The 57,671-nt window shown below is 41.9% G+C and carries 51 protein-coding genes, 2 tRNA genes and 3 pseudogenes (1 of these 56 running past the window's edge); 30 read left to right on the top strand and 26 right to left on the bottom strand.

Going from position 1 to position 57,671, the window contains the following annotated elements:
- Both F7734_RS03385 and F7734_RS03380 read right to left on the bottom strand, forming a co-directional pair.
- On the bottom strand, positions 1-89 hold the start of the coding sequence (locus F7734_RS03385; protein WP_155743389.1) for an inorganic phosphate transporter. 1,177 nt of this gene lie to the left of the window's left edge; 89 of the gene's 1,266 nt are visible here — the first part of the coding sequence; its start codon is at positions 87-89; its stop codon lies beyond the left edge, outside the window.
- Positions 90-195: 106 nt separating this feature from the next.
- Entirely contained in the window at positions 196-1,245 is a 1,050-nt protein-coding gene (locus F7734_RS03380; RefSeq protein ID WP_166481703.1) for a zinc-dependent dehydrogenase, read from the bottom strand.
- 296 nt (positions 1,246-1,541) lie between these two features.
- Between F7734_RS03380 and F7734_RS03375 the strand changes: the two genes are divergently transcribed.
- The 3 genes from F7734_RS03375 (at position 1,542) to F7734_RS03365 (ending at position 4,540) form a co-directional block, all read left to right on the top strand.
- Positions 1,542-2,177 carry a Uma2 family endonuclease gene (locus F7734_RS03375; RefSeq protein ID WP_166481702.1) on the top strand — a complete coding sequence of 212 codons (636 nt, stop codon included), beginning with the start codon at positions 1,542-1,544 and terminating at the stop codon, positions 2,175-2,177.
- Positions 2,178-2,349: 172 nt separating this feature from the next.
- Positions 2,350-4,203: an FAD-dependent oxidoreductase gene (locus F7734_RS03370; RefSeq protein ID WP_155743388.1), complete on the top strand. Its 1,854-nt coding sequence runs from the start codon at positions 2,350-2,352 to the stop codon at positions 4,201-4,203.
- Positions 4,204-4,306: 103 nt separating this feature from the next.
- Positions 4,307-4,540 (top strand): hypothetical protein, encoded by a 234-nt coding sequence (locus tag F7734_RS03365; RefSeq protein ID WP_155743387.1) that lies wholly within the window; start codon positions 4,307-4,309, stop codon positions 4,538-4,540.
- A gap of 507 nt (positions 4,541-5,047) precedes the next feature.
- On the opposite strand, the gene F7734_RS03360 is transcribed toward F7734_RS03365, so the two are convergent.
- Complete coding sequence (locus F7734_RS03360; protein WP_155743386.1) at positions 5,048-6,103, bottom strand: class I SAM-dependent methyltransferase; 1,056 nt, start codon at positions 6,101-6,103, stop codon at positions 5,048-5,050.
- Between the two features lie 275 nt (positions 6,104-6,378).
- Here F7734_RS03360 and F7734_RS03355 point away from each other — a divergent pair, with 275 nt between their 5' ends.
- Positions 6,379-6,579: a hypothetical protein gene (locus tag F7734_RS03355; protein WP_155743385.1), complete on the top strand. Its 201-nt coding sequence runs from the start codon at positions 6,379-6,381 to the stop codon at positions 6,577-6,579.
- A 349-nt stretch (positions 6,580-6,928) separates the two neighbouring features.
- Here F7734_RS03355 and glnA read toward each other — a convergent pair whose 3' ends face one another.
- Positions 6,929-8,344, bottom strand: coding sequence for a type I glutamate--ammonia ligase (gene glnA, locus F7734_RS03350; RefSeq protein WP_155743384.1), 1,416 nt, complete (start codon positions 8,342-8,344; stop codon positions 6,929-6,931).
- 481 nt (positions 8,345-8,825) lie between these two features.
- On the opposite strand from glnA, the gene apcB reads away from it, so the two are divergent.
- The 6 genes from apcB to F7734_RS03320 all read left to right on the top strand — a co-directional run bounded on the left by apcB (position 8,826) and on the right by F7734_RS03320 (position 13,509).
- Positions 8,826-9,335 carry an allophycocyanin subunit beta gene (gene apcB, locus F7734_RS03345; protein ID WP_155743383.1) on the top strand — a complete coding sequence of 170 codons (510 nt, stop codon included), beginning with the start codon at positions 8,826-8,828 and terminating at the stop codon, positions 9,333-9,335.
- Positions 9,336-9,429: 94 nt separating this feature from the next.
- A complete protein-coding gene (locus F7734_RS03340; protein ID WP_155743382.1) occupies positions 9,430-10,248 on the top strand; it encodes a TlyA family RNA methyltransferase in 819 nt (272 codons plus the stop codon).
- 187 nt (positions 10,249-10,435) lie between these two features.
- Positions 10,436-10,648 carry a hypothetical protein gene (locus F7734_RS03335; protein ID WP_155743381.1) on the top strand — a complete coding sequence of 71 codons (213 nt, stop codon included), beginning with the start codon at positions 10,436-10,438 and terminating at the stop codon, positions 10,646-10,648.
- Between the two features lie 189 nt (positions 10,649-10,837).
- A complete protein-coding gene (locus tag F7734_RS03330; RefSeq protein WP_207713996.1) occupies positions 10,838-11,245 on the top strand; it encodes a hypothetical protein in 408 nt (135 codons plus the stop codon).
- A 448-nt stretch (positions 11,246-11,693) separates the two neighbouring features.
- Positions 11,694-11,900 (top strand): response regulator, encoded by a 207-nt coding sequence (locus tag F7734_RS03325; protein WP_207713995.1) that lies wholly within the window; start codon positions 11,694-11,696, stop codon positions 11,898-11,900.
- Positions 11,901-12,162: 262 nt separating this feature from the next.
- Complete coding sequence (locus tag F7734_RS03320; RefSeq protein WP_155743380.1) at positions 12,163-13,509, top strand: cytochrome P450; 1,347 nt, start codon at positions 12,163-12,165, stop codon at positions 13,507-13,509.
- Positions 13,510-13,552: 43 nt separating this feature from the next.
- Here the strand turns inward: F7734_RS03320 and F7734_RS03315 are convergent, their stop codons facing one another.
- Positions 13,553-14,908, bottom strand: a complete 1,356-nt coding sequence (locus F7734_RS03315) for a GTP-binding protein (RefSeq protein ID WP_166481701.1) — start codon at positions 14,906-14,908, stop codon at positions 13,553-13,555.
- 102 nt (positions 14,909-15,010) lie between these two features.
- On the opposite strand from F7734_RS03315, the gene F7734_RS03310 reads away from it, so the two are divergent.
- Positions 15,011-15,238 carry a DUF433 domain-containing protein gene (locus tag F7734_RS03310; RefSeq protein WP_155743379.1) on the top strand — a complete coding sequence of 76 codons (228 nt, stop codon included), beginning with the start codon at positions 15,011-15,013 and terminating at the stop codon, positions 15,236-15,238.
- A complete protein-coding gene (locus F7734_RS03305; RefSeq protein WP_166481700.1) occupies positions 15,235-15,603 on the top strand; it encodes a DUF5615 family PIN-like protein in 369 nt (122 codons plus the stop codon). Before F7734_RS03310 ends, F7734_RS03305 begins: the two co-directional genes overlap by 4 nt.
- A 248-nt stretch (positions 15,604-15,851) precedes the next feature.
- On the opposite strand, the gene F7734_RS03300 is transcribed toward F7734_RS03305, so the two are convergent.
- A complete protein-coding gene (locus F7734_RS03300) occupies positions 15,852-16,214 on the bottom strand; it encodes a hypothetical protein (protein ID WP_155743378.1) in 363 nt (120 codons plus the stop codon).
- Positions 16,215-16,481: 267 nt separating this feature from the next.
- Here F7734_RS03300 and F7734_RS03295 point away from each other — a divergent pair, with 267 nt between their 5' ends.
- Positions 16,482-16,883, top strand: coding sequence for a hypothetical protein (locus F7734_RS03295; RefSeq protein WP_155743377.1), 402 nt, complete (start codon positions 16,482-16,484; stop codon positions 16,881-16,883).
- Positions 16,884-17,149: 266 nt separating this feature from the next.
- Here the strand turns inward: F7734_RS03295 and F7734_RS03290 are convergent, their stop codons facing one another.
- The 3 genes from F7734_RS03290 to F7734_RS03280 form a co-directional block, all read right to left on the bottom strand.
- On the bottom strand, positions 17,150-17,341 hold the full coding sequence (locus F7734_RS03290) for a hypothetical protein (RefSeq protein WP_155743376.1): 192 nt from the start codon (positions 17,339-17,341) through the stop codon (positions 17,150-17,152).
- Positions 17,342-17,459: 118 nt separating this feature from the next.
- Positions 17,460-18,539: a glycosyltransferase family 4 protein gene (locus F7734_RS03285; protein ID WP_155743375.1), complete on the bottom strand. Its 1,080-nt coding sequence runs from the start codon at positions 18,537-18,539 to the stop codon at positions 17,460-17,462.
- 397 nt (positions 18,540-18,936) lie between these two features.
- Positions 18,937-19,923 (bottom strand): metal ABC transporter substrate-binding protein, encoded by a 987-nt coding sequence (locus F7734_RS03280; protein ID WP_155743374.1) that lies wholly within the window; start codon positions 19,921-19,923, stop codon positions 18,937-18,939.
- Positions 19,924-20,013: 90 nt separating this feature from the next.
- On the opposite strand from F7734_RS03280, the gene F7734_RS03275 reads away from it, so the two are divergent.
- Together F7734_RS03275 and F7734_RS03270 are read left to right on the top strand one after the other, a co-directional pair.
- Positions 20,014-20,874 carry a metal ABC transporter ATP-binding protein gene (locus F7734_RS03275; RefSeq protein WP_155743373.1) on the top strand — a complete coding sequence of 287 codons (861 nt, stop codon included), beginning with the start codon at positions 20,014-20,016 and terminating at the stop codon, positions 20,872-20,874.
- Between the two features lie 76 nt (positions 20,875-20,950).
- The gene (locus F7734_RS03270; protein WP_155743372.1) at positions 20,951-21,814 is read left to right on the top strand and encodes a metal ABC transporter permease; all 864 of its coding nucleotides are present in this window, start codon (positions 20,951-20,953) and stop codon (positions 21,812-21,814) included.
- On the opposite strand, the gene F7734_RS03265 is transcribed toward F7734_RS03270, so the two are convergent.
- The 3 genes and pseudogenes from F7734_RS03265 to F7734_RS03255 form a co-directional block, all read right to left on the bottom strand.
- On the bottom strand, positions 21,786-22,553 hold the full coding sequence (locus F7734_RS03265) for a PEP-CTERM sorting domain-containing protein (protein WP_243146650.1): 768 nt from the start codon (positions 22,551-22,553) through the stop codon (positions 21,786-21,788). The genes F7734_RS03270 and F7734_RS03265 overlap by 29 nt on opposite strands.
- 120 nt (positions 22,554-22,673) lie before the next feature.
- Positions 22,674-27,329, bottom strand: coding sequence for a hypothetical protein (locus F7734_RS03260; protein ID WP_155743371.1), 4,656 nt, complete (start codon positions 27,327-27,329; stop codon positions 22,674-22,676).
- A pseudogene (locus F7734_RS03255) lies at positions 27,326-28,508 on the bottom strand (ATP-binding protein). Before F7734_RS03255 ends, F7734_RS03260 begins: the two are co-directional and overlap by 4 nt.
- Before the next feature lie 265 nt (positions 28,509-28,773).
- Here F7734_RS03255 and F7734_RS03250 point away from each other — a divergent pair.
- The 3 genes from F7734_RS03250 to F7734_RS03240 all read left to right on the top strand — a co-directional run bounded on the left by F7734_RS03250 (position 28,774) and on the right by F7734_RS03240 (position 31,505).
- A complete protein-coding gene (locus F7734_RS03250) occupies positions 28,774-29,568 on the top strand; it encodes an HAD hydrolase-like protein (RefSeq protein WP_155743370.1) in 795 nt (264 codons plus the stop codon).
- Between the two features lie 95 nt (positions 29,569-29,663).
- The gene (locus tag F7734_RS03245) at positions 29,664-30,863 is read left to right on the top strand and encodes a DNA double-strand break repair nuclease NurA (protein ID WP_155743369.1); all 1,200 of its coding nucleotides are present in this window, start codon (positions 29,664-29,666) and stop codon (positions 30,861-30,863) included.
- Positions 30,864-30,893: 30 nt separating this feature from the next.
- Positions 30,894-31,505 carry a Uma2 family endonuclease gene (locus F7734_RS03240; protein WP_155743368.1) on the top strand — a complete coding sequence of 204 codons (612 nt, stop codon included), beginning with the start codon at positions 30,894-30,896 and terminating at the stop codon, positions 31,503-31,505.
- Positions 31,506-31,673: 168 nt separating this feature from the next.
- Here F7734_RS03240 and F7734_RS03235 read toward each other — a convergent pair whose 3' ends face one another.
- Positions 31,674-31,907, bottom strand: a complete 234-nt coding sequence (locus F7734_RS03235; protein WP_166481713.1) for a hypothetical protein — start codon at positions 31,905-31,907, stop codon at positions 31,674-31,676.
- Positions 31,908-32,241: 334 nt separating this feature from the next.
- Here F7734_RS03235 and F7734_RS03230 point away from each other — a divergent pair, with 334 nt between their 5' ends.
- The 3 genes from F7734_RS03230 to F7734_RS03220 all read left to right on the top strand — a co-directional run bounded on the left by F7734_RS03230 (position 32,242) and on the right by F7734_RS03220 (position 37,448).
- A complete protein-coding gene (locus F7734_RS03230; protein ID WP_155743366.1) occupies positions 32,242-34,968 on the top strand; it encodes a PAS domain S-box protein in 2,727 nt (908 codons plus the stop codon).
- 249 nt (positions 34,969-35,217) lie between these two features.
- Positions 35,218-36,006, top strand: a complete 789-nt coding sequence (locus tag F7734_RS03225) for an FHA domain-containing protein (RefSeq protein WP_155743365.1) — start codon at positions 35,218-35,220, stop codon at positions 36,004-36,006.
- Between the two features lie 494 nt (positions 36,007-36,500).
- Complete coding sequence (locus tag F7734_RS03220) at positions 36,501-37,448, top strand: diguanylate cyclase (protein ID WP_155743364.1); 948 nt, start codon at positions 36,501-36,503, stop codon at positions 37,446-37,448.
- A 53-nt stretch (positions 37,449-37,501) separates the two neighbouring features.
- Here the strand turns inward: F7734_RS03220 and F7734_RS03215 are convergent, their stop codons facing one another.
- Both F7734_RS03215 and F7734_RS03210 read right to left on the bottom strand, forming a co-directional pair.
- Entirely contained in the window at positions 37,502-37,786 is a 285-nt protein-coding gene (locus tag F7734_RS03215; RefSeq protein ID WP_155743363.1) for a helix-turn-helix transcriptional regulator, read from the bottom strand.
- A gap of 50 nt (positions 37,787-37,836) precedes the next feature.
- Positions 37,837-37,992 (bottom strand): type II toxin-antitoxin system RelE/ParE family toxin, encoded by a 156-nt coding sequence (locus tag F7734_RS03210; protein ID WP_155743362.1) that lies wholly within the window; start codon positions 37,990-37,992, stop codon positions 37,837-37,839.
- Between the two features lie 303 nt (positions 37,993-38,295).
- On the opposite strand from F7734_RS03210, the gene F7734_RS03205 reads away from it, so the two are divergent.
- On the top strand, positions 38,296-38,841 hold the full coding sequence (locus tag F7734_RS03205; RefSeq protein WP_155743361.1) for an EF-hand domain-containing protein: 546 nt from the start codon (positions 38,296-38,298) through the stop codon (positions 38,839-38,841).
- Positions 38,842-38,900: 59 nt separating this feature from the next.
- Here the strand turns inward: F7734_RS03205 and F7734_RS03200 are convergent.
- A pseudogene (locus F7734_RS03200) lies at positions 38,901-39,527 on the bottom strand (MBL fold metallo-hydrolase); the annotation flags it as partial.
- 486 nt (positions 39,528-40,013) lie between these two features.
- Here F7734_RS03200 and F7734_RS03195 point away from each other — a divergent pair.
- A complete protein-coding gene (locus tag F7734_RS03195; protein WP_155743360.1) occupies positions 40,014-40,682 on the top strand; it encodes a class I SAM-dependent methyltransferase in 669 nt (222 codons plus the stop codon).
- Between the two features lie 2 nt (positions 40,683-40,684).
- Here F7734_RS03195 and F7734_RS03190 read toward each other — a convergent pair whose 3' ends face one another.
- Positions 40,685-41,575 (bottom strand): rhodanese-related sulfurtransferase, encoded by an 891-nt coding sequence (locus F7734_RS03190; RefSeq protein WP_155743359.1) that lies wholly within the window; start codon positions 41,573-41,575, stop codon positions 40,685-40,687.
- 85 nt (positions 41,576-41,660) lie between these two features.
- On the opposite strand from F7734_RS03190, the gene F7734_RS03185 reads away from it, so the two are divergent.
- Positions 41,661-41,733 (top strand) — tRNA-Ala (locus F7734_RS03185).
- A 45-nt stretch (positions 41,734-41,778) separates the two neighbouring features.
- Here the strand turns inward: F7734_RS03185 and F7734_RS03180 are convergent.
- The 3 genes from F7734_RS03180 to F7734_RS03170 form a co-directional block, all read right to left on the bottom strand.
- The gene (locus tag F7734_RS03180) at positions 41,779-42,168 is read right to left on the bottom strand and encodes a 6-carboxytetrahydropterin synthase (RefSeq protein ID WP_155743358.1); all 390 of its coding nucleotides are present in this window, start codon (positions 42,166-42,168) and stop codon (positions 41,779-41,781) included.
- Positions 42,161-42,550 (bottom strand): aspartyl protease family protein, encoded by a 390-nt coding sequence (locus F7734_RS03175; protein ID WP_347566118.1) that lies wholly within the window; start codon positions 42,548-42,550, stop codon positions 42,161-42,163. The genes F7734_RS03180 and F7734_RS03175 overlap by 8 nt, the downstream gene beginning before the upstream one ends.
- Positions 42,551-42,674: 124 nt before the next feature.
- Positions 42,675-42,747: transfer RNA gene (locus F7734_RS03170), tRNA-Val, on the bottom strand.
- 89 nt (positions 42,748-42,836) lie between these two features.
- Between F7734_RS03170 and F7734_RS03165 the strand changes: the two genes are divergently transcribed.
- Positions 42,837-43,457 (top strand): metal-binding protein, encoded by a 621-nt coding sequence (locus F7734_RS03165; RefSeq protein WP_155743357.1) that lies wholly within the window; start codon positions 42,837-42,839, stop codon positions 43,455-43,457.
- 27 nt (positions 43,458-43,484) lie between these two features.
- Positions 43,485-44,330, top strand: a complete 846-nt coding sequence (mazG, locus tag F7734_RS03160; RefSeq protein WP_155743356.1) for a nucleoside triphosphate pyrophosphohydrolase — start codon at positions 43,485-43,487, stop codon at positions 44,328-44,330.
- Positions 44,331-44,374: 44 nt separating this feature from the next.
- Here the strand turns inward: mazG and F7734_RS03155 are convergent, their stop codons facing one another.
- Entirely contained in the window at positions 44,375-45,847 is a 1,473-nt protein-coding gene (locus tag F7734_RS03155) for an aldehyde dehydrogenase family protein (protein WP_155743355.1), read from the bottom strand.
- 118 nt (positions 45,848-45,965) lie between these two features.
- Between F7734_RS03155 and F7734_RS03150 the strand changes: the two genes are divergently transcribed.
- Positions 45,966-47,255 carry a glutamate-5-semialdehyde dehydrogenase gene (locus F7734_RS03150; protein ID WP_155743354.1) on the top strand — a complete coding sequence of 430 codons (1,290 nt, stop codon included), beginning with the start codon at positions 45,966-45,968 and terminating at the stop codon, positions 47,253-47,255.
- Between the two features lie 185 nt (positions 47,256-47,440).
- Positions 47,441-49,966, top strand: a complete 2,526-nt coding sequence (locus tag F7734_RS03145) for a PAS domain S-box protein (RefSeq protein ID WP_155743353.1) — start codon at positions 47,441-47,443, stop codon at positions 49,964-49,966.
- A gap of 223 nt (positions 49,967-50,189) precedes the next feature.
- Here the strand turns inward: F7734_RS03145 and F7734_RS03140 are convergent, their stop codons facing one another.
- The 5 genes from F7734_RS03140 to F7734_RS03120 all read right to left on the bottom strand — a co-directional run bounded on the left by F7734_RS03140 (position 50,190) and on the right by F7734_RS03120 (position 56,103).
- The gene (locus F7734_RS03140) at positions 50,190-50,741 is read right to left on the bottom strand and encodes a hypothetical protein (protein ID WP_155743352.1); all 552 of its coding nucleotides are present in this window, start codon (positions 50,739-50,741) and stop codon (positions 50,190-50,192) included.
- A gap of 77 nt (positions 50,742-50,818) precedes the next feature.
- A complete protein-coding gene (locus F7734_RS03135) occupies positions 50,819-52,528 on the bottom strand; it encodes a tetratricopeptide repeat protein (protein WP_155743351.1) in 1,710 nt (569 codons plus the stop codon).
- Positions 52,529-52,566: 38 nt separating this feature from the next.
- On the bottom strand, positions 52,567-53,484 hold the full coding sequence (locus tag F7734_RS03130) for a serine protease (protein WP_155743350.1): 918 nt from the start codon (positions 53,482-53,484) through the stop codon (positions 52,567-52,569).
- An 87-nt stretch (positions 53,485-53,571) separates the two neighbouring features.
- Positions 53,572-54,366, bottom strand: a complete 795-nt coding sequence (locus F7734_RS03125; protein ID WP_155743349.1) for a COP23 domain-containing protein — start codon at positions 54,364-54,366, stop codon at positions 53,572-53,574.
- A 321-nt stretch (positions 54,367-54,687) separates the two neighbouring features.
- The gene (locus F7734_RS03120; protein WP_155743348.1) at positions 54,688-56,103 is read right to left on the bottom strand and encodes an isochorismate synthase; all 1,416 of its coding nucleotides are present in this window, start codon (positions 56,101-56,103) and stop codon (positions 54,688-54,690) included.
- A 278-nt stretch (positions 56,104-56,381) separates the two neighbouring features.
- Here F7734_RS03120 and menA point away from each other — a divergent pair, with 278 nt between their 5' ends.
- Together menA and F7734_RS03110 are read left to right on the top strand one after the other, a co-directional pair.
- The gene (gene menA, locus F7734_RS03115) at positions 56,382-57,281 is read left to right on the top strand and encodes a 2-carboxy-1,4-naphthoquinone phytyltransferase (RefSeq protein ID WP_155743347.1); all 900 of its coding nucleotides are present in this window, start codon (positions 56,382-56,384) and stop codon (positions 57,279-57,281) included.
- Positions 57,282-57,360: 79 nt separating this feature from the next.
- Positions 57,361-57,671: pseudogene (locus F7734_RS03110) on the top strand (o-succinylbenzoate synthase); the annotation flags it as partial.

The following is a 57,671-nucleotide window of genomic DNA, read 5'->3' as shown; positions in this document are numbered from 1 at the left end:
ACTGATGTTCCCATAGAGTTAGCAACATCATTTGCTCCTAAATTAAATGCTAGGTAAAATGCGAGAATTGTTACTAAAATAATAAGCATTTTGGTTAGTGGTTAGTGGTTAGTGGTTAGTGGTTAGTGGTTAGTGGTTGGTGGTTAGTAGGTAGTAGTAAAAAACAACCAACAACCAACAACCAACAACTAACAACTAACCATTAACTATCAATATTTTGTAAGTTTCCGGAGTGGGTGAAATCGCTCGAGCTACGGCGGCTGACAAATCTTGTAATGGAATGCGATCGCTAATCAAAGCTTGTACGTCAATGCGCTTATTAAATACGATATCAGCTGCTAAACTTTGTAGCCGATATGATGAACTGTAGCTACCCATCAAATCTATTTCCCTTCTATAAAGAAGATTGGGATTGATGGAAATTTCTACTTCATCCGGGAATTCAGCGAAAAAGAGTATTTTGCCACCTTTGCGGGTACAGTCGAGGGATTGGAAAAAAGCTTTTTCGCTGGGAACAGCAAGCAGGGTGACATCAACCCCCAAACCATTGGTTAGGGCATGAATTTTTGCTGGTAAATTGGGATCGCGAGCATCAAATGCTGCTTCTGCTCCCACATTCAATGCTTTTTCCACTCTCGAAGGCAACAAGTCGGTAGCGATCGCTCTTGCTCCAAAATACTTCACCAACATGATAAACATCAACCCAATAGGTCCAGCACCAGTGATTAAAACTGTTTGTCCTGGAGCAATTTGGGCTTTTTTCACTGCTTTGAGACAGCAGTTAGTCGGTTCTACAAAACTTGCTTCTTCAAAACTGATATTATCGGGAATGGGAATTAAGCCACCGTTTCGGACAATATGACCGGGAACTTTAACATACTCAGCAAAACCACCTCCACTAGGTGCAAACCCTGCCGTAGTACAGATATTTTTGTAAGTATCGCACATGGAAAAGTTATCATTTAAGCAATAAGCGCAGCGCATACAGGGAATGTGGTGCATGACTGCTACCCTTTGCCCGATATGCCAGCCTGTGACCTCAGAACCGACTGCTGCTATAGTTCCCGCTGTTTCATGTCCAAAGATACGTGGTGGTTCGTACAGGGGATAACGAATTTTTTTGATATCAGATTGACACAATCCCACAACTTGCACTTGAACCAGGACTTCATCAGGTTCCAGTGTAGGGACGGGAATCTCTTCGTAAGATAGCTGATTGACACCTCTAAAGACCTGTGCTTTCACCTTGATTTTTCACCGCTCAACGATATTAGATCTAACACTGTTCGGTGAAATTTTTTCACTGAGAATACATATATATTTATACTTAATTTTAATTGAAATCAAGTGATTACTGAAGACTTGAAAGAATTGTCTCGACAAATTTTGGTAAGTTCGCTCCATCTTTCTTGCTCAATAAAGCCAGTAGTTCAACAAAATTCATAGGACGCCTTAGACTAACAACAAAAGACGACAAGGAAACTGCGTTATCATTACAAAAAGTAGCCATTTCACCCTTACAGCTAAAGGGAGTTTAAGCCGTGTTTGCTCTCGTCTCACCTGAAAAAATCCAGCTACCGCCTGGATCTGTTATACGGTTACCTGCTACGTGGCAAGAGTATCAAATATTATCTCAACAACGGGGTGACAGTTCTATCCCACGTATGAAATACCAAAACCAGGAAGTTCTTCTCATGTCTCCCCTTCCCAAACACGGACGTGATGCTCACTTAATCGCCCATATCATTACAACTTTGTTGGATTACACCGCTCGCGAATATGATGCGTTTACCCCAGTAACGATGGAACTTCCAGAAGAAAGCGGTATTGAGCCTGATTACTGCTTCTACATCGATCGTTGGGAAGCTGCTTCAGGCAAAGAGCGAATTAACTGGAGTATCGATCCTCCTTTTGATTTGATACTGGAGATTGACGTAACTAGCTATTCCGATGTCAATGATTACCTTCCCTACAAAGTTCCCGAAGTTTGGTTTTTTAAGAAAAAACAGCTTTCTATCTATCAGTTACAAGGTACAGAATATATTCTCCAAACTCAAAGCGTCTATTTTCCAAACATCAATATTCATGATGTCATTGCTAGATGCTTACAAATTGCTTATGAGCGAAATACAAGTGCAGCAATCCGCGATCTTAGAAAACAATTAGACAATTGTTAACTGTTAACTAATTTACAGCCATTTTCAGGTAAATAGACCACAGATGTAGGGGCGCAAGACCGCCGTGCCCCTACCAACGGTGTGGTTCATTTAGGTGAAAACTGCTGTAATCCAATTCTGTTTCGCTGTTTTCCATAAGAAAATAGATCGGTAATCTACCAGAGATTCAGAAATGGTTAATCAGACATATATAGCCGATGTCTTAGTAGTCGGAGGCGGAACAGGAGGAACAGCAGCCGCTATCCAAGCAGCGCGACGGGGGGCAAAAACTATTTTGGTTAGTGAATTTTCTTGGTTGGGGGGAATGCTGACAACAGCCGGAGTATCCGCACCAGATGGAAATGAGTTGGAAGCTTTCCAAACAGGGTTGTGGGGTGCATTTATAAAACAATTGCAACTGCGTCAACCAATGGGGTTAGACAACAGTTGGGTTAGCTTCTTTAGTTACGACCCTCGCGTTGGAGCAGAGATTTTCGCAGATTGGGTACAAGAGTTGCCAAACTTACTTTGGATCGCAGAAAGAACACCGTTAGAGGTCATTCAACAAAATAACTGCGTTGGTGGTGTTCGGTTTGCGGATTTTACAGTTAAAGCCAAAGTGACCCTTGATGCCACAGAGTTGGGGGATTTGTTAGCTTTAGCTGAAGTACCTTGCCGTTGGGGTTGGGAGTTGAGGTCTGAATGGGGAGAAATTAGCGCTCCAGCATCTTTTAATCATCTCACAGAAAAATATCCAGTGCAAGCCCCTACTTGGGTAGTGGTTATGCAAGATTTTGGTGAATCCATTGCTCCTGAAATCCCAAGTGCGCCAAATGACGAGCCTTCACAATTTACTGGTGCTTGGGATGACTATGGTGCAGAACAATTTTTGAACTATGGGCGCTTACCTGGGGGTCTGTTTATGATTAACTGGCCCATTAACGGTAATGATTACGGTCATGGAGTCGAGCGAGTTATCGCATCGCCAGAGATGCGGCGCGAGTTTCTCCAAGAATGCCTTTGGCACAGTCAAAATTTTGCTCGTTTTATCCAAAATCAACTCGGTTCTCGCTACGGTTTAGCCAATGGCATTTTTCCCCAATCCCCAATCCAAAATCCAAAATCCAAAACCCAAAATCTGTTTTCCCAATCCAAAATCCAAAATCCAAAATCCAAAATCCAAAATCTTACCAGTGCATTTGCCCTTCACCCCTATTACCGGGAAAGCAGACGCCTTGTGGGAGTTACTACTATACGCGAACAGGATATTTTACCAATTGCTGGAGGTAGAGTTGCGCCGTTACATGAGGATGCTATTGCTATTGGTAACTATGCTAATGACCATCATTATCCCGGCGTGAAATTTGAACTTCTTCCTAAATCTATTCGCTGGGGAGGACGTTGGACGGGAACTCCTTTTACAATTCCCTACCGTTGTCTTGTTCCTATAAAAACAGATGGTTTATTAGTTTGTGAGAAAAATATTTCGGTTTCTCATATTGCTAATGGCTCGACTCGATTGCAACCTGTAGTTATGGGTATTGGTCAAGCAGCTGGTATGGCGGCGGCTCTGTGTATTGAGTTAAATTTAAGTCCTCGCGATCTGCCTGTAAGAACTTTGCAAGAGGCTTTGTTGAGCGATCGCTATCATGCAGCAGGTACCGTTCCAATATTTAATTTACCACCTGATTCTCCGGATTGGTTACATTTGCAACTGTATTATTTAGATAATCCAGAAACATATCCTAAGAGTGGTAATTGCCCCCATTTATCGCCGACCATAAACTTTTACTGTTCTGGCGAGCATGTTAATTCAAGAAACATTAATTGTTTCACGGGGCTGTTTCAACGCCTAGCACTGCAGGATTATAAATTTATTATTACTTCGCCAGGTGATTATCAGGGGCAAACTTGGCAAATTGTGACGTTGCGATCGCAAATTGACGAGCAGTTGCAAACATCTCTTCATGGGCAACTCCTTAAAATTTGGGGTCGTTTTAACAGTGCGGGAAAATGGTTACTTGTTGAACATCTTGAGTGCCAATAATATTTTTTTGCTGTAAAAAACAATACTCTTAAATAAATTATCCGGATGCACAAAAGAAAACTCAGTATCAGTGAAATGGATAGTTCAAAAATAAACATTCATTATGCGTGCAGCTGTTTCACTTTTAATCGTGGGTTTCCTGTGTAGCTCCTTTGCTATTAACAACCAAGTCCCCAACACTGTCTCGTCCAAATATGAATCTTCACAATTGATTTTGGCAAAAGCGACAAAAAAAAGCTCAACCTCACGCTCTGGAAGCTCTGGACGTTCTGGTTATAGAGGTAGTGGACGTAGAGAATTGATGGAATATATCAGTACTCCGCAATCTGATGTCTAACAACTGCAAGTGCATGCCAGTTCCTGGGGTGGCAAAGACCTTGCAGCAAGGGAATACAAGTACGGTAATCCAGGGTGTTACACTTCCTATCTGACACGTACCCTCCAAAGTAAAAAAGTAACATTTGGATGGTTAGACATTTAAGTAATAATTTGGTGTTTTACCAGTCAATTTCTATACTCATTAGCAGTAATTCTTGCATTAATGTCAAGTAAAATTGCTACTTTGAATTGCAAGTATTGAAAGCTCTTCAAATACGCAGAAAACTCCTATTGCAACTTTTTGGTTACACGGGAGAGAGATCGCTTAGCTAAATAAGTCGATGTTCATCATTATCATGAGTTTGTAGTTGTGCTAAGCGCGTGCTGAGCGCAACTACAAGCCAAATATAGAGATTTGACTTTTCATGACATAGTTTAGTTTTTGCCGACTTACTTAAAGTTTGCAAAAAAGAGGGTGGCTCAATCTACCACCCCATGTCAACAGAAAGCTATTGGAAATAGTTAATTAATCGGCTTTACGAGCAATCAAATACTTGCTCATGAAGTGGACTTGCATCTCAATATTCACAAAACCCGCTTTTTCCAATCGCTCTACTAGGTCATCAGTTGTGTAATGCTTGTAGTAAGGTTCGTGGAAAGTTTCGTGGAAGTTTTCCATTATCACTTCCATTTCTGGGGAATCGCTCATTTGAATTGAGTCACAAATTATAAAAATGCCACCTGGTTTTGTGACCCTAAAGCATTCTTCAATAACCCGTTGACGAGCTGTTGCAGGTAATTCATGAAACAGAAAAACAGAGGTGACAGCATGGAAATAGTTATCTACATAAGGTAACTCCTCCGCATTTGCCTGCAAAAGTTGGGGTAATTCCCCTGGTATTTCAGACAACAGCTCATTTGCCTTACGCAGATATGCTGGTGACAAATCTGTACCAAACAGAGATGCGTGAGGCAAAGTAGCTCGAATCATTCTTAAAGTGCGACCAGTCCCGCAAGCTACGTCCAGAACACGGATTTGACGCGGGGCTAAATCTCTGAAAACGTCCAACCCTTTCTTCAGGGGAGCAAGAATGCGCCGTCGCATGGCATCTGCTGCACCTTGAAAGAGAATTTCTACCTGCAAGTCATACAGATTGGCTGATAAATCACTCAAGTAGCCATTGGTTTGGTGATGGAAGTTTTGGACGTAGTAGCTGGGGTAACCGTTAATGTCCACTTCAGGAGCAAAATCTTGGTATTTCCTTTGGTTCGCCCTATCCCAAGTTTGGGGTAAATCAAGCCACATCAGAGGGTAGTACCGGAAAAAGTCTCCCCAAGGGTTATCGAACAATAAGCTTTTAGGGTACACACCCCGTTCTGCATCTTCCCAATCAACTTCCTGCAAATTATTTAGCCTTTGTTGAAGTTTCAGTAAAACCCCTGTGGGAATGGGCTTAGCTGTCCCCTCTTTAGGGGAGATGAACTGCATTAGGCGCGTACTTAAGATTTTATGGGTTAGACCAAAATAACTTTTGCCTTGCTGAAAAGTTTGATAGGTCAACTTGGTTAAAGTGTCGGACATCAGGGTTTCCTTTAATTAATTTTTAGAATATATCTTTACATATTTTAAATATTTGCAACCGATCGCTCATAAATCTGAAGAAAGGTTTGCAGCTTAGAAAGATAAGCCTTAGGAAAGCTGTGAACAAAAATAGGTATTTGTCCGTCCAATTATTAAGTTTTGTCAAGAAATGTAATTCGTAACTTTAGATACAGAATTTTGTGCTACCTTAAAAATGAGGAAATAAGTCAGGCAATATTGACATTTATAAAAAAAACACTAAGGAGGATTTAGGTATGTCTACACAAGAAAAAGCACGTGCTCTTATGATGCGTCACTATCAGTCGATCAAGAATCGTCAACAATCCATGCTAGGCCGTGCGGGTGAAGAGCTAGGTCTTCCCGGAGAAGTTTCCCACTATTGGAATCCAACTCAAGGCAAAATTGACCCCTCTGCTCGCACGACTTACGATCGCAGTAATGCGGCTATGAGTTAGGATTGGCAGCTAGGAACAATAAAAAAACCACCCACTAGCGGGTGGTTTTATGGTGATTAGATCCCCAACTTCTTTAAAGATGCTGTTGGGATAAGGAAATAGTAGGTTGGGTTGAGGAACGAAACCCAACATTTATCAGCATTTGTTGGGTTTCGCTGTCGCTCGACCCAACCTACGTGTTTTCGTATTTTTATGCTTAACCGACAAGTATTGGGTCAGACCCCGCACCTCGTTCCCAGCCAGAGACTGGGAACGAGAAAGTGCTGAAGGAGGGGTGATGCCCCCATTTGCCGACAGCATCCTTATAAGAAGTCGGGAATTTAAGTATTCTTGCAAGAATCCCTAACAATTAAACATCGTAATAGAGAGAAAATTCGTAGGGATGAGGACGCAAGCGCATTGGATTCACGTCATTGTCCAACTTGTAAGAAATCCAAGTTTGGATAAAGTCTTCAGTGAATACACCAGGTTCGGTTAAGAACGCGTGGTCGTTCTCCAGTGCTTCCAACGCGAGTTCAAGAGAACCCGGAGTTGAAGGAACTTGCGCTAATTCTTCCGGAGAAAGTTCGTAAATATTCTTATCCAAAGGTTGACCGGGGTCAATTTTGTTCTTGATACCATCTATCCCAGCGCATAACATAGCAGCAAAAGCCAGATATGGGTTAGAAGTTGCATCAGGACAGCGGAACTCCAAGCGCTTGGCTTTGGGGTTAGTACCAGACAATGGAATCCGAATAGAAGCAGAACGGTTACCTTGAGAGTAAGCCAAGTTTACAGGTGCTTCGTAACCGGGTACTAGGCGCTTGTAGGAGTTGGTGGTGGGGTTAGTAATTGCGAGCAATGCAGGTGCGTGTTTGAGAATACCGCCAATGTAGTGCAGCGCCATCTCACTCAAGCCAGCATACTTGTCTCCAGCAAACAGAGGTTGACCATCTTTCCAAATGGATTGGTGGGTGTGCATACCAGATCCGTTGTCTTGGAAGACTGGCTTGGGCATGAAGGTAACAGTTTTACCGTATTTCCTGGCAACGTTCTTGATGACGTACTTATAAATCAACAACCAATCAGCTGCTTCAATCATCTTTCCAAAGCGGAAACCCAGCTCACACTGACCGCCAGTAGCAACTTCGTGGTGGTGCTTTTCAATTGGCACCCCGCATTTTGCCATTGTAAGCAGCATTTCTGTCCGCATATCTTGTGAGGTATCCGTCGGAGCAACTGGGAAGTAACCCTCTTTGTAGCGGGGTTTATAACCCAAGTTAGGACCTTCGTCTTTACCGGAATTCCAACGACCTTCAACCGAGTCTACATAGTAGTAGCCCGAGTGCTGGTTTTGGTCAAAGCGGACATCATCAAAAATGAAAAATTCAGCTTCGGGACCAAAGAAAGCTGTATCACCAAGACCAGTTTTCACCAGATAGTCAACTGCTTTCTGGGCGATAACGCGAGGACAACGGCTGTACCATTCACCCGTGCGAGGTTCCTTAATGCTACAGATAACACTGAGCGTTGGTTCTTGCATGAAAGGGTCGATCCAGGCAGTGTTTGGATCGAGTACCATTGCCATGTCCGATTCGTTGATGGCTTTCCAACCCCGGATACTAGAACCGTCGAAAGGTACGCCGTCGGTAAAGGAAGTCTCATCGATTTGGTTTTGGTAAAGCGTCAAGTGCTGCCAAATCCCCGGCATATCGATGAATTTCAGATCGATCATCTGAATGTTGTTATCCTGAATCATCTTCAGGACTTCTTGTGGGGTTGTCATGGTTACTCCTTAAGCTGCCGATTTATCAATAGTAAAACCAGAGTGTTCAATGTTTGCCAAAGAAAGCTCGCTAACTGCAAATCCATCAGACCCCTGGAATATCCTAGAAACAGGACATTACTGGATTTTGTATTTTTACTACAAAATGCCATCAAGAAGCATGACATTTAACTTTATTTAAATAATAGGGTTAGGGGATAGGGGGTAGGGAGTAGGGGTTAGGGGTAGGGAGTAGGGGTTAGAATTGGCATCGCTGTTTCCTTACTCCTTGTCCCCTTGTCCCTCTACCCCTACCCCTACTCCCTACTCCCATTAAAAAAGTTCACTCCGCAAGGGTCAACTTTGGCATAGAATCCATAAATAGCGCACAGATTGTTTTTGTGCTGTGGCTTCTTTTAATAAGTGGCGCAAAAAGATGCCGATTGCGAACAGCAATCAGATAAATATCAAACCATAATAGGATTGATTGGGAGAAAAAGGAATGCGGGATGCAGTAACTAGCCTAATTAAAAATTATGACGTTGCTGGACGGTATTTTGACCGGAATGCCATAGACAACCTCAAGTCGTATTTTGAAAGTGGAACAGCACGGGTTCAAGCTGCTGCGTCTATCAACTCAAATGCGGCGTCTATTGTCAAGCAGGCTGGTTCTAAATTATTTGACGAACTGCCTGAGTTGATTCGTCCAGGTGGAAATGCTTACACAACTCGTCGTTATGCGGCTTGTCTCCGTGATATGGATTACTACCTGCGCTATGCTACCTATGCTCTGGTAGCAGGTAGTATGGATGTACTAGATGAGCGCGTGCTCCAAGGGTTACGGGAAACTTACAATTCCTTGGGAGTTCCCATTGGTCCTACTGTTCGCGGTATCCAGATTATGAAGGATATTGTGAAGGAGCAAGTGGCTGCAACAGGTGTGAATGATACTACTTTTTTAGATGAGCCGTTTGACTACATGACCAGAGAGTTGAGCGAAAAAGATATCTAAATGCTAGTGGTTAGTAGTTAGTAGTTAGTAGTTAGTCGCTGTAACATTCACCACTAACAACTAACCACTAACAACTAACCACTAACCGCTAACTATGGTTAAGCAAAGACTTGATGTTTTATTGGTAGAACGTGCTTTGTGTTCTTCCCGTGCTTTAGCTCAACGCCTCATTCAAGCAGGGGAAGTTCAGGTTAATGGTGCAGTTGTTGACAAAGCTGGTACGGAAGTTGATGTTTCTGCTCAAATTCAGATTAAGGAGCGATCGCGTTTTGTTTCTCGAGGTGGAGAAAAGTTAGCTAAGGCAATAGAATTGTTTGCTATTTCTGTAGAAGGACGGATTTGTTTGGATGGTGGCATTTCTACAGGGGGTTTTACTGATTGTTTGCTGCAAGCAGGCGCAAAACGTGTTTATGGGGTTGATGTTGGTTACGGACAAGTAGATTGGCGCTTGCGAAATGATTCGCGAGTTATTTTGAAGGAACGTACAAATTTACGGTATTTGACACCAGATGAGTTATATGGTAAAGAGGCAGTTCCCGATCTGGCAGTCGTGGATGTGTCGTTTATTTCGTTAACCAAGATTTTGGCGGCTCTATGGCAATTACTCCAATATCCTCGTGAAATCGTTTTGTTGGTAAAGCCTCAGTTTGAGGTGGGAAAAGACCGTGTTGGGAGAAAGGGTGTTGTGCGTGACCCTAAAGACCAAGCCAACGCTATATTTCAGGTACTACAAACAGCACAAGAGTTGGGATGGCAATACAAAGGTTTAACTTGGTCGCCGATTACGGGTCCTGCGGGGAATATTGAGTACTTGTTGTGGTTGTCCATGGAAAGTGAAACCCAACCACTCGATTTAAATGCGATCGCGCAAATGACTTCCTTGGCACAAAAAGCAGTGACCAGTGACCAGTGACCCTCCGGGTTCGCCAGTTCCCTACGGCGGGAGACCCGCCTGCAGGACTGGGCTCACCAGTGACCAGTGGCAAACTACTGTAATTTTCTTTTTGTAAATTTTCTTGGGAGCTACTGAGAAAAAGTTTTACACTAATTTTGTAAGATTGGAAACAAAATTACAAATTATTGGTATTAGAGGAAATATTATGAATACTGAAGATAAGGCACGGGAATTGATGGCACAACAACGCCAACACGAAGAAAATTTACAAGATTCTATGCGAAATCGTACTGAAGCTGAAGTTCACACTCCTCATGCGGAAACTGTTACCCAAGAAGAGGCGCGAGAATTGCTAGCACAAGAGCGTTATCATGAGGAACATTTGCAGGAAACTATGCGAAATCGGGCGGAATCTTAATCAAAACCTGCACTTAACTCAGGAAAAATTTGCATTAAGGCGCTCGGTATCTTTTATAACTGTGTTACAAAAGGAGAAGCGAGCAAGCAACTTTTTCACGTTTAACAATGGCAAAACTGAGTAGCATATTGCACCAGAACAAAGATTGTGCTAACTACCTTGTGTGCTTCTCAATGAGGAGTGCTTAAGATGAGGCAAAAGCAAGTAAAGTTTCTTGGCGGTGCATTCACTGGTGGCGGGCAGATGGGTGTTTTGATGCGTCAGTTTGACTGGGCAAACACTGTGCTTGGTTCTGTGGAAAACTGGTCTCAAAGCTTGCGTACATCTGTGAGTATTCTGCTCAACTGTCCCTATCCCATCTTTATCTGTTGGGGACGCGAATCGATCGTTTTGTACAATGATGCTTGTATCCCGTTGGTTGCCGATAAGCATCCTCACGCTCTCGGTCAAAAAATTCCTCATGTTTTACCAGAACTTTGGTACGATAGGCACTTATCGACACTCAACAATCGAAGGCTTGTCTTTACGATGGCAATCCCAAGCGCAAAACTGAACGCCCATCAGCAGAGAAAATGCTCAAAGCTTTTTGTCATTTAACTCTCTATTTTTTACCGGATTCTACCATCTTCGTGACGCCTTTGTCTGAGCTACAAAAACAAATTCTTTGTTTAATGAAAATGCCCAATTCCCTTTATCAGGTAGATTCGGTGGGTAACTCGACATGACTTTACCATAAGCATGGATAATACACGCTCATTGCCATCCCATTTCAACATGAACTTTTATCGTGTATTACACCGAAGATTCAACTGGAAATAGTGCTGCCGTACCCTGTATTACACAGAAGAATCAGGATTCATGTAACACCCCACTGCGGAATTCTTTTCCCATGTAATACACGGAACTCTTCATTCCCTTCTTCCATGTATTACACCGTTTCTCTTCTCCACTCTTTCCCCACGTATTACACGGTTGGGTTTTAGCCGATCTATAATTCCTTTGAAACCTTACCCAGTCCGGTATTAATTCCTCTCTCCCTTCAAAAATGAGCGAACGTACAGAAATTAAGACCCAAATGAATTTTAACGGTTTGGGTGTTTTAATTGTGGATGATGAAGCAGATATGCGGGAACTGGTAGCCAAATTGTTGGAGGATTTAGGAGCTACTGTCACTGTTGCATCATCGGCAGCCGAAGCACTAACAGCTTTGCAGCAACAAACGCCAGATCTGAGGCAATTGCTCATTTGGTAGGGCGGTAGTTGTCAGGAAATAAACAAATCCCTCTACTGTCAATACTGCAAGGGATCTCGAATTTTTGTAGGTTGGGTAAACCCGTGGGGAAACCCAACAAATGTCTGTAAATGTTGGGTTTCGTTCCTCAACCCAACCTACAGTTTTGGCATTTTTAGGCTTAACCGACAAGTATTGCCTCTACTGTAGTCTTCAAAACCTAAATCTACATAGAATTGCTTTGCTAAAGTTAAATCATAACTAGTAGCAAGAATGAAGTATTATGTTGAGTCAGTTACCGAATCGCATCACCAGTTTTTCTTGGTGGCAACTCATAAATTGGATTGCCGATCCGCTCGCATTTCAAGACAGATACAGCCAAAAATATGGAGACATTTTTACTATGCGGCTGAGTGGGCTGGGAACCTATGTTCTTGTCGGTAACCCCCAAGCAATTCAAGAGATTTTTAATCAAGATGGCAAACACTTTGATGTGGGACGTGGAAACGCACTCGCAGAACCTCTTATCGGGAAAGGCTCTTTGATGTTAATGGATGGCGATCGCCATCGGCGAGAACGAAAATTATTAATGCCTCCCTTTCATGGAGATCGGTTACCAATTTACGCCAAACAAATCTGCCTCTTGACGGAACAGGTTGCGAGTCAGTGGGTTGTCGGGCAGCCATTTGTTGCTCGATCTGTCATGCAAAAGATTAGCCTGGAGGTAATATTGCAAATCGTCTTTGGCTTGAGCGAAGGGGAACGCTATCAACAACTTAAACCCCTACTTACAGATTGGCTCAATATGATTGATTCTCCGCTCCGCTCCAGTATTCTATTTTTACGGTTCTTACAACAGGATTGGGGAACTTGGACTCCTTGGGGACGAATGAAACAGCGACAACGCAAAGTTCATGACCTCCTGATTGCAGAAATTGAGGAAAGAAGAACACAGGGAAATTCGGGGCGTGGTGATATCCTCAGTCTGATGATGGCAGCACGGGACGACCGAGGTCAAGCGATGAGTAACGAAGAATTAAAAGATGAACTGCTAACGATTTTATTTGCTGGACATGAAACGACTGCAACAACACTTGCTTGGGCTTTCTATCAAATTCACCAACATCCAGAGGTTCTGGAAAAATTGCTAAAGGAACTAGATAGCTTGGGAGAAAGCGCAAACCCTATGGAAATTGCTCAGCTTCCCTATTTGACTGCAGTTTGTCAAGAAACAGTGCGGATGTATCCTGTCCTTCCCGTGCTTTTTCCACGCATTACCAAATCGCCCATAAGAATTGGGGGATACCAGTTTGATGCTGAGACAACCTTAATGCCAAGTATTTACCTAGTTCATTATCGAGAAGATTTATATCCTAACGCTCGACAATTTAAACCAGAAAGATTTTTTGAGCGCCAGTACTCCAAGAGTGAATATTTTCCTTTTGGTGGTGGAAGTCGGCACTGTTTGGGATATGCTTTAGCTCAGGTAGAAATGAAACTCGTCCTCGCAACAGTTTTATCGAAGTATCAACTTGCCAATTTGAATGATAAACCAGTTAAACTTCAACGTCGTGGGTTTACCCTTGCTCCCAGGGGTGGAGTTCGGATGGTGATGACTGGAAAACGTTAAATGGGGAGGGCGAGAAGAGATTTTTTGATTTGGAACTCTGTTGTTACTCGCGATTGAGCAAACCTAGCTCCTGTTGCAATCGATACAAGATTGTATTTTGTTCTACTTCCGAGAGAATTTCTTGAATCACCGTACTTGCTCCTAACTGTCCCCAAGAACAGCCTCTTTCTAAGTACACTTGTGCTGCTTTCCCCACAGCGTATGCTCCATAACCCGCAATACCTGCCTGAGTTATAGCTGTTCCAGCATAAGCAGTCAAATTAATGGGATTCTCTCCTGAAGCAATAGCAGTTGCACTTTTGCCCAAACCCAAAAGCACGCTACTACCTATTTCACCTAGCAACAAACCACCAGAACTCAATAATATTGTTTTTAAAACTTTCCCTGCTTCATAACCAGTCATGGGCAAACCATAAAGGCGAGCGAGCGAGCGAATTAAAGCCAAGTCAGCAATAGCTCCACCGAGAATATCTAGAAAAGCAATAGGATTGAGACCAACAGTTAAAGCTTTATACTTGGTATACCGCCAAATCAAATCCTCTGCTTCTTCCTGACGTAATTTGATGGTTTTTTCGGCGATCGCTTCTTCTGCATCCCGTGCTTGAATCAATGCATTTAAAGCCAGAAGAGAACGCCCTTCACGATTCAAAATTTTCAAAATTGTTTCTTTCAGTTCTTCTATTTGTGGTGGTGGCGTTTCCCATTCTTGCGTAACTTGTCCATCTTGCCACTCTACACGAACTTCCATTGGTGAGGGTTCCGCAGCAACCATAACAATTTCATCAGGTTGTAAAGGAGTGTTCTGAAAACTTCCGCTACCCAACTGCTGTAAATTTTTATAAATTGTCTGTTTGTCTGTATCTGGGTACAAATCTATCTTATTAAAGACCAAAATCAAAGGTTTTTGTGCTTGTCTTAATTTGCACAATGCTTGATATTCAGTACGAGTAATATCACCAGAGACAACAAACAAAATCAAATCAGCTTGTTGAGACACTTCCCGTGCCATTTGCGCCCGTGATTCCCCCTCAATTTCATCCAATCCTGGTGTATCAATTAACTCTACCTGTACTTTCCCCCCAGGATTCCAATGTACGGAACGGGGGTACTGCGTCACACCATTCAAGGGACCTGTTTGTAAAATCTTTTGTCCTAGCAAAGCATTCAGTACTGCTGACTTACCGCGACTAACCAAACCAAAAGCAGCGATGCGAATCACATTGTTGTCCAATTTGTTGAGAGTCGAGGTCAAAATCTCTATCTCTGGTTTTACCAGCCCTGCTAATTGCGACTTTGATTGTGACTGTGCGGCTTTACGAAGATGACCGTACCAAGAGAGTGCTTGTCTGATACTAGCACGAGCGCGGTTTAGGTGAGTTTCTTGCTGATTCTTTAACACTGGGATATATTAACTCAAGACTATATTTAATTTTAGATTTTCGATTGAAAAAGTTAACCTGGTATATGAGTCAGTAGGGGGTAATTAGGTAGGAGAGCAACCATGCCAGTAAATTGGAGAGATTATATTGTTAGTACTTCGGATATACTAAGAGGAAAACCAAGAATCAAAAATACCAGAATTCCGGTTAGTCTCGTACTTGGGTATCTAGCTGCGGGATATACGCAAGATGGAATTGTTCAAGAGTTTCCAGATTTAACAAAAGAACAAATAGCCGCTTGTTTGGATTATGCTCGCGATTTATCAGACTTTGAGACAGTAGCATCGTGAATCTAAGATTTTTTGCAGATCAATGTGTACCTAACTCCATTATTAAAATACTATGTGAAGCTGATTATGAGGTTTTGGTTCTAAAAGATTACATTCCTATAGAATCACCTGATTCTATTGTTATCACTAAGGCTCAGGAACTTGATGCAATTCTAGTATCTCTTAATGGTGATTTTGCTGATATCGTAACTTATCCTCCAGCTAATTACAAAGGCATCGTAGCTATTCAGTTGAGAAATCATCCTGAAATAATTCCTCAACTTATGGAAAGGTTAAAAAACTATTTATTGGTTAATAACAGTATGTTGTATTATCAGGGAAAACTCTTATTAGTAGAAGCTCATAGAATTAGAGTGCGAGAATAGTAGCGAGCGCTGGAGTTAATAAAGCAACGAAATTGATTGGCCTAACCTGAAAATCTCAAGGATGTGGTTGCAATATTGCTCGGATAAGGAAATTGTAGGTTGGGTTGAGGAACGAAACCCAACAAACGTGTTTTCGTATTTTTAGGCTTACCGACAAGTATTGGATGTGGTTGGGCTTAGGTTTATCTGGGAAGAAAAATTAAGAGGGAGCCTCCTCGATCTCCCTACATTTCTTGACAGGTTTAACTTTATCCTTCAGTAGAAAGTTCTTCTACTTCAAATCTCCACACTATTCCTCTATCTGTAGGACGTTGAATGCAGATTTTGGAATTGTTTGACAGCAGCTTTAAGCGATTGAGAAACTGGGGAAGGGCTTCGACAATCTGCGGATAACTATCCATGTCGTGACAAAGAATGACCAGTGCCATAGTACCGGCGATCGTTTCAACGTACCACTGACTGAGTGATAGTAAAGCCTGCTGTGTAGAGTCGCAGAGTTCGTAGAAGCGGTTTCCAGACACTTGTTCTAGGTGTCTGTGCAATAATTCATCAAATAATGTAACCTCCGTAGGAGGCATATCATCTGGAGGAAGAAAGGGTAGATCCATCATGAAATCCTTCCAGTATTTATTGAAGTGAAAGACTAAGTTTTTATCACCTTAGAGTTTTTCTCAAATGTAAAACTCATTGAAGAGGAACGATTGAAATTTGGTTAGCCCCTAAATGGCACAGTAGCCGTATACTAACTATCAAATCGAAAATTTTTAACTCAATCTGTACGATCGCTCACATTTCACACATTTAGTTGGTACGATAGCATAACATAACCAATTTTCCCATTCTGAGTTTTGAATTTTAAATTTTCTATTAAGAACCCCTTGCCTAAAAGTATTATTTCCATCTTCTTGTTAAACTTACTAGTAGCTTGTCATACCAGTACAACCCAGCAACGTTTTCAAAATTGTTCCTACATCAAAGAAAAACCAGGCAAAATTGTACTGGATTTTCAGAAGAAGCACGATCGCATACCATCTTCGTTTGAGGAAGCACATCAAGATAGCCAAGTCATTCTTCCCAATCGCGGTGATGCATTTGGTAATTCCCTGATTTATCGCAAGACGGGAGAAAGTTCTTTCTACTTTCTCTCTTACGGAATGAACGGGAAGTTTGAAGATGGTCAAGGAGATGATTTAAAAGTTATCTATGATAAGAATTGGAAAACTTTATGTGTTGAATTGCGATCGGTGTACCGAATCTTTTCAAATTATAAGTATTTTTAATTATCAAGTTTCAAAACAATTGAAATAATATATCAAAGTCTTGGGAACAAATTCTGATGTGCAACGTCGTTGATAACATAAAAAACCCACCACTATCCCTAAGTTAGGGAATCATGGGGGATTTGCTAGATTCTGCAAAGAAAAAAAGAAATAGAGAGTTGGTAGCTGCACTATTGGCTGATAAATCTTGAGTTTAAAGCATCATTAAAACTAGTTTGGAGGTAAGAGCGTAAAAGACAACTATGTTTTGCTGCACTTTAGTTGTTTTACGTCAGAATCAATTGGGGTGACATCGAGTGCTTTGTATTCCTTCCTTGGTTTAAAAAGTGCGATTGACTAACAGATAGTAAAGGCACTTCTTGGCGACAGGATTGACAAAACCAGTAAACTCCTTGATGACGCACGTGTCGTAACAAAGAATTACCGCAGCAAAGACAACTGTGAGTCGTCGTTCTCATATTGATTCTCCTTGTCACAAAAAGCTTGTAAAGTCTGAAGAAAGGATAAAGTGTAAAGGATAAAGGATGAAATAATTAATTTTTCATTCCACGCTTCATCCTTTGGATGGGAGCTTTATCAAGCGATTGATGTTAACGAAGTTCTAAGAGTTGGAACTCGTCCGTTTCTCTCATTGCGATCTCTGAGGATTTTTTCATAGACCGCTACATAACCGTCTACCATTTGAGTCACGGTAAAATTGTTTTTCACGTGTTCTCGGCAGATCTGACGATTGAGTTCCAAAGCTGCTGGAATCATTGTCGCCATTTCTTCGTAGCTTTGGCAAACAAAACCTGTTTTGCCGTGAGCAATGACTTCTGGTACGGAACCCATATCTATCCCAATCACTGGCGTACCAGTTGCCATCGATTCAATCATCACTAAGCCAAAGGGTTCTCGCCAAGTGATAGGAAAGAGGGTAATAGATGCATTGCCCAAAAGCTCTGCTTTCGCAGCACGATCTACTTCACCCAGATATTCAATCTGCTTACCATCAATCTGCGGGGCAATCTCTTTCTCGAAAAACTCTTTATCGACAACATCCACTTTTCCTGCCATTTTCAAGCGCCAACCAGTTTTTTTAGCTATGGCGATCGCGTGCTGAGGTCCTTTTTCTGGAGAAAAGCGCCCTAAGAAGGCAAGATAGGGTGGCTGTGCTGGTTGAGATACAAATTGGTAGTCACCTAAATCAATCCCGTTGTATACGGTGCTGGCATAATTTAGGTCTATTTGGCGCTGGGCGTCGCTAATACTGACGTATGGTTGCGTTCTATGAAGGGTATATACTTTGCTGCTGTCACGGGTAAAATTGCCATGCAAGGTATGTACTGTGGGGGTTGACACCATGCTTGCCAAAGGCAAAGCCCAAATCCCTACATGGGAATGGATGATGTCAAATTCCGCCGCTTGTTGGTAAACGTGGCTAGCTTCAAGCATCTCGTACATCATACCCTCTCTGATGTCCGGGTCCAGGCGCAATGCGCGAGAACAAATTGCGTCTAACTTAGCCAGTGTTTGCGAATCGCCTGAGGCAAACAAAGTCACATCGTGACCCCGACGCACGAGTTCATCGGTCAGACGACTCACTACGAGTTCAATTCCTCCGTAAGTGAAAGGTGGAACCCGTTCCCACAAGGGGGCTACTTGAGCGATTTTCATAAATTTCCTTGGTTCAGCTGGTAAAGTGGTCGTTGGACAAGGGTTGAGATACTTTTGCTTTAGGTATTCATTCCTCCTCTTCCTAAGGTTGGAACTAACCGCATACGCCTTATGCAGCGTTTTTGGTTAATTTAGCACCCTCTATGCGCCACCTCCAAGTTGATGCTGACCAGCTAAAGTGCAGCTTCGTGTACTGTATTCTTAAAATTTCACAATCCGCATCTATCCCAAGATAGATATAAATATATCTTATAGTATAATGGGGATCAACTTTTCTGATGAAAAAAACCTTGGGGATCGATTGTTAAGGGTTAGTAGTTAGTGGTTAGTAGTTAGTAGCAATAATAACTAATTATGTACGGGCGCAAAGCCTTGCGCCCCTACTAACCACCAACAACTAACGACTAACATTTTTTCCACCCAAGGCTTCCACAATAGTCTGAGTATTTGACTGCATCATTTTGATGTAAGTCTCGCCCGGACTTCCGACCGCACCAATAGAATCAGAATAGAGTTCGCGAGGTGCCAATTTTACCCCTGCTTCTTGAGCAACAGTTTTTATCAAAGCTGGGTTGATGGTTGTTTCTGCAAAAATTGCTGGAACTCCAATCTTTTTAACTTCTTCCACTAACTGCTTGACTGTTTGTGCGCTGGGTTGTTCCTCAGTACTTATACCAATTAAAGTGCCTGCAATAGGTATCTCATATGCATATCCGTAGTATTGAAAAGCATCGTGTGTTGTAACCAATTTGCGCTTATTAGCTGGGATTGTCTGAATTTGGGCTTTTATCCAACCATCCAACTGTTTTAACTCGTTCGTCAGTTGTTGGGCGTTTTTGGTAAATTCTTCTTTGTCTTCAGGTGATAGCTCAATCAAAGCATCTCGAATGGCATTAGCCATTGCGATCGCATTTTTAACATCACCCCATACGTGTGGATCTGGGACTTTCCCCTTGGATTTTTCTTCTAACTGCAAAGGCTTGACGACCTCACCCACTGCTAACTGACGGGCTTTTCCTGCTGCAGATTTCATCAACTTAATCAATCCCGGTTCTAGGTTATAGCCGTTATACAAAACCAAGTCAGCTTCTTCCATCACCCTGGTATCTTGCGGAACTGGTTCGTATACGTGAGGATCGGTACCCGGTTTGAGTATTCCAGTTACCTGAACTTCATCTCCTCCCACTTCCTCTGCCAAGTCAGCAATGATGGTGCTAGTCGCTACGACTTGAGGCTTATCCTGGTCGGGAGTGTTAGAGGTCGAGTTCTGTTGGCTACAACTGAATAGGGTAATAGACAACAACATACCCAAACAAAGCTTAGGTAAAAAGTAGAACACGTCCCCGTACAAATGACTGTCGTCTCTCTGAAGTATTACTTTCATTTATGTCAATTATTATTTCTCTTTATAGAGGTTTTCATTTTTCTTTCATTTTTATAGTAATCTCAAGTAAGCAAGTATTTAAACACAATTATGAAAACTGCCTCTTTTCAACCAGAATTTCCATTATTTAGGAAAAATATAGGCGAAATGCCCAATGTAGAAACACACTCTGAGCCAAGTGTAGAGACGATAGGTGGCGTGTCTTTACAAGGCACAGATGTCAATGAAGCAATCCACATCTCCCGATTGGGGGTATACTATCGTGCAACAGAAGCCCTGAGAGATATTAACTGTGTTGTGAAACCAGGGCGACTGACAGGAATTTTTGGTCCCAATGGTGCCGGTAAAAGTACGCTGTTAAAAGCCATGTTAGGGTTAGTGCCTTCCCATGGGAGCGTACAGTATCAAGGAAAACCTCTCACACAGCAATTGGAGAAAATCGCCTACGTACCCCAACGAAGCCAGATAGATTGGGCATATCCCGCCACCGTATGGGATGTGGTCATGATGGGAAGAGTCAAGAAAACAGGATGGTTTCGCCAGTTTTCAACAGTCAGCCGCCAAGTAGCAAAAAGTGCGTTACAACGTGTGGGCATGAGTGAATATCGCAACCGCCCGATTGGAGAACTTTCCGGAGGACAGCAACAGCGAGTCTTTTTAGCCCGTGCTTTGGCCCAAGAAGCAGAAATTTTTTGTTTTGATGAACCTTTTGTCGGTATCGATCAAAAAACCCAGAAAGTGATTTTTGAAGTTTTCCAAGAACTTGCTGCGGCACAAAAAATCATCCTTGTTGTTAACCACGACTTAGGGGAATCCATCACCCATTTTGATGACTTAATTTTATTAAATCAGGTATTAATAGCTACAGGTTTCCGACAGCAGGTACTTACCGAGGAAAATTTGTCCCGCGCCTATAGCGGTCAGGTCATGTTTTGGAGAGAAGCAGCGTAACAGTGACCCGTGACCTGGTGTAGGGTGGGTATTGCCCACTCAACTAACAACTAACAACTAACAACTAACAACTAATATGATTCAAGCATTGATTGAGCCTTTACAGTATGGTTTTATGCAAAGGTCGCTGATTGTTGCCATTATAGTCGGTTTGTTGTGTGCTGTTGTTGGCAGCTACCTAATGGTACAACGGTTAGCTTTATTGGGTGATGCTATCAGTCATTCAGTCTTACCGGGACTGGCGATCGCTTTTTTGTTAGGAGGTAATATTTTTGTGGGGGCGTTTATTGCTGGTGTCATCAGTACCATGGCAATTGCTTTCATTAAAACGCGATCGCCTATCAAAGAAGATGCTGCAATGGGGATAGTTTTTTCGGCGTTTTTTGCCCTAGGAATTACGCTGATTACTGTCATTCAAAAAGACAACAAAATTGACTTGAACCATTTCCTTTTTGGAAATATTCTCGGTGTGACTTTTGATGAAGTGCGCGATACTTCTATTATTGCAGCTTTAGTTTTGCTCGTTATCGTTTTGGTGTACAAAGAACTTTTGTTTTATACCTTTGACCCCTTGGGCGCGAAAGCAGCAGGATTACCAGTAAACCGCCTTAATTTTGGACTCATGGTAGTGATTGCTTTAACGATTGTTGCTAGCATGAAAGCTGTAGGTGTCATTCTAGTATTATCACTTTTGATTACACCGGGAGCCACAGCCTATCTATTAGTAAAACGCTTGCATCAAGTGATGATTTTAGGAGCGCTCGTTGGTGTATTCTCTAGTATTACTGGAATGTACCTCAGCTATTTTTATAACTTCCCTTCAGGACCAGCAATTGTGTTGGTTGTATCGGGATTATTTATATTGGCGTTACTTTTTAGTCCCCGACACGGGATTTTTGCTTCTCATAAAGCTAGCAAGTTTTCTCGTTTAGAGAATTAATGCTTCTGCTTTTTTTCAAGCGCAAACAAGCCCCTGCAACAAGACCTATACCAAGCAAGGCAGAAGGTTCCGGTACCTTCTTCCGACGTTCCTCATAGTCATAGGTGACTTTGATAGTTGATTTGGCATATGTAGAGACACTGGATACGATATTACCAGGTCCGGTCACGCTTGATGTCGCAAGAGCTGTAAACAAAAAGTCTAGGTTGCCAAGACCTGTAAAGGACTGTAGTAAGTCACTATTGGTGAAAGTTTTTGTATCGGACACACTGGTTACAAGTCCCTCCAGTGTCTTGCCAGAACTACCATTAAAATCAGTGACTCTGTCAAATCTGCTAACGTTGTAGCTGTATTGCTGTTGGGGATTCAACTCGAATAAAGACGCTCCATCTGGCATATTTAATTTGACCAGACCGGAAAGGTCTACTGTCACTGTCCTTGGTGTTGCGTTTCTGCTTTCAAATTGTGCATCTCCTTTGATATCGCCAGTAAAATCTATCTTTACGCTCTTCAATGTGCCGAGCTGTGAGTTAAATTTTTGGATAGTTAGAGGAGATTGTATGATGTCTGTTAGACCATATCCTTCGTAAGGCACATACTCCTTGTCCATCTCAGTCGGTTTGTATTCTGCCTTGTGCTCAAGAGTTGCTGCACTAGCAACTCCGCTAGATGATACTACGCCTAATACCGTTAATGTGGTAGCTGCAGTTAATATCCCTAAAAGTTTTGTGTTCATCATGTATTACCAGTTGCAAAATTCTGGTCGTATACCTCCGACTCATTTGTAACTTTGCAATTTTGTAAATAGGCTTGATATTTCTACTTATTTTTTTGTAAAATTCACTTCATGATTGATAAGCTACGTCAAATAATCATGCAACCAATTAGAACCTCTTGCTAGTAATTGCTCTAAATTTTCTACTCGCCACAGCTTAGCAGTCCCATCATCTGAGGCAGTCGCAAGATAGTGCCCATCAGGGCTAAAACTCACGCAACTCACTCGGCGCTGATGCCCTTTATATTCTGCGAGTTGGTTACCCCGTAAGTCCCATATTCGGGCAGTAGCGTCGCTGGAGCCAGTGGCAAGGGTTTGCCCATCTGGGCTGAAGCAAACACAGCTGACACGACGCTGATGCCCCTGAAATTCTTTCAGTTGCTTGCCCTGCAAATTCCACAGTATCACGGTGCCGTTGTCTGAGACAGTTGCTAAGTACTGCCCGTTGGGGCTAAAACTTACGCTCCAAAGTATACTTCGGTCTTCTAATTCTACCAGTTGCTTGCCTTGCAAATTCCACAATTTAGCTGTGCCATCAAAAGAGGCAGTGGCTAAATATTGACCATCTGGGCTAAAACTCACGCTATTGACTCGGTTCTGATGTCCTTTGAATTCCACCAACTGGTGTCCTTGCAAGTCCCATAATTTTGCAGTACCGTCAAATGAGCTAGTGGCAAAGTATAGTCCATCCGGACTAAAACTGATACCTCTCACCCGATCCTTGTGTCCTTTAAATTCTCCGAGCTTGTTGCCCTGTAAATTCCACAGTTTAGCTGTACCATCGCCCGAACCCGTGGCAAGATACTGTCCGCTAACATGAAAACTGATGCTGTTAACATCCCCCTGATGCCCTTGAAATTCTACCTGTTTTTTGCCCTGCACGTTCCACAGTCTAATGTCAGCTGAAGCAGTAGCAAGGGTTCGTCCATCTGGACTGAAACTCACGCTCCAAACCCAACCATCATTTCCTTGGAATTTCTGCACTTGCTTGCCGTGCAAGTCCCAAAGTCGGGCGGTACAGTCGCTGGAGCCAGTGGCAAGGGTTTTCCCATCCGGGCTGAAACTGACGCTTCTGACTTTGGCTTGATGCCCCTTAAATTCTATTAAGCGGTTACCTTGTAAGTCCCAAAGTCGGGCAGTGTTGTCGTCTGAGGCAGTGGCAAGGGTTTTCCCATCCGGACTGAAACTGACGCTATTGATATGTCTGTGATGTCCCTCCAGTTTTAGCAGTGGCTTTCCTTGCAAGTTCCAAAGCAGGGTGGTACAATCATTTGACACGGTGACAAGGGTTTGCCCATCCGGACTGAAACTGACCCAATTAACCTTGTGCTGATGCCCCTTAAATTTTACCAATTGGTTGCCTTGCAGGTCCCAAAGTCGGGCAGTGTTATCGTCTGAGGCAGTGGCAAGGGTTTGCCCATCCGGGCTGAAACAGATGCTGTTGACACATTTCTCATGCCCTTGAAATTCTACCAGTTGGCTACCCTGTAAGTTCCACAATCTGGCAGTGAGATCGTTTGAGGCAGTGGCAAGGGTTTGCCCATCCGGGCTGAAACAGATGCTATTAATATGTCCTTCATGCCCTTGAAATTCTACCAGTTGCTTACCCTGTAAGTTCCACAGTCGGGCGGTGCGATCGCTTGAGGCAGTAGCAAGGATTCGTCCATCCGGGCTGAAACTCACACTTCTAACCTCGTCCTGATGCCCTTGCAACCGATTCTTTTCTTGAATGTTGTCAAGAATCTGCTGTAAAGCTAGCAGTGGACTCAGTGCGGGATATTTCTCAAAAGATCGACCATCTTGAACTCGTGCTTGCAACTGTTTTCCAGCTTCCATTGCCGTCAATAAGGCGTCCATCTGGGAAAACTCGAACTTTCGTAAAGCTCTCAATCCTGCTAACTCCAATTCTGTACCGATAAGCGCTTCTTCTCGCGCTGCTTCTGCTTCCTTGAGCTTAATCTGAGCTTCTTGAATTTCTTGCTTAACCTTATCTCGTTCTGCTTCTGAATCGGCTAAATCTTTCCTCACCTGTTGAACTTTTGCTTCCAAACTCTGGCGATCGCGCTCAACCTGTGCTAGCACCAACTCAGCTTGCTTTCGTTGTTCTTCTGCTTTGTGGCGTTGTTTTCTTTCTTTTTCGAGTTCTGCTATTAATTCTTTTAACTTTGGTTCTTGTTGTTGGCGAATCAATGCGGCTAAATAATCATGTACTAATTGATAGCGATCGTCTGGAAATTCCGGCAACAAAACCACCAAGCCGGAATCCACAAAAATCTTGAGCACTAAATCTAATTGGCTAGCTTCTGCGGTAAAATTTGCCATTAATACCTGCAAATCCCGTTCTACTTCAGCACGAGTTTTCAAAGGGCGAGTCCCTTTTTCATCTGTCAGCAAGTACAGCACTAACTCAGCTGCTTCCTTGTTTTCAGAACCGCAGTCTGATACGACTTGTGCCAAGTAGCGCTTCACAAGTTCGTTCTTAGGACCGCAATTTCTATACTGAACTAACGTTGTGATGTTCTCCGTTTGTAACTGCGCTCCCACAACTTGTAACTCAATCGGGCGCACTTCTCCTAACTCATCTGCTAAATCGTTTACTAGTTCCTCAATTAAAGCAGGATCTAAGTTAAAATTAGACCGATTTGTTAACTGTTGAATAATCAATTCGGTATCAGCAGGTGAAAAATTTCCTAACGGGTAGAGGACATTTTTGCTGAGAATATCATTGCCAATTGGTGCCATGCAGGATAAACGATTGCACTCCAACAAATAATGCAAGTAATCTTCTCGTAACGACAAAATTACCTTTACAGGAAGAATTTGAAAACATTCTCCCAAAAACTTAAAAAATTGCCGCCTTTCAGTCGCCCCAGGATAGACGAAGAAGAATTCTTCAAACTGATCGAAAATGAGCACCGTCCGTAGATTGCGCGACTCCATTTGCCCCATTTGTGCCAAGATAGCGGTTGGGGAATCTAAAGAAGTCGTTAGGTGTATCCCATTTTTTTCCAGGGCTTCTGCTAACAGCCGTCCCAACTCCGCAACCCAACTCGTGTAAACGTGCATCAATACAGGCAAAGTATCCTGAGTCCCAATAGCTTTTTGTTTAAGTGCTGGTAACAGTCCCCCATTCACCAACGAACTTTTCCCTACCCCAGACTGTCCGTGAATCACAATTAGCTTGTAATCATTGCGACCAATTCGCTCAATTAAACGCTGTACATCTAGCAGCCGCCCGGAAGCCACAATTTCTAGAGCCACAGTTTCCTGATTTTCTACTTGTCTCAGTGCTAATTCTGCCTGTCGTTGTGGCTGTATTCGACTCGCACCAACAAACGAGCGGAACCCATATTGTTGCTCAATCGATTGTCGCTCTAGCTTAATTTCAAAGGCTTTGAGATATTCCTGTTGCTGAAAGTATACCTGCTGTAAATAACTTAGAATGTCAAGATACAAACAAGGGTTTTCTTCAGGATTTCCTACTTTTGTGGCTTCTTCTAAATTGCCGATCGCTTTTTGTGTTTGACCCAGATGTTGCTGCGCTTTTGCTAGAATTAACAAATATCGACTGTTGTCTAATCGCTCGTCAATCCCTAAATTTTCAAGCGTTTGCCTGTTATCTATTGCTAATAAAATTTCTAGGGCTTTCTTCGCTAACTGATAGGCATCATCCCAACGTTCTTGTGCCAGAGCCACTTCAGCTAGAAAGCCGTAATCCCTTGCTAATTCAATTGGTTTATCTTGAGCTTGGTGATACTGTAAAGCTTTTTGAGCAAGAGTTTGTAACTGCTGCCAATTCTGCAAATCTCGAAGAATTTCACCGAATTTCAGAATTGAGTTAGAACTTAAATTTATCGTGTTAATTTGTTCAACAATATGAAAACATTCCTGAATATAACGCCTGGTGTTTTGCAAATCTGGATGATTTTGTTCCCGATACCGAGGAGTTTTTACATAATAGCAGAAGGCAATATCAATTAGGAGTTTTACTTGTTGGTTTAAATGGCGTTCTTGCTGCCAAAGTTCTAATCCTTTTTGATAATGCTTGAGAGCTGCATCGAGGTTCCCATTAGCATATTCGACTTCACCCAGTAAGGATTCTATAATTGCTCTTAGTTCTGGGTTTAAGACTTGTTGGCGACTTTGTAAAGTATGACAAGCTAGTTTTATTTCCCGACGAGCTTCTAAATTGAGGGTTAAATTTCCCTCAAAGAATTGCTTGGAGGTTTTCTTTAAAAAGTCAATCAATTCCTCAGTGGCGATCGCAAACTCTGTACTAATCGCCCAACTTTCAAAATCAGGGGCTACCTGCATCAGTTTCTTAAGGACTTCATCATCAATCCAAAGAACCAGTGGAAAATGAAAACTCTTCCGAAAATCCTCCCTCACCTGATTGGTTAGAGTCAATAGCCCTTCAAGATCGGTGACTGATTCCAAGCCAAATACCATTAAGACATCTGGCTGTGCTTCCCCAAATTCTTTCTGAATCCTCCCGTAGAGGGTTTTTTCTGATGCTTTCAATTCCAGGATGCGAATTTCGACGTTCGTCAGTTCTTGCAACCGCTTGACCAAACACAAGCGCAAGCTGGCATAGTTACAACGAGCTAAAAACAGCTTGAACCGACCAACAGAGGCTTCAATTCCCCATGCTAATCCTTCTAACTGACTCTCGTTGTCAGCCGCAACATCAATGGCACTTTCATGCGACGCTTTGCTATCGGATCGGTCTAAGTCACTCATGGGCGCAACTCTTTCGCCTCTGCCAAAATCGGGTTGACATCAAACCAAGACTCTCCGCGATCGCGATATTCAAACACCAGCCGACTCCGGATCAGCGTTTGGTATCCCCGGTCACCACTGACTTTTTTCCGTTGCTGGACTTCACGCAGCAATTTCCATTCTGCGTCAGAAATGGGCATTGTCTTCAGCTAAATTTGGAAAAGCTCTAGCAAGCACCATTTGTCGCAGCAATGCCATTCCCACTTCACATTTATGACCATTTTGGAACTGTACGGGTACCATGGGTAGCACTTTGGGTTCTTCTGAAAAACGCTGAGTGAGATTGCCATAGTCACTGGAAAACTTCAGCGCTAGTGGCATTGTATAGACTAGATGACAATTCAATTTTGTTAGACACTCAGCTTGATCGACAAAGAGATATTCCTGTTGAGGACGTCCCCAAGGTTTCTGGCGATTATCGATGCGATCGAGATTATCAACAATGACTACCAGCCCTTTTTTTCCCTGCTGTTTCAGCGTGGCGATCGCGGGTTCTAGCAGTTCCTGATTAATTGCTTGCAACAGCTGAGTTTTCTGCGGTCCTAGATACTGGTTAAGCCGTTCTCGCAGTGTCGCATCATTTTTGACTCGAGTCGTGATTTCACCAATGCCAAATGCAACAGAAACCTTTTGGTTTTCTGAAGTGTAACCAATATCGCCGATTTTGGGAAGCCCTGTAATTTCCGGAGGCTTCAATTTAAACCCCGTTACCTCAACGTTTAAAATCTTCCACGCTCCGTGTAGCAAATCTTTTAACCGGTTAGGTTCTTTGAGCAAGAGATTTTCCAAGCTTTGACTGACTCGATGGGCGATCGCGAGCAGAACATCTACAATATCAACATCTGCCATTTCCAAGTCTTCACTGGACTCAAAATAAACCACATGAAAGCCTTCGTGTTCGAGTTCTGTTTTGAGCCTTAATAACTCTGTAGATTTGCCACAACCAATATGCCCGGTAAATAGGACACATGTGGGGTTATCGGGTGAGAAAAATGTAATGTTATCTTTCAGTTGTTCTATGATTTTACCGCCTCGTACTGAGGAAAAGTCAATGTAATATTTCCTGTCTTCTGGATTTGCTACAACTAGGGTTTTTCCAGGGTCAGTTGCCTGAAAAAATTTTCGTAAATCTACTGTCATGCTAGTTTACAATAAGTTAATCTTCTCAGAGGTCATTTATAAAGTAGGTTGGGTTGAGGAACGAAACCCAACAATAAGGGTTCAACGTTGAATTTCGTTCCTCAACCCAACCTTCTAAGGATACGTTTAACCAAGCAGGTTTTACGGAAATTATCCCAAATATAGCAATTCTCACTTTCTTGAAGTTGTTATATCTCATTCACCTTATCTATATTTTTGAGAAGTTAGGTAAGCTAACAGTAGCAGTCTAATCCTCAAAAAAATCATGGCAAGTAGTCCGACAATTCTAGCTCTAGACTTCGATGGTGTCATTTGCGACGGACTGATTGAGTACTTTGAGGTATCTTGGCATACCTATTGTCAAGTTTGGTTACCTGATGACCGGATTCCACCTGATGATTTAGCTTCCAAGTTCTATCGGCTAAGACCGGTGATTGAAACGGGTTGGGAAATGCCTGTACTCGTTAAAGCCCTCGTTCAAGAAATCGCCGAAGAAAAAATTCTTCAGGATTGGAGTGCGATCGCACAACAAATTTTACAAGCGGATAATTTCAAACCAGCAGAAATTGGTAGTAAACTAGACAAATACCGAGATGAATGGATTGCTACCGATTTAGATGGTTGGTTGAGTCGGCACAGATTTTATCCAGGGATCGTTGAGAAACTCGAAGCGACAACCTCAAGTTCAACTAAGTTATATATCGTCACTACGAAAGAAGGTCGCTTCGCACAACAACTGTTAGCACAGCAAGGGGTTGAACTACCAAAAGATGTGATTTTTGGTAAAGAAGTGAAGCGTCCCAAGTACGAGATTTTGCGAGAATTAATTCAAGTGGAAAATATTGCGCCTGAAAGTTTGTGGTTTGTAGAAGATCGATTGAAAACTTTACAGTTAGTCAAACAGCAACCGGATTTGGAGCAAGTGAAACTCTTTTTTGCGGACTGGGGCTACAATACGGCAGTAGAAAAAGTGACTGCTAAAAACGATTCCCGAATTCATTTGCTGTCACTTGCTCAGTTTGCTGGAGATTTTTCTGATTGGTTAGTGGTTAATGGTTAGTCGTTAGTGGTACTTTTTTACTACTAACCATTAATCGTGTACGGGCGCAATGCCTTGCGCCCCTACTAACTACTAACCACTAACAACCAACCACTATGCTAGATCTCACTAAACTTACAGCACAAATGCAAGGTTTGAGCCAGCACTTGACTCAAGAAGCAGTTGCTAGTCGCCATCGTTTGGAATTGGCTCAGAAACATCTTCAAGATGCACTACCCTCTCAGTTGGAGTTAGTACAGAAACAAGAAAATTGGCGCGATCGCATTTTGTTTGCCAATGCCACCCCGGTAGAACCACTGAATACTTGTGTTGAGATTCAAACTCCTCCTAAAATGCATACAGTGATTGCTACTGATGGTTCCCAAATAGCTCCGAGCCATCATGAAATAGCGTATTGTTATCTCCTCAACATTGGTAGAGTGGTTTTGCATTACGGACAAAACCGTCACCCACTTTTAGATAGTTTACCTGAAATATTCTATCGACCGGAGGATTTATACGCTTCCCGTCAATGGGGTATTCGTACTGAAGAGTGGATGAGTTTCCGGCGGACAGCTAGCGAAACAACTGTATTAGCAGAACTGGCTTGCAGTGCTAAAGGGGGACACCGAGACAAGGAAACAGAAGAAGTTCCAACACTGGCAATGGTGGATGGATCTTTAATTTACTGGTTTTTGGAACAGTTGCCTTTTGATGCACGCCAACAAATACTACCCCCCATTTTGGAAGCTTGGCGGAAATTGCGCGATGCCAAAATTCCCTTAATGGGCTATCTCAGCGCTGCCCGCAACGTTGAAGGGATAAACTTTTTACGTCTTGTAGCTTGTCCCCACCCAGTACCCGATTGTACAAGTTTTTGCCCCAATCAACAGGAGAAAGTTCCGTGTAAAATATTTGAACCCCTGCGAGACACTGCTCTTTGGTCAACTCAACTCAAACCCGGACAGAGAGGTCCTTTGTGGCGCAGCAATGCTCGTATTCTTGACTTGTATGAAGACCAACAGATTTACTTTTGTTATATACACGTAGGTGCCGAAATTGCTCGCATAGAAGTACCATCATGGGTGGCTAAAGACACAGATATGTTCGAGCGCTCCTTGGGGCTAATGCTCGGACAAGTACAGAAAGGGTACGGTTATCCTGTGGCTATAGCTGAAGCGCACAATCAAGCTGTGGTGAAAGGTGGGGATAAAGCAAGGTTCTTTTCCCTGCTAGAGCGACAAATGATTAGGGCGGGGTTAAAAAATGTAGGAACTTCTTACAAGGAAGCAAGAAAGCGAGGGAGTATAGCATAGTTAGCAAGAGCATCAGGAGGACATAAGTGCATGCCACACGAAAAGCGCTATTATACCCGTGATGAGTATTTAGCTATCGACCAAACAACTGGCTACAAAAGTGAGTATCTAGATGGAGAAATCGTGCCGATGATGGGAATTACAACTGAACACAATCAAATTACAGGTAACATTTATGCTTACCTGAAATTTGGTCTCAAAGGAAAAAATTACCGGGTGTATTTCAGTAATGTCCGCTTGTGGATACCGCGTTACAATCAATACACGTATCCAGATGTGATGGTTATTGATGGAGAACCGTTTTATGAGGGTACAGATAATACAACAGTCACCAATCCCTTGTTAATTGTTCAAGTTTCATCAAGGTCAACAACCAATCATACTGACTCAGATAGATTTCGTTTTTATCGGTCAATTCCTGAATTCCGTGAATATGTCTCAATTGACCAAAATAGTTGTTATGCAGAACAATATACTAAAAACTCAAAAGGCAATTGGATATTAACTGAGTATGACACTGTTAATTCTTTGTTAACGTTTGATTCTATTGACTTTCAACTTTCTTTTATTGATATTTACGAGTTGGTCAATCTTCCTAATATGACTTTAAGTGAAGGTGCAAGGATTGATTATGGCTTTTAGAGGATATTTGGAAACTATCAGCTTTATAGAATGATCTACTACGTCAATAGTTGCATAGTCTACTGTCAGAAAAAACAACACAGTAGTTTCACCATCATAAGGTTTCTCCTTGGAAACTCGGTTTCTAGCAGCGCGAACAACTCTATCTCTCGCAGTACTGAGGACTGTCTATAAAACCCAATCTTCCAAAGCGACGGGTTCTGTTGGGTCATTATAACGGACTACTTTCCCACGCATTGGATAAAGATTTGTTTCTGGTTGACTAGATGGTGTAACAGCCTGCTGTGGAGTTTTAGCTTCGAGAATAATTACCTCTACAGCGTCCCCTGCATGAAAAGGTAGGCCTTGGAGCATCAAAGTTCCATTTTCAGTTAAAACAGCTTCTACTTTATGAGCATTTATCTTGCTACTCAAACCCTTTTTGAACAAGCATAACATTTTCAAAGGCGATCGCCCTCAAGTTATGGTGCGATTCGTGATGAGTCGAGAGTATCGATAGTTATGAAGTTTTTTGGAAAAAATTTTATTTTAATTTAATAATTTAAGTGATGATTTTTGAGCCTGTTTGGGAAACCTATATTTAGCGAGGATGGAATAGACTTCTTGCAGGGTTCTGGTTGTATTCCAGCTTTTGTTTCCCAGACCAATACGCTACCCTAGCGAGATAAAAAAGTCCGCATATAATAGCGGACTTTTTAATTATTACGACTAAATTTATAAAACGCAAAAAACTAGTATGAGTGATGACAAAGAAACAGAGATGAGCTACTCGCAATTCTTCTCCCGATCTAATGATTTATTGTGCATTGCTAGTTTTAATGGCTATTTCAAGTTTTTCAATCCAATGTGGACAAAAACTTTTGGTTGGTCAGATTGGGAATTTACAAACAAACCTTTTATTGATTTTGCTCATCCAGAAGACCGTCATGCTTGTAGTGTTGCTTATTTAAAACTTGCTGCAGGTGAGGAAGTCTTTGGTTTAGAAAATCGTTTTTTGTGTCAGGATGGCTCTTACAAATGGTTGTCATGGAATGCAACTGCATCTGGTGATGAACGATTGATTTATGCGGTTGCTAGGGATATCACTGCTCGTAAAGAAAATGAAGTATCACAACAACAGTATATCAAGGAATTAGAAGCTTTAAAGTTTGCTTTAAATATTCACTCGCTAGTAGCTATTACTGACCGATACGGTAGAGTCACTTATGCTAATGAAAAGTTTTGTGAGGTTTCGAAATATTCAAAGGAAGAATTAATAGGACAAGATCATCGTATTGTTAATTCTGGCTATCACTCTCAAGACTTTTTTAAAAATTTGTGGAGAACAATTTCTCAGGGAAATCTTTGGAAGGGAGAAATTAAAAATAAAGCCAAAGATGGAACGTATTACTGGGTGGACACTCTGATTGTTCCATTTTTAGATAAAGTTGGAAAACCCTATCAATATGTTGCAATTCGTACAGATATTACACAGCGGAAACTTTCAGAACTAGCTTTGTTAGAGCGATCGCGTTTATCATTACTAAGTGCAGAAATTAACTTAGCCATATCACAAAGCAGTTCCCTTCCTGAAATCCTTCAAAGCTGTACAAAAACGTTGTCTCAGTATTTAGACACTGCTTTTGTTTGTATCTGGACTTTTGAGAATCAAACACATCAAATCCAATTACAAGCAGGTATTCGCTGTACAGATAGAACTTGCCAAACTTTAACAAACAGTCAAGATTTTCCCAATCATGCGGTTTTAGCTAACAGTATCATTGGTTTAATGACAAAAAACAATCAAGCTCTTTTTAATGAAGAAATTACTTTGAAGAATGAAGAATATTTTTTAGAACCTTTTTTATCAAATTTTCTTTTAGCTGCCTATCCGTTAATCATCGAGCAGCAATCTATCGGAATTTTAGCTTTGTTTAGCAAAGAGTTATTTAGCAATCCCACTCATAATTTATTAAATTGGATTGCTAACAGTGTAGCAGTAGCCATCGATCGCATATGGGCACGAGAAGAACTTTTGAGCCGTCGGGAAGCTTTGTTACTCCGTCTTGCCAGTCAAATCCGAAATTCTTTAGAACTCAATACAATTTTGGCAACAGCTGTCAGCGAAATTCGCAGCTTATTGCAAATTGACCGTTGCTATTTTCTCCGATATTTACCAAACTTGCCTCAGCCAACATTGACTATTACCCATGAAGCGCGAAACTCCGACTTACCCACTATGTTAGGCAATATTCCAGTACAAAAAGTCCCCTTTTTAGTCAATATATTGCTGAATGGAGAATTACTTTGTATTGATGCTATTAATAGCACGTGCTTCATAGATTGCTATACGCAAGAGTTTTTATCGAAATTTGGCATACAAGCTCAAATTTTATTACCAGTCAAGAATAATTCTGGTGAATTTGGAGCTATTGTTTGCAGTCATAGCTGTGAGAAACGTATTTGGAGTCATAGCGAAATTAGTTTGCTACAAGCTGTGACAGATCAATTAGCGATAGCGATCGATCATGCCCAACTTTATAGAGAGAGTTGTGCAGCTACTTTAGCAGCACAAACCCATGCAGAAAAACTTTCGGAAACTTTGCAAAAGTTACAAGAAACTCAAGCCCAACTCATTCAACATGAAAAGATGTCTAGCTTGGGACAACTTGTAGCGGGAGTTGCACATGAAATTAACAATCCAGTTAACTTTATTCACGGCAATATTACCCATGCAAGTGAGTATATACAAGATTTGCTAGAGCTATTAAAACTTTATAACCAACATTATCCTTATCCCGCTCCTGAGATTCGATATTTTGGTGAAGAAATTGAAATAGAGTTTCTTGCTGATGACCTGAGCAAGCTACTATCTTCTATGAAACTAGGAACAAATCGTATTCGCGAGATTGTTCTGAGTTTGAGAAACTTTTCCCGCCTTGATGAAGCTGCAAAAAAGCCAGTAGATATTCACGAAGGTTTAGAAAATACACTGTTGATTTTACAGCATCGATTGAAATCTAATAAGTGCAATATTTCTCTGGTCAAAGAATATAATCATTTGCCTTTAGTAGATTGTTACCCAGGTCAATTGAACCAAGTTTTTATGAATATTTTGACTAATGCAATTGATGCTTTGGAAGAGGGAAACGGGCATGGGGCAATGGGCATAGAAATAACTCCCAACACCCAATGCCCAATGCCCACTGCCCATAGCCCTACAATTCACATTAGCACCGCAGTTACGAGTAACAATTTTGCCCTTATTCAGATTGCTGATAACGGGTTTGGGATGACAGAAGATATCAGAAAACGATTGTTTGACCCATTTTTTACAACAAAACCTGTGGGTAAGGGAACAGGGCTGGGGCTATCAATCAGTTACCAAATTATTGTAGAAAAGCATGGCGGAAGTTTGAAATGTATATCAGAACCTGGTAAAGGTACAGAGTTTTTGATTCAAATTCCCATTAGCTCGAATTAAAATAGAAATGACGTGGTTTTAGCAATTTTACCCCACCCTAACCCTCCCCTTGTAAAGGGGAGGGAACCGGATCTCCAATCTCCCCCCTTTCCAAGGGGGGACTAAGGGGGGTAAATCCAAATCTCCAATCTCCCCCCTTTCCAAGGGGGGACTAAGGGGGGTAAATCCAAATTTGTGACACAGTAGTTTAAAAAGAAGACTATACGTCAATAGAATAACAGAAGAAGAAATATTTTTAAACAAGAAGCTATGCAAAATTTAAGCACATCTCAAACAACAGGGCTAGGTTTCGAGCTTTTTCATGTTCAAACGAATACATCTTTTGAGTTGCCCCCAAATCTTGCTGTAATTCGTGTCGGCAAACAAAATGAGCAAATTGCACCAGATATTAATGTCACATTCTTACCAGATGCCGACATTGTTTCTCGATTACATTTAGAAATTCAACTAGAAGAAAATACCTACTATATTACTGATAGCGGTAGTTCTAACGGGACTTTTCTCAATGAGTTGAAGTTAGAACCAAGAAAGCGCTATCCCCTTCAAGTTGGAGACAAAATCAACCTCGGTCAGGAAGAAAAAGTTACCTTTATATTTCAGCATAAACAAAATCTGGTTGTTCCTCCTAATGCCCCCATCAGTAAACCTACAGTGCTTCAACCGGAAATCGTACATAATACCCAACCAACTCAAGTGGATCGTAACAGCAAGTTTGTAGGTGCGGGTTTGATGCTCATTGGTATTTTGTTATTTGCAGCTAACACACAAATTGGTATTTTTCTGCGTATCCCAACCGTTTTGATGTTAATAGTAGGGGCTGTTCTTGTGTTGTGGCGTCGCGATTATCGCACCATCGGATGGGTTTTGATAGGGCTGGGAGTTGCATTTATGATTTTTACAGGGAATTTATTTGCCTCGTTCAATCTTTTGGCTATTCTTTTCGCCTCTGCTTTGTTTGCCGCAGGGTATCAGTTATTTAAAACTGGTAAAGTTTTGAATTATAGTTTGCAATCTCTCAAGGGATTACTAAAGCAATAAGAGATTTTTTTGTATTTCTTGTTTCTCGTGTCTCTTTCGTTTCTCGTGTCTCTTTCGTTTCTCGTGTCTCGTTCGTTTCTCGTGTCTCGTTCCCAGGTTCTACCTGGGAATGCATATTTCGAGGGTCTGCCTCAACGCTGTAGAAAGTAATTTATGCGGCGCATAATATTATCTATAAAATCTCTTTATTTGTCTGTACGCTACCGTACATTTATCAGTTGATTTTTTGTGGAAAGCCAACTTAGAAAGTGTTTCCAAAACATAAAGTTATCTAATTATTGTTTTCACATTCATTATTATAATTGAGAAATTTTGTCAAGGTACTTGTGACAGTTTTTATCCTCTGACTATTTAAGTCTTTAGATATACTCATAACATACTTTTTTTCAAATATAGTTGAAACCTACAACTAAAATGAGCTTTTTAAATTTTCTCATACCCACTGTCTACTTTGGTATGAGGTATTTCATAAACGAACTATTAGCCAGATTTTTATGATACTGTTCAAGCCGGAAAATTACTTAATTTTAGTTGTTGATGACATGTGCGACAATTTGCAAATTATTGCAACCTTATTAGAGCAAGTAGGTTACAAAGTTACTCATGCTTCTAACGGAATGGAAGCTTTAAAGCTTCTTCAAGTAGTAAAGCCCCATTTAATTTTATTGGACTTAATGATGCCCGAAATGAACGGCTTGGAAGTATGTGAAAAACTTAAAGCCGATCCAGAGTTTGCTGAAATTCCGATTATTTTTCTCACCGCTAGTAATCAGCAAGAGCATCTACTACAAGCTTTTAAAAAAGGGGCGGTTGATTACATCACTAAACCGTTTGAGGCTCTAGAACTCTTTGCCCGTGTACGGACACATTTAGAGTTGAAATATGCGCGAGAGGAATTGAAAAAATTGCTGCACCAGCAAAAGGAATTGATTCAAGAGTTAGAAAGATTAGCTCACACCGATTCGTTGACCGGAGTGTGGAACCGTCGTTATTTGTTCACTTTAGTAGATCAAGAATTCAACCGCTCTCTCCGTTATCATCGTCCCTTCGCTGTACTCATGATAGATATTGATCATTTCAAAAAAATTAACGATACCTATGGTCACACGATTGGAGATGAAGTGCTTATCGTCATGGCACAAACTGTTTTGAATTGTCTGCGGTCTGTAGATTTTTTTGGTAGAATAGGCGGTGAAGAATTTATGGCATTTCTGCCAGAAACTGACATTGATGCAGCAGTCGCAACATCTGAACGTATCAGAAAAACATTTGAAAAGTTAGTCATTTCGGCTCAGGGACAACTAGTATCAATCACACTCAGTATTGGAGTGGCTACACATAAATTAGGGGATGAAACTGTGAATGTTATTATCCAACGCGCTGATAAGGCACTTTATCAAGCTAAGAACCTTGGGCGCAACCAGGTGGTTGCAGATACTTAAAATTTAGTGAACCCCTGGAAATCAAAGCGGGGTAGACAAGGGTATCGACAAAATCACGTCTTCAACACAACATTCACCGTTACTTTCATCCCTGCCTTCACCAGCATATTAATCAGTTTATCTACGCTAAACCGACTAATTTCACCATTCATCAAATTACTTATCCGTGGCTGCGGTTCACCAAAAAAGTCAGATGCCTGTTCTTGAGTCCAGCCACGCTCTAAAATGTATTGTCGTAATTTTAACATGAGATCGGTCCGTACTTTTAGATTCGCAGCTTCTTCAGTATCAAAACCGAGATCCTCAAACACGTTTTCACTACCTTGAATCACTGCCATTGTTGTACCTCAATTGTTCTCATTATCCATTTGTTCTTGTCTGAACTGAATCATTTCTTTATAGCGCTGTTGTGCAATTTTAAAGTCTTGTTTTGAAAAGCATGAAGTACATAAACAGCTTCCTCAAATTTGGCAACATAAAAGACACGATAGGCTTCGTCAGTACGAATGCGAATTTCTTCGACTCCCTTGCCAACAATCGGCATTGCTTTGAAATCTGTCGGCTATCATAACAGGTCGTTGCGCGCCTCCCTTCATGCGATAAGCCTCTGGCGATACGCTGCGCGTATCGCCAGACTACATCGCCACCAACCCCAACATCACCTCATCGCTTTGTATTACAAATGTAACAACAAACGACATACTTAAAAAAAAGCTTAAATAAGGAAGTAATCAACTCAAATTTGGTATTATTCCTAATGTTTATTAAAAGTTGGAAATTGTACCAAGTTTCTGGTATTCGTTGAAGTGAAAAAATAACTATTAGTTTTTGTCAAGGTGTCTAACTCATGATCGCTAAACTACTTAAGAGAAAATTGACAGTTCTTTTTCAAGGCTTAGATGTCGATAAAAACGGCTTTGTAGAGCGAGAAGACTTCGATCAAATTACTGCTAATTTTGCGCGGATACGTGGTTGGGAACCTGGTTCATCTGATTATGAAAATCTGCATAATCAGCTGATCTCAATGTGGGAAGATTACTGGATTGATGCCGATCTTAATAAAGACAACAAAGTTTCTTTAGATGAATTTATTGAAAGTTACAGTAAGCAATACGCTATAGATAAAGACTCTTCAGCAGCAGCTTGGCAAGAACCAATGGCGACTTTATTTGAAGTAATAGACATCAATGGTGATGAAAAAATTGCTTTAGAAGAATACAAGCAGTTGCTCACGGCATTTGGTTTTAATGCGACTGGGTACGAAGAAATTTTTCCAAAACTTGATACCAACGGTGATGGTTATATCTCCAAACAAGAGTATTTACAGCTGATAAAAGAATACTGTGGGGAGAACCCAGAAGCTACTGGTAACTTGTTTTATGGTTATTACTGATATTGCAAACAAATGTAGCGATATCGCCTTCAAGGCGATACGCGTAGCGGTGGGGAGGGTCAAATCTGATAGTCCCACATGGAAACTTTGCCACAAAATTGATTTGCAGGAACAGCTGCTAACATTTTCTTAGGATAGGGGAGATTTAAGTTATTCATGAGTTCAATAAACTGGTTGCGGCTGCGTCCCACAAACCGGGGGTTCCAAGATTTTTCTTCTCCGATGGTGGATACTGTTCGTCCTTGATAGTCATGACCGGGATACACTAAGGTGTCTTCTGGTAAAGCAAATAGTTTTTGAGTCACGACATCATATAACATTCCTGCATCACCGTTTTGAAAGTCGGTACGACCACAACCTCGGATAAACAAAGCATCTCCAGTTAACAAATACGTTCCATTTACTAGATATGCCATATGGCTGTCTGTATGTCCGGGAGTTGCGATCGCTTGAATTCTCACACTTCCTAATTCCAGTATCGCCCCATCTTTAGTGTAGTCATCAGCACCGATAGTTGCAGCTTTTTCAGGGACAATACTCAAACAGCCCGTCAACTCTCTCAATTTATCTCCTCCGGTGATGTGGTCTGCATGAATGTGGGTTTCCAGACAGTAGCGTAAAGTCAATCCCAGTTCTCGCAAGATTTGAAGGTCACGTTCGACTTGTTCCAACACAGAGTCTACCAGATTTGTTACGGAAATTTACCTCCGCTAATTGTCATGATTTTCTGACACAAACAAATAAAGAGTTTGCTCTTCTCTCTGCGCTCTCTGTGCCTCTGCGGTTAAATAAATTACTTTTCAACCGCAGAGACGCAGAGAGCGCAGAGGAAAGAGGAGTTATTTGTCATATAATGATTTACTCCCGAATCCCTATAAAATAACCGCTCTTCTACTCTTCTTTCTTCGTGTCCTTTGCGTCTTTGTGGTTCATTAAAACTTTATAATTTAAACAAGAATCCTATATATTAAGTAAGTTGATAAGCACAAATTAAAATATGTAACACAAAGTAAAATTTCTGTATTTTACTCGTAGTTGCGGTGCATGCGCTAAAGCGCAACTACAAGCCTAAAAGCATCCTACGTTTAATTTGTTTGAGCTACTGAAGTAAAAACAAAGCAGCCAGAAAATCCAATATAAAACCTTTCTACCGTCAGCCTTCTTCCAAAAATATGGCAAATCAAACACTAGGTCTCGAAAAAAATCTGTATGATTACTTATTATCAGTCTCCGTGCAAGAACCAGAAGTTTTAACACAACTGAGAGAAGAAACAGCCCAACACCCAATGAGCCAGATGCAAATTGCTCCAGAACAAGGACAGTTTATGGCTTTATTGGTTAAATTGATGGAGGCAAAAAGAACATTAGATATAGGGGTATTTACGGGGTATAGTGCGCTGGTTGTCGCTCTAGCATTACCACCAGACGGAAAAGTAGTGGCTTGTGATGTCAGTGAAGAGTATACAGCGATCGCTCGTCGTTACTGGCAAAAAGCAGGTGTGGCAGATAAAATAGACCTACACATTGCCCCTGCTATGGAGACATTAGATCGCCTGCGATCGCAAGGAGAAACTTTTGATTTTGCCTTCATTGATGCAGACAAAAGTAACTACGATAATTACTACGAGCAAGCTTTACAATTGATGCGTCCTGGTGGGTTAATTGCTATTGATAATGTTTTGTGGTCGGGAAGAGTTGCAGACCCTCAAGTGCAAGATAATAGAACAAATCGCATGCGTGCTTTTAATGAGAAATTGTATCAAGATTCAAGAGTCGCAATCAGTTTAGTACCAATTGCTGATGGTTTAACTTTGGCATTAAAAAAAATTGCTAATGGTTAATATTAGCAACCCCTCTTCTTCGCTAATTCTATCTGTCGCTGCTTTTCCATCTGACGTGCTTTTTTCTCCTCAGAAAGGGTATCAAAACAGTGAGGACAGGAAATACCTTCTTCATATTGAGGAGAAGTTTTGTCTGATTCAGCAATGGGATGTCCGCAACTCGAACACAAATCGTAAGTTCCCGGTTCTAAACCGTGACGAACAGCGATCCGTTCGTCAAAAACAAAACATTCACCTTCCCACAAACTCTCAGACTCTGGGACTTCTTCTAAGTATTTCAGAATTCCGCCTTTTAAGTGATAAACTTCTTCAAACCCCTGAGAAAGCATAAAGGAAGAGGCTTTTTCACAACGAATTCCACCGGTACAGAACAAAGCTACTTTTTTGTGTTTCTTGGGGTCTAGTTGATGAAAAACATATTCTGGAAATTCGCTGAATGACTTTGTATTGGGATTTTGCGCTTTTTGGAAAGTACCAATGCTCACCTCGTAGTCATTGCGCGTGTCGATAACGGTGACTTCTGGATCGTTTATGAGAGTATTCCAATCTTTGGGATCGACATAAGTGCCAACTTGTTCGTTTGGGTTTACCTCTGATAACCCAATGGTGACAATTTCTTTCTTCAGTCGCACTTTCATGCGTTGAAACGGTGGGGACTCTGCGTGTGATTCTTTGTGTTCCAAATCTGCCAAACGGGGATCGCTACGCAAAAAGGATAATACTGAATCGATCGCTTGACGAGAACCTGCGATCGTACCGTTAATGCCTTCTGGTGCTAGCAGAATCGTCCCTTTAATATCTTGTGCTTGACAAAAAGATAACAAAGGCTCTTGTTTCTCAGCAAAGTCTGGCAAACTAACAAATTTATAAAGTGCAGCAACGACTAAAGACATTTTTTCACGAATCCCCTTTCCGCAAACCAGGAATTTAAGCTATGATACTTCTGTTAGTGTAAATCACTTACACTTCCTATCTTAAGGGGGTATAGCTCAGTTGGTAGAGCGCCTGCTTTGCAAGCAGGATGTCAGGAGTTCGAGTCTCCTTACCTCCATAATCAGTGACCAGTGACCAGTGACCAGTAATTAGGGTTAGGTATCTAATCGTCTTCGTATTCTGCCCATGAGTTTGGAGTTTCGGAGACTGCTACTTTGAGTTGCACGCCGGGAGGTACTCTTTTTTTGGTTTCATCATAAATATACTTGGCAATCATCTCAGCCGTTGTTTCATACTCAGGTGGCATGACTTCATTGAGTACGCAGTGGTCAAGCCCTCCTTTTTTCACATCCTGTTTTGCCCAGCGCAAGGTTCTAAAATCAGCCACCATAACTTCATGGGGACAGTATTGCGAGGAGTGCAGTTTTGATGAAGTTGCATCAATTCTTACTTTGTAAGTATGACCGTGCAATCGACCACATGGTCCATCGTAGTCTCGGATGTAATGGGCGCTATCAAAAGTAAATTCAGTGACTAATTTCCACTTAGGCATTTTTATATCCTTTAATCATTGCCACCGGGTAATCGGGATTGGCAGGATTTGGTATCAATTGTTGATTTTTACAATCTACAACTAAATCCAATTTTTCTAAAATGACTTGACCGATTAGTACTTCGTTTCCCACAACAAGAGCTTCATCAACTGTTACGCGTCCCTCACACTCAATAATTACTGGTCCAGTTACGCCAATGGTTTCTTGATTTCCATGAACATATTGTGCATCTCTCTGGCCAATAATTCGTAACCCCAATTTTTCTACCATTTCTAGGGGAATAACCAAGGAAACTGCTCCTGTGTCTACTAATCCTGTCACTTCATTGTGGCGTAATAAATGCGGTGCTAGCAACCCGCGAACTACTAATTCTTCATCCACAGCATTTTTTAACTTGATTGGTACTCCAACTTCGTACCTTCCAAGAAAATCAATAACCTTTCCAGACTAACTTTCCAGTAATTCCCCAGTATTCTGGGAATGTACGGAACTATAATCATTGAAATGGGCAGTACAGGACTCGAACCTGTGACATCCTGCTTGTAAGGCAGGCGCTCTACCAACTGAGCTAACCGCCCGTTGCGGTTTCACTTACAAGAATTTATGTTAGCACATAGATTTTGAAAACGCGATAGTATTTTTGAGAAAATTTTTTTCACACATTCCTATGCCCTCTGGTCAGACTCACGATCGCATTACTCTATGGGCTTTGCCGTTTGTGACTGGGGTGACTTTCTGGCAAACCAAAAGCGGTAACCTGACACTACTAGTTGCAGGAGGGTTTTTGTTTGGGGGGCTGATGTTCGGTCCCGACTTAGATATTTACTCCCGTCACTACCAGCGCTGGGGATTTTTGCGTTTTATTTGGTTACCTTATCAAAAAAGCCTGCGACATCGGTCTTTCTTATCTCACGGACCTATTATTGGTACAACACTGCGAGTTATCTATCTCAGCACCTTGGTAGCTATCTTAGGGATTTTAGCTGTAGTCGTTGGCGACAAGCTGTGGAATATGCAGCTAGATTGGCAAATATTGCGTAAGAATACAGCAAACACGCTACTCAATTACTCTACAGAACTTCTAGCCCTGTTCTTTGGACTAGAAGTAGGCGCTATGAGTCATTCTTTAAGCGATTGGAGTGGTTCGGCATACAAGCGCGTGAAAAAGCAAGGAGTCAGTGGACTACTACCCCGTGGGAAAATGAAGAAAAGTAAAGTGAAAAGGGGGATAGGGGGACAAGGGGGACAAGGGGACAGGGAAGACAAGGGGACAAGGAAGAACAACTAACCACTAACCACTAACCACTAACCAATTATGAAAAATCCTGAAATATTGGCGGCTTTGCAAGAATTAATTGACGTGGTGGCAAAATTGCGATCGCCTGACGGAGGTTGTCCTTGGGATTTGGAACAAACTCCCCAGACACTGACACCATATGTAATAGAAGAAGCATATGAAGTTGTAGATGCTATCAACAGCGGAGATACAAACGCCATAGCTGAAGAATTGGGCGACTTACTGTTACAAGTGGTTTTGCAAGCTCAAATTGCTAGCGAATACCAACAATTTTCCTTGAAGGAAATTGCTGAAGGTATTTCACAAAAACTGATCCGCCGTCACCCTCATGTTTTTGGCGATCTTTCAGTGCAAAGTATTGATGAAGTGCGGCAAAATTGGGAAAAAATCAAAGCAGAAGAAAAAGGAGAACCCTCTCCCGATAACCAAAAACTCAGTCAGAAACTTCAAGGTTATACCCGTAAGTTACCCCCGTTGATGGCAACCATGAAGATTTCCCGCAAAGCAGCTGCGGTTGGGTTTGAGTGGGAAAATATTGATGGAGTTTGGGACAAGTTTAATGAGGAATTAGCAGAATTCAAAGAAGCTTTAGCCCACGAAACACCAGAAAGACAACAAGCTGAATTGGGTGATTTGTTGTTTTCTATCGTCCAACTTGCTCGCTGGAATAATCTCGATCCCAGCGAAGCTTTGCAAGGGACAAATAAGAAATTTATTCAGCGCTTAGAACAAATGGAGGGATTTGCCAATCGTCCTCTCTCCGATTACACCCTGGAAGAATTAGAAGCTCTTTGGCAACAGGCTAAAGCAGTCGAGCGACTGGGGACCGGGGACTGGGGACAAGGGGGACAAGGAGGAAGTTGAGTTCCTATCCTGTCTACCTTGTCTACCTTGTCCCCAATCCCCAATCACAATTTTATTGTCACCGTCTTAACCTCGGTGTATTGCTGCAAACCGTATTCGCCGAGTTCGCGCCCAATACCGGACTGCTTGAATCCGCCAAAAGGTGCAGCCGCGTCAAAAACGTCGTAGCAGTTAACCCAAACAGTACCCGCACGAACGTTGTTAGCTATGGCGTGTGCTTTGGTGATGTCTTTTGTCCAGACAGCAGCTGCTAGCCCATACATGGTGTTATTAGCTCGTTGAATGACTTCATCAATATCTTTAAATTTGATGATGCTCATCACCGGACCAAAGATTTCATCTCGCGCAATTTCCATGCTATCTTGCACATCAGCAAAAATTGTTGGGGCGATGAAGTAACCCTTGTCACCCACTTGGTTACCACCACACAACATTTGAGCACCGTCTCGCATTCCCGACTCTATGTAATGCATGACTTTGTTGAACTGCTCTTTATCTACCTGCGGACCTTGTTTGGTATTGAGGTCGAAGGGATTGCCAACAGTACGCTGTTTTGCTCGTTCGACACTCTTGGCTACGAACTCGTCATAACATTTTTCTTCAACAAATAGCCGCGAACCTGCAACACAGCACTGTCCCTGGTTAAAGAATAGAGCATTATGAGCACCTTCTATAGCCTCATTCATGTCAGCGTCGGCAAAGACTATATTGGGGCTTTTACCGCCAAGTTCTAGAGTCACGCGCTTGAGGTTACTCTTAGCAGCTGCTTCCATCACCAAATGCCCTACTTCAGTAGATCCAGTAAAGGCAACTTTGTCAATATCCATATGGTGGGAAATTGCGGCACCTGCTGTTGGTCCGTATCCTGAAAGAATATTCACAACACCAGGGGGGAAACCAGCTTCAATCATGAGTTCACCAAGTCGCAATGCTGACAATGGTGTTTGTTCGGCTGTTTTCATCACTACTGTATTGCCAGTTGCCAAAGCAGGTCCTAACTTCCAAGCCTGCATGAGCAGTGGAAAGTTCCAAGGAATAATTTGACCTACCACACCTACTGGCTCGTGACGAGTGTAGCAAAAGTAAGGACCATTAATGGGGATAGTCTTACCCTGTACTTTATCAGCCCATCCTGCAAAGTAGCGATAGCAGGCGATAACCAATGGTAGGTCAGCGTTCATGGACTCTGAAATGGGCTTACCATTGTCTAATGTCTCTAACTGGGCTAGCTCTTCTTTGTTCTGTTCGATTAAGTCAGCCAGTTTATAAAGTAACTCGCCGCGACGAGTGGCGGACATCTTACGCCATTCTCCACTGTTGAAAGCAGCACGAGCAGCGTGTACTGCCTTATCTACATCTGCTGCATCCGCTTCTGCTACACTGCATATCGTTTCACCCGTGGCAGGGTTAATTGTTTCAAAACGCTTACCGCTAACACTTTCTACCCACTCGTTATTAATCAGCAGATTGGTTGGACCGATTTTGACCTGGTTTTCCAGTTTGAGTGCCGTAACCATCTGACCCTCCTATAAGCTAAGCTTTTATTTAAGGATGTGTTTAAATCTACTTAATATGTTGCTTGATACGCGTGGTATCAGGTGGCTTTCTTTATGTAATTTTATAGTTTGCTTTACAATGGAAAACTTAATTGCAGTTGCTCAAAAAACAAGACGGGCTGCACTCAAATTAGCAGTGCTTTCGACAGAGGCAAAAAATCAAGCAATAGAGGCGATCGCACAAGCTTTAGAATCGGCAAAAGATGAGATTTTACAAGCAAATATTGCTGATTGTGAAAACTCACTTGCGGAGGGAATTGCCGAACCTCTCTACAAACGTCTTAAGTTAGACGAACATAAGTTAAGAGATGCGATCGCGGGCGTTAGAGATGTGGGTAAACTAGCCGATCCCGTAGGTAACGTACAAATTCACCGCGAAATCGATACAGGTTTAATCCTCAAACGAGTAACTTGTCCTTTAGGAGTACTGGGCATTATTTTTGAAGCACGTCCGGAAGCAGCGATTCAAATTGTTTCCCTAGCTATCAAATCAGGGAATGGCGTTATTCTTAAAGCTGGAAAAGAAGCCGTTCGTTCTTGTGAAGCAATAGTTAAAGCAATTAAACAAGGATTATCTCAAACTGCAGTCAATCCAGATGCAGTTCAGTTGTTAACAACAAGAGAAGAAATCTTGCAACTTTTGAAGTTAGATAAATATGTAGATTTAATTATTCCCAGAGGTTCTAACTCCTTTGTCCGTTTTGTCCAGGACAATACGCGCATTCCAGTCCTCGGTCATGCTGATGGGGTTTGTCATCTTTATATAGATAAAGCCGCAGACTTAGAAAAAGCTCTTGCCATTACAATTGACGCAAAAACGAACTATCCTGCTGCTTGTAATGCAATTGAAACTTTACTCGTTCATGCCAATATTGCCCCAAAAGTACTACCACAGATAGGTGAAGCTTTGCAACAACTTAAGGTTGAATTAAGAGGAGATGAACGTACTTGCCAAATTCTACCCAATATCAAAGAAGCAACCGAGCAAGACTGGGAGACAGAGTACACCGCTCTGATTTTATCAATTAAGCTCGTGGATTCTTTAGAAGAAGCAATTGCTCATATAAATGAGTATGGTTCCAAACACACGGATGGAATTGTTTCTGAAGATGAAGAAGCTGCTGAAACGTTCCTGGCATTGGTAAACGCAGCTGGAGTTTACCACAACTGTTCCACCCGCTTTGCTGATGGCTTCCGTTATGGTTTTGGTGCAGAAGTTGGAATTAGCACTCAACAAATGCCGCCTCGCGGTCCTGTGGGTTTAGAAGGTTTGGTGACTTACAAATATCAAATGAGCGGTAACGGTCATATTGCGGCTACTTACACGGGAGCAAACGCTAAATCCTTTACCCATCGGGATTTGCTATAACAGTGACCAGTGACTAGTGACCAGTTAATCCCCATACTGAAAAGTAGGGGATTTGAATTATGAAGCATTTTCTTTTTTTCTATAGATAAATTTATAAACCCATGGGGTGGGTATTGCCCACCTAAGAATTTTTAATTATTCTGGAAATTAAGTTTCAATAAGCCTTGGTGTAAGTTGTCAATGCAATGAGAGATGAAAACAAGACAAAAGAGCAACTGATTCAAGAAATAGCTGAACTGCGACAACAGGTTTGTCGTTTAGAAACATTAGCAACTCAACAGCAGCAAGCAGAAAAGGCATTGTACGAACACACCCAACGACAAGTACAAAGAGAGCAAGCACTCAATCGAGTTATTCAAAGCATCCGCAATTCTTTAGACATAAAAACAATTTTTTCCACAGCGGCGCGTGAAATTGCCCACCTCGTTCAAGCTGACCGAGCAGAAATTGTACAATATTTATCAGAACGGCAATTGTGGTTAAATGTAACAGACTACCGCAAAAATCTAGAGTTACCAAGTGCTTTGGGATTAGAGATTCCCGATATCGGTAATGAAGTTGCAGCTCGACTCAAACGATTGGAAGTTGTTGTGATTGAAGATGCAACCACTTATCCAGACGAAATCAACCGCAATTTTGCTCAAACGTATTCTGGAGCTTGGTTGCTTGTACCATTGCACGTTAACTCTTCAGTTTGGGGTAGTCTCAGCGTAATACGCACTCACCAATCTTCCCCTTGGCAGCAGGAAGATGTAGAGTTAACATGTGCTGTCGCTGACCAATTAGCGATCGCCATACAGCAATCAACCCTCTACGAACAAGTACAAAGCGAACTAGTCGAACGCAAACGAGCAGAAGCAGCAATTTACTTTCAAGCGCATTTATTATCAACAGTAGAACAAGCAGTCATTGCCACCGATCTAGATGGAATAATTATTTATTGGAATCGTTTTGCAGAAACTTTATACGGTTGGTCGGCACAAGAGGTCATTGGTCAAAATATTATGGATATTGTCTTGACTAATACTTCACGAGAGCAAGGAATTGAAATTATGTCTGACTTGCAGCAAGGTAAAAGTTGGTCAGGCGAATTTCTAGTTCAGCATCGGGATGGGACTCCTTTCAGTGTGCTAGTTACTGACTCTCCAATTTACAATGACCAAGGAGTATTAATCGGAATTGTTGGTGTTTCTGTTGATATTACCGAACGCAAACAAACAGAAGAGAAGATCCGCCAACAAGCTGCGTTGCTTGATATTGCCACAGATGCTATTTTAGTTCGAGACTTAAACCACAAAATTCTATTTTGGAACAAAAGTGCCGAGCGTCTTTACGGTTGGAAAGCACAAGAAGCTTTGGAACAGAATGCTCAAAATTTGTTATACAGAGAAATACTGCCACAACTACAAGAAGCGCTACATCAAGTTAACAAGACAGGCGAGTGGTATGGTGAATTGAACAAAGTCCGAAAAGATGGTAAAGAAATCATCGTAGAAAGCCGATGGACACTTGTGCGCGATGAAAATGGCAACCCAAAATCAATCCTTACTGTTGACACCGACATTACAGAAAAAAAACAACTTCAAACTCAGTTTCTTCGCGCTCAGCGATTGGAAAGTCTTGGCACACTGGCTAGCGGTATTGCCCACGACCTCAATAATATATTGTCTCCCATTCTCCTATCAGCTCAAATTTTACAAATAAAACTGGGTAATGAACAGCACCATCAGCTACTCGAAACTTTAGAAATTAATACTCAACGTGGTGCTGATTTAGTCAAGCAAGTGCTTTCCTTTGCGCGTGGTGTTGAAGGTCAGCGCACGGTGTTACAGATGAAGCACTTGATCGTGGAAATTCAGCAATTTGCCAAACAGACATTTCCGAAATCTATTCAATTTATGTGTAAAATAGCACCAAAATTGTGGACTGTATGTGGAGATGCAACACAACTCTATCAGATATTGATGAACTTAGTTATCAATTCTCGTGATGCGATGCCCAAAGGTGGTATTTTAGATATTTCTGCTGAGAATTTTTTGATTGACGAAAACTATGCCAAGATGAATCTTGAGGCAACTGTTGGACCCCACATTGTTATCTCTGTTAGAGATACAGGCATAGGTATGTCACCTGAAATATTGGATAGAATTTTTGAACCTTTTTTCACCACCAAAGCAGTTGGACAAGGAACGGGATTGGGTCTTTCAACTGTGCTTGGTATTGTAAAAAGTCATGGTGGGTTTATCAATGTTTCTAGTTCTGTGGGTAAAGGAACAGAATTTCAAGTTTTTTTAAAAGCCGTGATGGAAAATGAAACCCAGTCAATAGACAATTTGGAACTACCAACAGGGAATGGAGAACTAATTTTGGTGGTAGATGACGAAGCAAAAATCCGAGAAATTACCAGAACAACGTTGGAAAATTATAACTATAAAGTCCTTATTGCTAGTGATGGTATTGAAGCTATTTCATTGTATGCTCAAAATGTATCTGATATTTGCGTGGTTTTATTAGATATGATGATGCCAACTATGGATGGCTTTACCACGATCCAAACCCTGAAAAAAATCAACCCATTTGTCAAAATTATGGCAACTAGCGGTCTTCGCGAAAATCAGCCACTTGCGGAATCTTTTGGTGTTCAGAAGTTTTTGTCCAAGCCATATACGGTTAAGCAGTTGTTGGAAATGTTACAAAGTTTTCTTCATTAACTGGCGCTGTCAACTACCTACACCAACCCCTTGCAGCAGATTTCAACTTGGTGAGGTACGAAAATTACCCCCCTCTGTCCCCCCGATGCAAAGGGGGGATGAAAGGGGGGATGTACCTCATTCAGATGCAAAGCGCTGTAACTATTCATGTGTACAACACTAACAAAAATAATCAAATTTCATAATTTATGCGAATACATCTTTTTTGTCCAAAGTCCACAACTTAGTAAGCAGGCATTCCATTGGGTACAGATGCTGGAGAAACAGGACCAACATACTGCATCTTTACTGGCGAACATTGTTCTGTACTGTTACAACTTTTAGCACTCCAGCCTTCCAAATTACGTGCAGGCTGGATCAAAAAAGTATTGGGAATGTAAGAAGCAATCGGCATATTCGTTCCAGCATAAACGGCATTTTGCCCCGATAAAATAATTTGATTGCCATTAGCCTGAAGCCCTATTCTTTCTTGCACAACATCGCTCTGACCGTTGGAATAGCGAACATTAACGGTCATTGTGCCAGAATTACCCGTTACAGTTAGGAGAGCATCAAAAGAATTCCCATTCGTGCGCCACTGGAGTTTCCAAATCCCATCTATAGGAAATACTGTGGGAGGAGGATAAGCAGAAAAACTAGATGGCGGAAAAGATTGAGCGATCGCCATTGGAAGAGATCCTGCGGTACCAAGCACTGATACAAAAGTAAAGGTGCAGATTGTTGTACCCAGTCGTATCCATCTGGTACAAATTTGTTTCAGGTGTTTAGTTTTCACAACTTTTTGTGTCTTTTTTGGAGGAATGCCATCAGAGGTATGTAAAGAGATTCGATGGAATATTTGTACACCTATTGCTAAATAGGTCCATCGATTGTGCCATCAGGAGTTTCACCACCCGGTTGTCCGTATGGTTGACTGGGAGGGAGAGTAGCAGGTGATGACTGTAAGCGTTGGATGGTATATATTGCTTTTTGGTAATTAGCAGTGTCGTTGGCTTGCTGGAATAAACTGGCAGATCGTTGTAAATCTTCCAATGCGCCTTGACGATCGCCCGAATCGCGTCGGAACACGCCGCGACGGAAAAGGGCAATGCTATGATTGGGGTCGTAACTCAGCAGCGCGTTCAAATCCTGAATAGCTGCAGGTAATTGTCCCAGACGGCGCAGGAGTACCGAGCGGTTGAGGTAGGCGTCGCTAAACCTTGGATTGAGAGCGAGAACTTGAGTGAAATCAGCGACAGCTCCTTGGCGATCGTTAAACATGGTACGAGCTAGTGCCCGATTGTAGTAAGACTGAGGTGCGTTAGGTGCAAGCCGAACAACTTGGTCGAAATCGGCAAACGTTCTTTGAGCATCTTTTAAACTGCGGAAGATAGACCCCCGGCTGTAGTAAGCCAAAATATCGTAAGGATCGAAACGCAGGACAACGGTGAAATCTTCAATTGCACCTTGCTTATCACCTAAATAATACCGCGCTACCCCTCTGTTGTAATAAGCGCTGGTGTTATTAGGGTTAAAGCGAATTGCCTCGTTATAGTCAGCGATTGCACCTTGTTTATCGCCCATCTTGTAACGAGCATTGCCGCGATTGTAATAAGCAATGCTATTGTTAGGGTCGAGAGCAATTGCTTTGCTGAAATCCTGGATCGCTGCAGCGCTATTACCCTGCTGGGACAGCCCTCGTGCTATGTAACTGCTAGAATCGTTAGGATTTTTCATCCGTTCTTGGGGATTGTCTGTACTTGGTGAACTGTCTATCTTCAATCCCGTCAGTCCAACCTGCTGAGACAGAGCGATCGCGGTATCAATCGGAATGGCTGCAGTAATTCCCGGTCTAATAGTTGTGTTTAATTGTTCCCCTGATTGGAGTTGCTTAACATCCGTTTCAGTATCAGCCTTACCGTGAACTCCAATCACTTTACCATCCACATCAAACACCGGACCTCCACTCATCCCACCTGCTGTTGAAGCCGTGTATTGCAACGAGTAACCACCATCGCTCAAAGTTGTATCCTTAGATTGCCAAACTGTCCCCGATTGAAAATCATAGACGCGATTTTCAGCAATTCTGTTTAAATCATTGTTAACTGGATAACCAAAAACAAACATTTGAGTCCCTAGCCGTGCTTGATTGGGGCTTTTTAATTCCGCAACTGGATAGTTTTTATCACTAGTAAAACTCAATAAGGCTAGATCGTTACTCCCTTTAGTGTTAGTTCCTAGACTTTTAATACTACCAGGGTTAATAGAATAAGATAGTCCATCGCTAGTGCGAATTCTAGTTGGTTGAGGCCCACCAGATGGATTAATAACATGGTTGCAAGTGAGCACGATGTAAGTGTTTCCCTCGCGCTTGATAATAAACCCAGAACCATCGCTGGCTTGACCTGGACCCAGCCCAGGTGGTCTGTTTACTTGCACGGTAACAGTGTTAGCATACTCAGCAATTTCTTGACGAGATTTAGCACTCCAAGCTGTCGATTGAAAGATGACTATTGCTGCAATGCAGGCAGTTCCACCTATTACTGTATAAGGAAAATTAGAGCGAAAAAAGTTTAAGTTCATAGAGCGGTAAGTTATAAATAAAGAATAGTAGAAACCAGTTAATAACTACCTTGAATCAAGTGAGTGGGTTGCCCAAATAATTGTTGAAACTTAGCAATTGGAATAGCCCAACTTAAAGCTTGCATTTGCTCAAATAAAGCCTGACTTGGCATTGTGCTATCTGCAAAAATAAAGGCGGTAATACCTTGAATGGGATATTTTAAACCCCCATTAATCGCAATTAAGTGGCCATATCGATCTAAAACCGGACCCCCACTCATTCCAGGTTCAATCTGATTGGTGTAACCAAGTTGATACCCTTGTTGCAAAGATTGCCTGGGTAGCATTCCAATATAGCCTTGAGTTAATTCAAAGGCTTGTAAACCCCAATTGCGCGTATCGGCAAGGGTGTTAGCATTAATGACACGCCAACTGGGAAAACCCGAAGCATAAACAATTTCACCAACGGATAGGATGTTAGAGTTACCCATCACTGCAACTTGGTAAAGGCGATGGCTGCTAAATTGCATCAAGGCTAAATCGTAATTGCCCAACTGAGCAGAATGCAGCCAAACACCTGTATGGGTAATACCATCTGCCGTTAAAATGGTGTAGCGATCTCCTCCGACTTGAGCCACCACATGAGCGTTTGTAAGTACTGTGTAAGTTTGTCCTTGATGTCCGACAATGACGCCCGAACCAGTCCCTTGCTCACCTAAAATTCTCACCGTTACCGATCTGGCGATCGCTGAGACTGGTTCGGGAACACGTGCTATCGTATCTGGATACTGAGCAATTGCCTGAGGAATTTGATGCAATTGAGGTTTAGTATTCGTGATAGCTCGATTAGCTGCTAGAGAAGGTGATACTAAGGAGACACCAGAAGATATAGCTATTGCTCCCAAGTGAACAACCCACAAACAGACTGGACTAAAAAAGAATGCTCGTAAACCAACTTTGTTATTTTCCACAGGCATTTCAGAAGCAGAAGATTTCTATGACCTCATATATAGAGACGTTGTAAACGACATAAAATGCCAACGTCTCTGTATAAGTTGCTGAAGCTAGATAGCGCCGCCACCTGTTGCTGCTCCTGGATTTGGACTAGAGTTTCCAGGATTGGGGACAGTATAATTTCCAGGATTGGGGGTAGTAGGCATGCCTCCAGATTCATTAGCTAATTGATTGACGGCTTCCTCTAAGCCCACAGCCGTAGGGATAATTTCTTCCTCGCCAGGTACAGCGCCCGTGTAGCCAGTGCTTTCAACGACATTTGTACCAGCACCCCGTTGACCAAACCGGACAATACGGGCTAAAACATTGCCCGGATTGCGAGCATTTTCGCCTCTAATTAAGGTCATAATCACATTATTGGGGTTGCAGCTTTCGGCGGTGTTCACAAAACAAATCACGCTGTAACCATTGACCTTCCCAGTGGTCAGCAGCAAGTTACTCAACTTGCCCCCGTTTTGCGCTACTGTCACTGTCATTCGCTGTGAAACCATTTGACACCGTTGTTGGGGTGACATATCAGCACTTGCCGTTTGCCAAATGATTAGAGGTGATGGCAAAATCCGACCGTTGACTTGAACGAGCGTAGCAGGCGAGTTTCCTACTTGACCGCATACAAAGGAGGTTGACGTCGTTGGTGGCGGATAGTAAGGGTTACCAGCAGGGGGTACAGTTCCAGGATAGTAAGGGTTACCAGCAGGGGGTACAGTTCCAGGATAGATGGGGTTATTAGCAGGGGGTACAGTTCCGGGGTAATTACCAGGATATTGTGCCATTGCTGGAGATACGGCAGCACTAGAAAGCGCCACCGCACTCACCAAAAGTTGAGCGGCTAACTTGAATTTCATAAATAAATCCTTATAGATGGAGTTGGTGAATTTTCTAGGAGTCAGGCCAAAAAAAATGAACCCTGCTCTATGTCAAGAGAAGCTGCAAGTGTAATAATTGCAAACGGATTTGTACCTGCCTTCCGATAGAGGAATCCTTTTATACTGGCATTGATGATTTTGTATTTGGTTTAGAAATAATAAAGAATTGTATGAAGAGTTGCTAAACACTTACGTAACGAATCAAAAGGTATGTATTTAAATCAAACTCAACTCCTACTGAGCTATAAGACAGATAATTTGTTTTCGGGTTCCTACCTAGAAGGTGGGAACGCAAAATGCTTAGACTAACGCTCTTAACAAAGCTTGTAACTTGAGCTGAACCTCTGCAAGTTCCTTGTCAGGATCGGAACCGGCAACAATACCAGCACCCGCATACAGCCTAGCGCGATCGCCGTCTATAAGAGCTGAACGAATTCCCACAATAAACTCGCAGTTTCCTTCAGAGTCCACCCAACCCAATGGTGCTGCATACAATCCTCTTTCAAAGTTTTCATAACGGCGAATTTCTCGACAAGCAATTTCTCGAGATGCACCTGCAACGGCTGGTGTTGGATGCAATTGCGCGACTATCCTTAAAGGGTGTACGTTATGAGGAACTGTCGCATTTATGGGAGTCCATAGGTGCTGAATGTTAGACAGTTGTCGCAAGCGAGGTTTTAACACTTGGGGTAATAAACCCAATTGCGACAGCCGTTGTGTAATAAAATCAATCACTAGAGAGTGTTCGTGCCTTTCTTTTACACTGCTTAGCAAGCGACTGGCATTCACAGCATCTTCAGCTGGTGTTTTACCCCGTGGTGCAGAACCCGCTAAAGCATCAGCCATTAATTGCTGCTTGTCAATGCCGATCAAACGTTCCGGACTTGCTCCTATAAAGTTCTGTCCTTTTCCATTACTGATAGAAAAGATGCAGCAATTGGAGTGTAGCTGTCGTAGATTATTTAAAGATTGTAATAAGTTAAATCGAATATTGGCTCTAACATCTAGTGCATCTGCTAAGACAACTTTCCTGAGACGATTTGACTGAATACTTTCCAAAGCTCCCAACACCGAACGCTTAAATTGCTCTGGATTAGCCACATATTTTTGCCTAAATTTTGGCTGTGTTATCTTTAAAGGTGGAAAGCTATATTCTAGAGAATTAATAGTTTCAAGCTGGCTCCACAAAACCTGTAATATTTTCTGAATATCCACACTAGCGTTGATAGGTATATTGGCAACAAATGTGGATCGATTGTTTTTAACAGCGACTTGCCAACGGGGAAGAAAAACAGTAGCAGATGGAAATGGATAATCAGCTTGACTGGATTCTTCAAAGAAACTAAAACTACATAAGAACTGAGGTTTAGAAAAAGCTTGCTCTATTTCCGAAAAACAAATGGTTCTCTCCAGACAATCTTTGATAAAATCTTCTGACTCCTTGAATCGGTTTTTGCCTGTTATTTCTAATTTCGCAGCAGCATCAAAAGACGCGATCGCTTCTTTTTTGCTTTTATTCTCCCAATAAAAACTAACTTGCTGGGGTTGAGCCAGTTTACCAAGTACAACCAGAGGATCGACTGGGTCAATCTCTATCGAAACACTAGCAATTTGGGTGCAATTCCTCCTTAGGCAATTTTGCTGAATTGCCCAAAGAAAGTGGTATAGCTCCTTATTGTATACAAAAAAGTCAGCGCGACATTGTGAAACTGTCATGAGCTAAAAATAGTAAATTTTTTTGAAGTTATCTTCCAAAAGAGTCATAAATCATGGTCGTATTTCTACAGGTAACACAAACAGACCCTTTTAACCAGAGTGAGTTTTGCAAAGTTGTAGTTTTGCAAAAACTTGCCTGCAATGTCCAGTTTCTGCTGTAATTTGAGACTGGGACAAAAAGTGGCAACTTTTGAGTTGTTACCCGCATAGAGTATATTTCCAAACCCTAAAATTTTTTGGGATTGGGAAGTGCTGGCAATTTTAGTAAATCGCGACTAATGACTACAAAGCTGATTTCTTATCCCAACAATAAGTTATGGATGGCGGCGCTAAAACCGCCGATGTACAGCGTTGCTATTATGCCCATCTGGGTGGGTACGGCTGTTGCTTTTTCTGAAACGAAGATTTTTCATGGAGCAGTTTTTTCTGCCTTTGTAGCTGCTGCAATTTGTATCCTGGCTTGGGAAAATCTCAGTAATGATGTCTTTGATTCAGAAACAGGTATTGATAAAAATAAACACCATTCTTTAGTAAACTTGACTGGCAATAAAACCCTCATCTTCTGGGTGGGAAACTTATTTTTGGTTCTGGGTTTACTAGGAATATTAGGAATAGCTTGGTGGCAACAAGATTTAACCGTAATAGGAATAATCTTGCTGTGCTGTGGTTTGGGCTATATGTATCAAGGACCTCCCTTCCGTCTAGGATATCAGGGTTTGGGGGAAATCATTTGCTTTTTTGCCTTCGGGCCGTTGGCCGTATCCGCCGCATACTACAGTCAAACAGCGAATTGGTCATGGCGGGCGTTGGTAGCTTCGGTAGTCGTTGGAATTGCCACGAGTTTAATTTTGTTCTGTTCTCACTTCCATCAAGTGAAGGACGACATAGCCGCAGGTAAGCGTTCTCCAATTGTCCGTTTGGGTACGAAAACAGGAGCCGAACTCTTACAGTGGTTTACAGGCAGCATTTACGCATTAACTTTCATCGGTGTGCTTTGGGGAATTTTTCCAACTTGGACTTTACTCAGTTGGATCGGTTTACCCTTTGCTCGCAAATTATGTCACCACGTCCAGACAAACCACAACCAACCAGATAAAGTAAATAATTGTAAATTTATTGCTGTATCAGTCCATTTTTGGAGTTGCTTGCTATTTGGGTTAGGGTTTGTATTTGGTTAGTTGCTAATTGCTAATTGCTGATTGTTAGCCATTAGCCATTAGCCATTAGCCATTAGCCATTAGCCATTAGCAATTAACAATGTATTACCAATTTCAGTTTCGTCCCTATCAAAGGAAATTTGTGCGATCGCTAACTACAAGTCATGGTGTTTGGGATACTCGCAAAGGTATAATCCTGAAACTCACAGATGATTTGGGCAGAGTGGGTTGGGGCGAAATTGCACCCATCAGTTGGTTTGGTTCTGAAAACCTGGAGCAAGCTCTTTTGTTCTGTCGCCAGTTACCAGAGACAGTAACAGACGAAACAATTTTCTCGATTCCTGACGAGTTACCCGCTTGTCAATTTGGTTTTGAGTCAGCTTTTTGGGGATTGGGGACTGGGGACAAGGG

It is taken from the genome of Scytonema sp. UIC 10036 (assembly GCF_009725235.1).
This window is presented reverse-complemented; position numbering and strand designations above follow the sequence as displayed.

Coding starts and splice junctions, on each gene's coding strand:
- F7734_RS03370 (WP_155743388.1), top strand. CDS start 2,350: ATGGTTAATCAGACATATATAGCCGATGTCTTAGTAGTCGGAGGCGGA.
- F7734_RS03365 (WP_155743387.1), top strand. CDS start 4,307: ATGCGTGCAGCTGTTTCACTTTTAATCGTGGGTTTCCTGTGTAGCTCC.
- F7734_RS03360 (WP_155743386.1), bottom strand. CDS start 6,103: ATGTCCGACACTTTAACCAAGTTGACCTATCAAACTTTTCAGCAAGGC.
- F7734_RS03355 (WP_155743385.1), top strand. CDS start 6,379: ATGTCTACACAAGAAAAAGCACGTGCTCTTATGATGCGTCACTATCAG.
- glnA (WP_155743384.1), bottom strand. CDS start 8,344: ATGACAACCCCACAAGAAGTCCTGAAGATGATTCAGGATAACAACATT.
- apcB (WP_155743383.1), top strand. CDS start 8,826: ATGCGGGATGCAGTAACTAGCCTAATTAAAAATTATGACGTTGCTGGA.
- F7734_RS03340 (WP_155743382.1), top strand. CDS start 9,430: ATGGTTAAGCAAAGACTTGATGTTTTATTGGTAGAACGTGCTTTGTGT.
- F7734_RS03335 (WP_155743381.1), top strand. CDS start 10,436: ATGAATACTGAAGATAAGGCACGGGAATTGATGGCACAACAACGCCAA.
- F7734_RS03330 (WP_207713996.1), top strand. CDS start 10,838: ATGAGGCAAAAGCAAGTAAAGTTTCTTGGCGGTGCATTCACTGGTGGC.
- F7734_RS03325 (WP_207713995.1), top strand. CDS start 11,694: ATGAGCGAACGTACAGAAATTAAGACCCAAATGAATTTTAACGGTTTG.
- F7734_RS03320 (WP_155743380.1), top strand. CDS start 12,163: ATGTTGAGTCAGTTACCGAATCGCATCACCAGTTTTTCTTGGTGGCAA.
- F7734_RS03310 (WP_155743379.1), top strand. CDS start 15,011: ATGCCAGTAAATTGGAGAGATTATATTGTTAGTACTTCGGATATACTA.
- F7734_RS03300 (WP_155743378.1), bottom strand. CDS start 16,214: ATGATGGATCTACCCTTTCTTCCTCCAGATGATATGCCTCCTACGGAG.
- F7734_RS03290 (WP_155743376.1), bottom strand. CDS start 17,341: ATGAGAACGACGACTCACAGTTGTCTTTGCTGCGGTAATTCTTTGTTA.
- F7734_RS03285 (WP_155743375.1), bottom strand. CDS start 18,539: ATGAAAATCGCTCAAGTAGCCCCCTTGTGGGAACGGGTTCCACCTTTC.
- F7734_RS03280 (WP_155743374.1), bottom strand. CDS start 19,923: ATGAAAGTAATACTTCAGAGAGACGACAGTCATTTGTACGGGGACGTG.
- F7734_RS03275 (WP_155743373.1), top strand. CDS start 20,014: ATGAAAACTGCCTCTTTTCAACCAGAATTTCCATTATTTAGGAAAAAT.
- F7734_RS03270 (WP_155743372.1), top strand. CDS start 20,951: ATGATTCAAGCATTGATTGAGCCTTTACAGTATGGTTTTATGCAAAGG.
- F7734_RS03265 (WP_243146650.1), bottom strand. CDS start 22,553: ATGATGAACACAAAACTTTTAGGGATATTAACTGCAGCTACCACATTA.
- F7734_RS03260 (WP_155743371.1), bottom strand. CDS start 27,329: ATGAGTGACTTAGACCGATCCGATAGCAAAGCGTCGCATGAAAGTGCC.
- F7734_RS03250 (WP_155743370.1), top strand. CDS start 28,774: ATGGCAAGTAGTCCGACAATTCTAGCTCTAGACTTCGATGGTGTCATT.
- F7734_RS03245 (WP_155743369.1), top strand. CDS start 29,664: ATGCTAGATCTCACTAAACTTACAGCACAAATGCAAGGTTTGAGCCAG.
- F7734_RS03240 (WP_155743368.1), top strand. CDS start 30,894: ATGCCACACGAAAAGCGCTATTATACCCGTGATGAGTATTTAGCTATC.
- F7734_RS03230 (WP_155743366.1), top strand. CDS start 32,242: ATGAGTGATGACAAAGAAACAGAGATGAGCTACTCGCAATTCTTCTCC.
- F7734_RS03225 (WP_155743365.1), top strand. CDS start 35,218: ATGCAAAATTTAAGCACATCTCAAACAACAGGGCTAGGTTTCGAGCTT.
- F7734_RS03220 (WP_155743364.1), top strand. CDS start 36,501: ATGATACTGTTCAAGCCGGAAAATTACTTAATTTTAGTTGTTGATGAC.
- F7734_RS03215 (WP_155743363.1), bottom strand. CDS start 37,786: ATGGCAGTGATTCAAGGTAGTGAAAACGTGTTTGAGGATCTCGGTTTT.
- F7734_RS03210 (WP_155743362.1), bottom strand. CDS start 37,992: ATGCCGATTGTTGGCAAGGGAGTCGAAGAAATTCGCATTCGTACTGAC.
- F7734_RS03205 (WP_155743361.1), top strand. CDS start 38,296: ATGATCGCTAAACTACTTAAGAGAAAATTGACAGTTCTTTTTCAAGGC.
- F7734_RS03195 (WP_155743360.1), top strand. CDS start 40,014: ATGGCAAATCAAACACTAGGTCTCGAAAAAAATCTGTATGATTACTTA.
- F7734_RS03190 (WP_155743359.1), bottom strand. CDS start 41,575: ATGTCTTTAGTCGTTGCTGCACTTTATAAATTTGTTAGTTTGCCAGAC.
- F7734_RS03180 (WP_155743358.1), bottom strand. CDS start 42,168: ATGCCTAAGTGGAAATTAGTCACTGAATTTACTTTTGATAGCGCCCAT.
- F7734_RS03165 (WP_155743357.1), top strand. CDS start 42,837: ATGCCCTCTGGTCAGACTCACGATCGCATTACTCTATGGGCTTTGCCG.
- mazG (WP_155743356.1), top strand. CDS start 43,485: ATGAAAAATCCTGAAATATTGGCGGCTTTGCAAGAATTAATTGACGTG.
- F7734_RS03155 (WP_155743355.1), bottom strand. CDS start 45,847: ATGGTTACGGCACTCAAACTGGAAAACCAGGTCAAAATCGGTCCAACC.
- F7734_RS03150 (WP_155743354.1), top strand. CDS start 45,966: ATGGAAAACTTAATTGCAGTTGCTCAAAAAACAAGACGGGCTGCACTC.
- F7734_RS03145 (WP_155743353.1), top strand. CDS start 47,441: ATGAGAGATGAAAACAAGACAAAAGAGCAACTGATTCAAGAAATAGCT.
- F7734_RS03135 (WP_155743351.1), bottom strand. CDS start 52,528: ATGAACTTAAACTTTTTTCGCTCTAATTTTCCTTATACAGTAATAGGT.
- F7734_RS03130 (WP_155743350.1), bottom strand. CDS start 53,484: ATGCCTGTGGAAAATAACAAAGTTGGTTTACGAGCATTCTTTTTTAGT.
- F7734_RS03125 (WP_155743349.1), bottom strand. CDS start 54,366: ATGAAATTCAAGTTAGCCGCTCAACTTTTGGTGAGTGCGGTGGCGCTT.
- F7734_RS03120 (WP_155743348.1), bottom strand. CDS start 56,103: ATGACAGTTTCACAATGTCGCGCTGACTTTTTTGTATACAATAAGGAG.
- menA (WP_155743347.1), top strand. CDS start 56,382: ATGACTACAAAGCTGATTTCTTATCCCAACAATAAGTTATGGATGGCG.